This window comes from Bacillus cereus group sp. BfR-BA-01382, assembly GCF_022663475.1.
Classification (GTDB): Bacteria; Bacillota; Bacilli; order Bacillales; family Bacillaceae_G; genus Bacillus_A; species Bacillus_A thuringiensis_S.
The window spans coordinates 1-52,276 of record NZ_JAKUFQ010000034.1; the positions used below are offsets into that span (position 1 = coordinate 1).

Below are 52,276 nucleotides of genomic sequence, written 5' to 3' on the forward strand. Positions count from 1 at the left end.
TAAATTAAATTAAAATTAACTAAAGTGAACGATTTGTGTTAAACTATATTAAAATTAATTTAATTATAATTTATTATATGGTGAGCTACAAGGATATAAGGAGGAAACAAAATGAAAGAAATAGGGGCATTACAAGCAGAATACCCATTAGTGAATAAACTTATTGCAACAAAAGAAGTATTTTGGATAAACCCACACATAGAAAAGTATGAAAGGGCAATAAAAGATTCACCACTTAATGAAGAGAATGTAAAAGATGCGGAAGAGAGATTAAAGCGTTTTGCGCCATATATTGCGAAAGTTTTTCCTGAAACGAAAGGGACTAACGGCATAATCGAATCACCTTTAGTAAAAATACCTTCTATGAAAGAAGCTTTAGAGACAAATTACAAGCAACCTATTTTAGGAGAATTATTATTAAAATGTGATAGTCATCTCCCGATATCAGGATCAATTAAAGCTAGAGGTGGCATTTATGAAGTGTTGAAACATGCTGAGCAACTAGCATTGCAGCACGGAATGTTAACAGAAGAAGATGATTATTCCATTTTAGATAGTGATACATGTAGAGAGTTTTTCTCGAAGTATTCAATTGCGGTAGGTTCTACAGGGAATTTAGGACTTAGCATAGGAATTATGAGTGCGAATCTAGGTTTTAATGTAACTGTTCATATGTCAGCAGACGCAAAAGAATGGAAGAAAAGTTTATTAAGAAGTAAAGGTGTAAACGTTATTGAATATGAAGATGATTATAGCAAAGCAGTAGAAGAAGGAAGACGACAGGCAGATGCGGATCCTAGCTGTTATTTTGTAGACGATGAAAACTCACATGATCTATTTTTAGGATACTCAGTAGCAGCATCACGATTACAAAAGCAATTAGAAGAGTTAGAGGTTGTAGTAGATGAAGATCACCCTTTATTTGTTTACCTTCCGTGCGGAGTAGGAGGAGGACCTGGCGGAGTAGCATTCGGTTTAAAGTTATTGTATAAAGACAACGTTCATTGTTTCTTTGCAGAGCCAACACACTCACCATGTATGTTACTCGGCTTAATGACAGGCCTTCATGACAAAATTGCCGTTCAAGATATCGGAATTGATAATGTAACAGATGCGGATGGACTTGCGGTAGGAAGACCGTCTGGATTTGTCGGGAAAACGATGGAACCATTTTTAAGTGGAAATTATACAGTAAACGATGAAGAGTTATATAGATTGTTAAAAGAACTAGCTGATACGGAGAATATTTATTTAGAGCCTTCTGCACTAGCAGGTATGATAGGGCCAGTGAAAGTGTGTAAAGAAGATGAGTATTTACAAAAGCAACAGTTAACAGAGAAAGTGAAAAAAGGTACTCATATTGTGTGGGGAACGGGTGGAAGCATGGTTCCTAAAGATGTAATGAATGAATATTATAGGAAAGGTTTGGAATTAACGATATAAGAAAAATGAGGCTAGTTGTAGCCTCATTTTTTCATGTACATAAAAATCTTTGTTATTTTCACAATAGTTCTTTATAGTATATATAAAGGATAACTAATATTGAATAAATATAACAAAAAAGCTTTATTTTACATAATAAGAGGATGTGTATACGATGTCATTACAGACTAAATATATAGCGGGTATTTCGCTTGGGGTTATGGGTGTCGGCTTTGCGGCTTCTATCCCTTTTCAAGGAACGGTAGCTGGAGAGATTATACAAGGTGGATTTGAAGCTGGATTGGTTGGGGGACTTGCGGATTGGTTTGCAGTTACTGCTTTATTCCGTCATCCGATGGGTATCCCAATTCCGCATACAGCTTTGTTACCTAAAAACCGTAAACGGGTAACGAAAGGGCTCATTCATACGTTAGAAAATGAATGGCTAACGAAAGAAAGTATTACGAATAAAGTAAAAGAGATGCAGTTAGCACAAATGGTACTGCAAATTGCTGAGAGAGAAATGCAGTCTGATGCTGTGAAAAAGGGGATTGTAACGATTGCAGAGAAAGCAATTGTAACAATAGATACAGAAAAGTTAGCTGTTATTATTGAAAAAGAATTAAAAACATATTTACATACAATTAATACAAGTAATATTTTACAAGTGCTTGTTGATCAATTAGTTGTGCAAGAATATGATGAAAAGACACTTGATTACATATTAGTGAAGGTAAAAGATTGGACAGCGCAAGATGAAGCTCGTTACCAGCTCGGTAGCTTAGGTATGAAGGCGATGGAAAATATAAAAGTAGATGGATTCTTGCAGTTTACTTTGAAATCATTTATGAATATTGTAGATGAAGATAAAATTGGCGGTATTTTGCAGAAGTTTATCATTAGTAATATTAACAGCTTACAAGAGGCTGATAATAGCACAAGACAACTTATATTAGCGAAGATTCGTCAAGAGATTATCAATGTAAAAGAAAATGAAGCTTTATTACAGGAATTAGAAAATTGGAAAGAAAAGTGGATTGCGAATTGGAATGCTACTGACAAAATAAAAGAGATGCTAGAGCAAGTACAACAAAGAGCAGTTGCTTTTGTAAATAATGAAGAATTTGCTAATCAATATGTTATTCCATTTTTACAAAAACAAATGAATAAAATAAAAGAAGATGAACAGACAGTTCAAAAAATAGAAGATTGGTTACAAAAACAAGTTGTGAATCTTATTGAGAAGAACCATTCGAAAATTGGTAAGCTTGTACAAGAAAACCTTGATAAGTTAGACGATAAAACGTTAATCGAAATGATTGAAAATAATGTCGGTAAAGATTTGCAGTGGATCCGAGTGAACGGGGCGGTTTGCGGATTTATGATTGGATTAGTGTTAGAAGGAATTAAAGCGATTATATAAGAAAAACCTTCCGCAATTGCGGAAGGTTTTTCTTATTTTTCAATAACGCTCATATTTAAATTATAAGTTTTCTCAATATTTAACTTGTGCGTGCCATTTCCAGTTTTAATTGAATTTTTATACCAATGTTCTTGGTTGTTTAATTCTGGATGTTCTTCTGAAGAAGTATTTTCTTTTTTTGTTAAATCTTCTACTTGTTCCCAAGGTGTGCTTCCGTGTGTTTCTTTTTGATTCGTTACTGCTGTTAAAGAAACATCACTCTCTTTTGCAAGATGGACAGACACTCTTGAGCTTTCTTGTATAAACCAATTATTTTGTAATTGACCTGGATAAAGAGATAGTTCGTTATTTGAAGCACGGATTTCCACATTTTTATTTTGTGGAAGAACAAGCGTTGGTTTCACTTGTGGTGCTGAACTAAATAACGTATGTTGAACAGGTAATGATTTTAAATTGATATACATCGTTTCTCCAGCCGTTTGAACTGAAAGGAAATCATCTTGTTTTAAATTGAGTTTTTCATTTGCTTTCGTCGTCATTTCATAAGTTCCCAAAAGGTGAATTTGATTTGTATTATTTCCCTCTATCGTTAGAGGCTGATGCCCTGCATCTACTACAATTTTTTTGATAGATTCAGGTATATCAAATTGTCCGTCTGGAATATTACTCGTTTGTCTCGTTGTGTTAATAGAATGACGAAATTCTTCTAGTAATCCAGTTGATAATAAACAGTAAAAAGCAATTCCGACGCTTCCTAAAACGCCGATAAAGAAAATGCTGAAAATATCATATTTAATAAATGATTGTTCCTTCTTAGAAAATACAAGGTATAGTAAAACTTCAGCTCCAAGTATGATAAGTAAAACTGGCCACCATGCAGTTAGTGTATCTAATACTTGAATTCCTTTTACGACTGAAAATAGTAAAAAGCATCCTAACGATATAATAGAAAGCCCCATTGAGAATGTTCCAACACGCCAAGTCCTCATTCGCTTGTCCCACCTTTGTTTTCTTTATTTCCAAGTAACAATTTAAAGCCGCCGCCAATTAAAAGGAGCGCAACGATAGATGTTTGGAAATAGCGATAATATAGTTCACTAAGATGAATATTAAATATAGTTACAAAATAATCATTCAAAATAGGAAGGACTGTTTGATCTAATAAATAATAAACACCGAGTGTAATTAATCCGATACCAATCCATCTTTGATGATTTATAAAATAATCGATAATGGGTTCGTCTTGTACTCGTTCTTTTCCGTATTTTGCTGTTTGCTGTAAAGCATCAAAAAAGCTATAGAACCAAATGATTGGCACTAAAAATAAAAACGCAGAAAGTCTTAATAAGTCGAGTAAATAAATAGATAGTAAAAAGGCTGCCATAAGCTGAAGACCACGGCGTTGTAAGCCTAAATACATATGACCTGCTCCGGGGAACATCGCTAAAATAGAAGCAAATGTTTTATTTTTCTTTCCTTGCTCGCGGTGCTCTTCAAACTCTTCGAAAATAGTACGATCATCTAATTGCTCGCCACGTTCTTTTTTCTGGAGTTGCTGAACAACGTCAAAGAAATTGTAAATCCATAAAACAGGTAATGTAATAAGGAAGATAAGAAAACTTTCTTGCGATGTTAAAAGTGCAACGAAAATGATCATACTTCCGATTCCTGTGCAAGCTACTAAAAATGTAAGTCCGCGTTGCATAAGTCCTAATTGAAAATGGCCAAGTCCAGGGATGATGGATAAGAGAATGATATAAAATCGTTCGCTCTCTTTAGAGGATTCTATGAATTCTCCGGCAGCTTGTTTTTTCGATTGATTAATAATAGTGATAACTAAATCTAATAAATTGATTGCCCATAACACGACTAGTAAAAATAGAGAAAGAAAAGCAATATCACGGGCTCCTAATGCTATTGTACAAAATGCTGCAAAGATAAATAGAAATACAGCCCCTCCGCTATATAAAATAAACCGTCCAAATTTCTTTAAATATAAATGTCCAAGCCCAGGAATTAGCCCTAATACAAGTGCTAAAAAGGGATTTTTATTCATGCTTTGAACCTCCGTCCTTTTTCGATGTGTCTACCGATTTGTTTACAATTTGTTGTGAGATAGAAGACTCGTTATGTTTTGAAGATTTCTCTAAATTTGATGTCGCTGTAAAAATATACTGAAATAAACCACTTACCATAAAAATAATTGTAGCCGCAGTCGCAATTATGTAGTGAATGATCGTGCGCTTTAGTGAGGTTGTTTTTATATTTTCATTAGACTGTAGTGTTTCAAAATTAATTTGCGTCATAACTTCGTTCGTAAATGAATCATCATTTATCATTGGAAGGTTTTCATGTTGTTCATCAATACTTTCCATATAAAGTGCTAAACAATGATCACATTCATAAAGATGTTCTTCCATAGATTCACGTTCATTGCTTTCTATAAAATCTAATGTATAATTGCGCCAATCTTCTTTTGAATAATGCATCATAGAAACTCTTCCTCCTTCCAATGTTTTTTAATCCATTTTCTTGCCCGATACAGTTTCATTTCGACTGTTTTTACTTCAATGTTTTCCTGTAAAGCAATTTCTTGATAGCTTTTTTCTTGTAAGTAATGTGCGAGAACGACGTCACGGTAATTTTCAGGAAGTTCTCTCAGTTTTTGAGCAATGAGTAATTTCTGCTCTTTCGTCAATAATAAAGCCTCAATATTATGAGAGGACTGTATATTTTCCTCATTTTCTTTACATAAGGAGAGTTCTTCACTTTCTCGAGCTTTCTTCCTCTTATAATCAATAGCGTGATTGGTGGCAATACGTGCCATCCACGTTTTTAATCCGCGAAATTGATAATTTGGGAGAGAGGCGTGAATTTTTACGAATACTTCTTGTGTAACATCTTTCGCATCTTCTTCATGTCTTACAATAGAAAAGATAACTTGAAAAATATAATGACGATATGTTTGCACGAGGATACGAAAAGCATGTTCGCTTCCTTGTTGTGCTTTTTCAATTAATTGTTTTTCCTCAATGGGTCTCTCCCTCCTTTTTGACGCATTCTATTATATAGACGTAAAGAATGATAAGTCACCCTACACATTTTGTAAAAAAAGAATAATATATTTTTTGCAGAAGAGCTAGATGAAAAAAGTGTGAAAAAATGGTAAGCAGAAGTATATAATGAGCAAGTAGGAAATGTTATACGGAGAAAGGATGTGAATGTTAGTAGGAGGAAGGTCCATACTAACAAACATGAAAATTAAAATATTAATAGCAGACGATAATTCTTTTATTAGAGAAGGCATGAAAATTATTTTAAATACATATGAAGAGTTCGAAGTGGTAGATACAGTAAATGATGGAGAAGAAGCTGTAGCATATTGTAAAAAGCATGAAGTTGATATTGCTCTTTTGGATGTTCGTATGCCAAATATGAACGGTGTAGAGGCGACGAAGTTTATTTGTGAAGAGACGAAAACAAAACCGCTTATTTTAACGACGTTTGATGATGATGAATATATTTTGGATGCAGTAAAAAACGGAGCGAAAGGGTATTTATTAAAAAATAACGATCCGGAGCGTATTCGTGATGCAATAAAAGGGGTATATAATGGCCAAACTGTTATGCAAGATGTAGTTCTCGATAAAATTAAGTCCAATTTAATGGAAAGTAAAGAGGAAGAATGTAAAATAGATAAAAGTCTTTTTACTGAAAGAGAGCTTAGTATTATCGCATTAATTGCAAAAGGTTTCTCAAATAAAGAAATTTCGAAACAGCTTTTTATATCTGAAGGAACAATCGCAAATTATATTACATCAGTTTTAGGGAAAACGGGACTTGAACATCGCACACAAATTGCGATTTACTACTTAACAGGGAAAGTAGATTAATGATATGGAATTTTGGTTAACTGTAAGTAAATTAATTGTCTTTATATATATTGTGTTCAGTTACATACATTCAAATGTTACGAACTTACCATGGGTTATATTTGCTTTGCTTTTATATCTTTCTGTAAACGTGCTAATCTCTATATTAAAAAAAGATACGTACAAAAAAATATTGATTTGTATTTCAATTAGTGTAGTTATGTTATTAACATGGAGGGTTCATCCGTTTTTTATTTTGTTTTTACCTTTGAATTTATACGAAATTACATTCCATTACATAGACAAGAATTGGTCACGCTTTGTTATTATGATGCTTCCAATTACAATTACAGATGAAAGCATTCGAATGACTTATGGATTAATTGTTGCATTTTCTTTTCTCGTTTTAACTATGGCAGATCGATATATATCACGTGTAGTAAAGCTTGAATCGCAAAATGATAAGATGCGAAAAGATATGCAACGACTTACGAAAAGCTTACATGAAAATAAAGAGTACATAAGACAATCAGAATACACATTTAAGCTAGAAGAGAGAAATCGGTTATCACAAGAAATTCATGATAAAATTGGTCACTCGATGACAGGTGCATTAATTCAAATGGAAGCTGCAAAGAGATTAATGGGGATAGATAAAGAAAAATCTGCGGAGTTATTACAAAATGCAATTCATATTTCAAAAGATGGAATTGAAAGTATTCGCATTACATTAAAAAATATGAAGCCACCAACTGAGCAAATTGGCATTCACCGTATGAAATTATTCATAGAGGAGTTTGCTAGTAAGCATGATGTAAACATTCCTTTCGTATATAAGGGAAACTTAGATATGATTTCTCCCATTCAGTGGAAAATTATTGGTGAAAATGTTACCGAGGCACTAACAAATGCGATGAAATATGCTGATGCGACAGTTATTTCTATAGATATTCATGTACTTAATAAGATGGTTAAGGTGCAAGTGAAGGATAACGGAAAAGGCGCAGCTCTTGTTAAGAAAGGTCTCGGTATTATGGGGATGGAGGAGCGAACGGCGTCTGTAAACGGAAAAATTATTGTAGATGGGACAAGTGGTTTTTCAGTAACGATGTTGTTGCCAATATAAAGAGAATGGTACGAGGATGAACCATCTCATATGAAAAAAGTGAATAATCTCATGTGAAAAGAATGAACTTCTGCACTGAGCAGGTTCATTTTTTTTGTTTATACTAAAAGCAGAGAAACCGAAATAGGGGTGAAATGATGAATACATTAGAAATTAAAAATTTAACGAAAAAATTTGGTGATTTCATCGCGGTAGATAATATGTCTTTATCTATTAAAGAAGGAGAGATATTTGGCTTTTTAGGATCAAATGGTGCTGGTAAAAGTACAACGATAAATATGATTGCTGGGTTGTTAAGAAGTAATGAAGGTGAAATTAGCATATTAGGAAAAAATATAAAAAAACATAATCGATTTGCGAAGATGAATATCGGTATCGTTCCGCAAGATATTGCGATTTATGAAGAGTTAACTGCCTATGAAAATGTGAAATTCTTTGCTGGATTGTACGGTTTAAGAGGAGCAGAGCTAAAAGCAAGAGTAGAGGAAGCGCTTCAGTTTGTGGGGCTTAGTGATAAACATAAAAGTTATCCGAAAAACTTTTCTGGCGGGATGAAACGAAGATTGAATATCGCTTGTGCGATCGCTCATAGACCGAAGTTAATTATTATGGATGAGCCGACAGTGGGAATTGATCCACAGTCAAGAAACTATATTCTCCAGTCTGTTCGAAAATTAAATGAAATGGGAAGTACCATTATTTACACGAGCCACTACATGGAAGAAGTAGAAGAGATTTGTACGAAAATAGCAATTGTAGATCACGGTAAAGTAATTGCAGAAGGTACGAAAGAACAGTTAAAAGCGATTATTACTGATACGAAAGATATTTGGGTTGAAGTGAAGTCAGTAGAAAATTTAGATGTAAAAAAGTTAAAAGAGATAAACGGTGTGAAAGCTGTTCAAATTGAAGAGAACGTAATTAAAGTAAACTCGGATGCAGGAGTAAACAATTTAAATAAAATTATTCAGCACTTCATTAATCATGATATTGAAATTCGTTCGGTAGAGGAGCAGGCCCCGAACTTAGAAACAGTATTCCTTACGTTGACTGGAAGAAACTTACGAGATAAATAAAAGGTAAATGAAGAAAAGGTAAAGGGAGGTTCATCAATTGAACATCTTCAATATTGCAGTTATGCATATTAAAAGAGATTTCAGAGACGTAAGAACTTTAGTTTTTATGTTAGCATTTCCGGTTGTACTTATGCTTGTGTTAGGAACAGCGTTAACGAATGCATTTGATAGCGATAGTCAAGCGATTAAAGATATACAAGTGCTCTACAAAGATGAAGCGAGTAGCACATTTTCTCAATCGTTCGAAGCATTTACGAAAGAAGTCGATAAATCGGGTATTCATTTTAAAAAAGCTTCCGAAGGTATAGATGGGAAAGAAGAAGTGAAGCAAAATAAATATGCTGCTTATGTAGAGTTAAATAAAGATGGTGCAAAATTTTATGGAAGTGACAAAAGTAGTGTTGAGGGAAGTATTGTGGAAGGCATGCTTACAACATTTGTTGATAAGTACAATGTAGCGGCCGAAGTTGCAAAAGTAGATCCTAGTAAGGTGAGCACAGTTTTTTCAAGCGGAAATCATAATGATTATATAAAAGAAACATCTTTACAAGCTGCGAAAAAACCAGGTTCTATGGATTACTACGCGGTTGTAATGACAACGATGATTGCACTATATGCTGCGATGGGAGCGAGTTCTTTAATTCGAGGAGAACGAATACGTAAAACAGGAGATCGTCTCATTGCTGCACCTATAAGTAAGGCTGAAATATTCATTGGAAAAGTACTTGGTAGCCTAGTAGCAAATGCTCTGTGCATATTACTCGTCATGTTATTTAGTAAATTTGTTTTTCAAGCGAATTGGGGCGACCATCTTGGAATCATATTTCTTATTTTATTAACACAAATTTTTCTAGCAATTAGCTTCGGTTTAGGAATTGGATATATTACAAAAACACCGGAATCATCTAGAGCAATTATTATGGTTATTGTGCAATTATCCTCTATTTTTGGTGGTGCATATTTCGTAATAGAAGAAAATTTCGTTACGAATTTATCACCATTAACGTGGGCAAACACAGCTGTTATGAAAATTATTTATGCAAATGATGTAGGAGCAGCACTACCGGTAATATGTTTAAACCTTGGCATTTCAGCACTCTTTTTATTAATTGCAATTATTGCATTACGTAGACGGGAGGGGCTATAGTATGAAAGATATTTTATGGCTCATACAAAAAACGTTATCTGTACTTTTGAAAAATAAAAAAGGGTTATTCATTATTATTAGTTTGCCGATAATTGGAACACTAATCTCCTTCTCGATGTATGGGAATATGGGGCAAGGGACGTTAAATATCGGGGTTATTAATAAAGAAAATCAATCTATAGCAAATGATACGGTGAAATTTTTAGAAGGATTAAATCATGTAAAGGTAAGTAAAATTAAAGAATCTGAAGTAGAAGATAAACTCACTTCCAAAAAACTTGATGGAGTTATTACATTAGATTCTGGTTTTTCAAAAAGTGTTCGAGAAGGGAAACCAAATCATATTGAAATTTCATCGATTAAAGGTGATCAAGTAACAGGATTTATAAAATCATATTTATACAATTATATTGATAATGTAGCAGCTATTAGTAAAGTAGCAGGAACAGATCAAAGTGCATTTGATACTATGTACGCAGGATATCAAAAAGGTTCATTTAAAATGAAAACTGAGACGCTAGAAGATACTTCGAAAAATAAAGATATGACAAACCAAACGATGGGTTACCTTATTATGTTTATGCTATTTTCAGCAGCGAACTTATCAGGTTATATTTTAAAAGAAAAGGAAAATAGAACGTATTTTAGACTCTTATCAACGCCGATAGATGGGAAGAAATTCATATTATCTAATGTCGGGGTAAATATGCTGCTATTAACAGTACAAATTCTGATTACAATCTTATTCCTAACGAATATTTTTCATATAAATATCAATATGCCTTTCATAGTGATGATTGGTGTACTCATGCTATTTGCTTTAATAGCGATTGGAATATCGTTAGTCCTTGTCGCTTTTTCGAAAAACTCAGCATCAGCAAATGCACTGCAAAATATGATTATTGTACCAACATGTTTACTGGCTGGATGTTATTTTCCTTATGACATTATGCCAAAAGCGGTACAAAAAGTAGCTGATTTTCTTCCGCAGAGATGGCTATTAGACACAGTATCAAAACTACAACAAGGAATTCCAATTTCAGATTTGTATTTAAATATTTTAATCTTATTTGCCTTTGCAGTAGCATTCTTCTTAATTGCTATTTATAAGTTTGGAAGAAATAATGATGCGAGAAACTTTGTTTAATATGAAAAGGGTGTGACGTTAAGTCGCATCCTTTTTTGTATGAAGCATGAAATCTAAATTTGAATGACAAAATAGAAAGGTGGAAAGAAAATGAGCGGAAGGAAATCAAAATGATTAAAAAAATATTGCGAGTTACTTCTATTGTAATTACTATTTTCGTTTTTGTTTTAATTTGGATGCATATTGACGTTACGCTCGGAAGAAAAATGGAAGTCGGGAAAAATATGCCGACAGAGTACGCTCCTCATTATAGTGATTTTCAATTATATGTAGAAGGAAAGTCATTTTATAAACAGTTATTTACTGATATAAGAGAGGCGAAGCAATCTATTTACACGTACTTTTTCATTTTGTCGGATGATAAAAGTAGCCATACTTTTTTAAACTTATTAAAAGAGAAGGCGAGAGAAGGAGTAAACGTATATTTATCTGTCGATTTACTTAACGATTTATCATTTGAAAGAAAGGTGAAAAAAGAATTACAGGAAAGTGGCGTGCATTTTACATATAGTAGAAAACAGGAATTACCATTCGGGTTTTATTCCCTACATCATCGTAATCATCGCCGTATTACGACGATTGATGGAGAAATTGGCTATACAGGCGGATTTAATATAGGAGATGAGTACTTGGGGAAAGATAAGCGATTTGGATATTGGCGTGATTATCATGTACGGCTTAAAGGAGAAGGAGCAAAAGATTTAGAGGAGCAATTCGCTTTAGATTGGAAGCGAGATACGAAAGAAGAGATAAAGAGAAGTACGAATAAGGCTAGCAAAGGGAATACATTACATACTATGACTAGTTACAATGGCCATTACGTTGCTGAGAAATATATAGAGCTCATAAAACAAGCTCAGCACTCAATTGTAATTGCAACGCCGTATTTTATAGCGAAAAATAAAGAATCTATGAATGCTTTAATCGCGGCGCAAAAGCGTGGTGTTACAGTAAAAATACTTTGGTCATATAAACCAGATCTACCTCTTATAAAAGAAGCGGCGTATCCATACATACGTCAGGCTGTTAATAATGGGATTACTGTATATGGGTATAAAAAAGGAATGTTTCATGGAAAGTTAATGCTGATTGATAATGAGTTAACTGTTATAGGTACAACAAACTTTACTTCGCGTAGCTTCAATATAAATGATGAAATGAATTTTTATATTTATGGTGGTCCTATTGTAGAACAAGTTAATAACGCGTTAACAGAGGATTTTCATGATTCGAAAGAAATGACGAAAGAGTTTTTTGAAAAGTTATCTTTTTGGGAGCGTTGTAAGGAGAAAGTAGCGGGATTGGTTGACTTCTATTTGTGATGATGAATTAGGAAAGGGTGCCTACAAAAGACACCCTTTTTTGGTGGGAAATCATTATTTTTCATGCACCAGCAATGAAGCATCATCATTAATCAACGTCCCTACATGCTCCCCTAAACAAATTCGTTTCATCACTCCAGGCTCATCAAAGTTAAAGACATGTGCTGGTAAATTGTAGTCTCGGGCAAGCAGTAATGCTGCTTGATCCATGACTTGTATATTTTGTCTAACAACATCATTATAGTTTAGTTTGCTGTACATTTTTGCTGATTTGTTATGCTTTGGATCACTTGTAAAAACGCCGTCGACACCTTGTTTTGCGACTAATATGGCATCACTATTCATTTCAATAGCTCTTTGTACGCTTGGATAATCTGTCGTCACGAACGGTTGCCCGTTTCCGCCTCCAAAGATAACGATATAACCGTTATCTAAATGGTGGACTGCACGCAAACGAATGTATGGTTCAGCTACTGCATTAAATGGAATGGAAGTCATAACGCGCACTTCTCTATTTGTTTTACTTGTTAAAACACCGCGAAGCATTAAGCTGTTAATAATTGTACCTAACGTACCGATATTATCAGCTTCTACGCGATCAATTCCCCATTCTTCAGCTAGATGACCTCTAAAAATGTTACCGCCACCGATGACGATGGATACTTCGATACCTAAATCAACAATGGATAAAATTTCGTTTGCGATATGTTCTAATCGTTTGGAGTTAAAGCTATTTCCAGTTTGATCGGCAAGTGCACCGCCGCTTAATTTAATTAAGACACGTTTATATGGTCTCATAACTATTCCCCCTATATAGATCGCAATAAAAAAGGAACAAAGGCGAATGCCTTTGTTCCTTTTTAAGAAAATGAAAAAGAAAAGAAGAAGATAGGACGAATTTCTTTGTATAGTTTCTCATAACATCCACTCCTTTTCATTTCGATTTTTTTTAAGTATATATCTTTTTGATTATACGAAACAATCTGATTACTTATCAAGTTTATTTTATCGTTTTTTAACAAAATGGTGTCAATGAAAAAAAGAAGAAAAATATTTGAATTTTTTGTGACGAACTTGTAGGTTTTTGTATGATTTTGTAGGTTCGCTTATAAGATGTGTAAGTAGCTTTTATAAATTCAAATTGAAAGCGTTCGCATGAAGGGGATGAACATAAATGAAAAAATTCGGATTGGCAACACAAATTTTTGTAGCGCTTGTTTTAGGGATTGTAGTAGGGGCAGTCTTTTATGGCAATAAAACGGCGATTTCTTATATCACACCAATTGGAGATATATTTATTCACTTAATTAAGATGATTGTAGTACCAATTGTTATTTCAGCATTAATTGTTGCAGTAGCTGGTGTAGGAGATATGAAAAAGCTTGGGAAACTGGGCGGTAAGACAATTCTTTATTTCGAAATTATTACGACAATTGCTATTTTAATGGGATTACTTGCAGCGAATATATTCCAACCAGGTACTGGTGTTGATATGAGTAATTTACAGCAAAGTGATATTTCTTCTTATAAACAAACTGCAGATGCAACCGAGAAGAAAGGTTTTGCTGAGACAATTGTTCACATTGTACCGAAAAACGTATTTGAATCGATTGCACAAGGTGACCTATTACCGATTATATTCTTCTCAGTATTATTCGGCTTAGGAGTTGCGGCAATTGGGGAAAAAGGAAAGCCTGTCTTTAACTTTTTTGAAGGCGTACTCGAAGCCATGTTTTGGGTTACAAATCAAGTGATGAAATTTGCACCATTTGGTGTATTCGCATTAATTGCCGTTACGGTTGCAAAATTTGGTGTAGCGACATTACTTCCGCTAGGAAAACTAGTGCTAGCTGTATACGTAACTGTTATACTATTCGTTGTGATTGTATTAGGTATTAATGCACGAATGGTTGGCGTAAACATTTTTACATTAATGAAAATTTTAAAAGAAGAACTGATTCTTTCGTTTACGACAGCAAGTTCAGAAGCTGTTTTACCTAATATAATGAGAAAAATGGAAGAGTTCGGTTGTCCAAAGGCAGTTGCCTCTTTCGTAATTCCGACAGGTTATACATTTAACTTGACTGGATCGGCTATTTATCAAGCGTTAGCGGCATTGTTTGTTGCACAAATGTACGGTGTGCACATGTCATTAACGGAGCAAATAACGTTATTATTCGTTCTCATGTTAACATCCAAAGGTATGGCGGGAGTTCCAGGTGCATCGTTCGTTGTTGTATTAGCAACGTTAGGTTCAATGGGGTTACCACTAGAAGGTATCGCGTTAATTGCGGGAATTGACCGCATTTTAGATATGATTCGCTCATCTGTCAATGTATTAGGAAATGCATTAGCGGCCATTGTTATGTCGAAGTGGGAAGGCGAATTCGATAATGAGAAAGCAAAACAATATGTAGAAACAGTCAAAGAAACAAAAGCAGCATAAGAAATCGTTAAGGAGTGAATAATCATGGCAACATTAACTGAAGTTAAAAATGGTGTTCGAATTGAAAAAGATTTTTTAGGTGAAAAAGAAGTGCCAAACTATGCATACTACGGCGTACAAACAATGCGTGCAGTAGAAAACTTCCCAATTACAGGATACAAAATCCATGAAGGCTTAATTAAAGCATTCGCAATTGTAAAAAAGGCTGCAGCGCTTGCTAATACAGATGTAGGAAGATTGGAATTGAACAAGGGCGGCGCGATCGCAGAAGCCGCTCAAGAAATTCTTGATGGAAAATGGCATGATCATTTCATCGTAGATCCAATCCAAGGCGGAGCAGGTACTTCAATGAATATGAATGCAAATGAAGTCATGGCCAATCGTGCTCTTGAATTATTAGGAATGGAAAAGGGAGACTATCATTATATTAGTCCAAATAGTCATGTAAACATGGCGCAATCAACAAACGATGCATTCCCAACGGCGATTCATATTGCAACATTAAATGCATTAGAAGGCTTATTACAAACGATGGGTTATATGCACGATGTATTTGAATTAAAAGCAGAGCAGTTCAATCATGTTATTAAAATGGGTCGTACACATTTACAAGACGCTGTGCCAATTCGTCTTGGACAAGAATTTAAAGCGTATTCTCGCGTACTTGAACGTGATATGAAACGTATCAAGCAATCACGTCAACATCTATATGAAGTAAATATGGGAGCAACTGCAGTTGGTACAGGCTTAAATGCAGATCCAGAATATATTGAAGCAGTTGTAAAACATTTAGCTACAATTAGTGAACTGCCACTTGTTGGTGCAGAAGACTTAGTAGATGCAACGCAAAATACGGATGCATACACAGAAGTATCAGCAGCACTGAAAGTATGTATGATGAATATGTCTAAAATTGCGAATGACCTTCGCTTAATGGCATCAGGTCCACGTGTTGGCTTAGCGGAAATTATGTTGCCTGCTCGTCAACCAGGTTCATCTATTATGCCAGGGAAAGTAAACCCTGTTATGCCAGAAGTAATTAATCAAATTGCGTTCCAAGTAATTGGTAACGACCATACAATTTGCCTTGCTTCAGAAGCAGGACAGTTAGAATTAAACGTTATGGAACCAGTACTTGTTTTCAACTTACTTCAATCTATTAGCATTATGAATAACGGTTTCCGTGCCTTTACAGATAATTGCTTAAAAGGAATTGAAGCGAATGAAGATCGCTTAAAAGAGTATGTTGAGAAGAGTGTAGGAATTATTACAGCCGTGAACCCTCATATCGGTTATGAAGCAGCAGCTCGCGTTGCGAAAGAAGCAATTGCAACAGGTCAATCCGTTCGAGAACTTTGTGTGAAAAACGGTGTACTGTCACAAGAAGACTTAGAGTTAATTCTAGATCCATTCGAAATGACGCACCCAGGGATTGCAGGAGCAACTCTTTTAAAGAAAAATTAAAAGAAGAGGGGGGACAATCCCCTCTTTTTTGTTTACAATATAGAAATGCTATATATGAATAGAGGTAGGGATGTTATGAGTAAGTTTACAGTAGCTTCTAATGGTTCATTAGAAACGACATTAAGAGGAGTAGAAGTATTATCGACACCACTTTTAAATAAAGGGGTCGCTTTCACGCAAGAAGAGAGAGAAGAATTAGGTTTAAAAGGGTTATTACCGCCAGCAGTTTTAACATTAGAAGAACAAGCACGCCGAGCATATGAACAATTCTGTTCTCAGCCGGATGATTTATTAAAGAACGTATATTTAACAGCGTTACATGATCGAAATGAAGTATTATTTTATCGTATATTAACAAATCACTTACGTGAAATGTTACCAATTGTATATACACCAACAGTCGGTGTAGCAATTCAAAGGTATAGTCATGAATACCGTAAACCGCGTGGTGTGTATTTATCAATTAACGATCCGTCGGGTATCGAAGAAGCATTCGCCAATATCGGTGCAACAGCTGAAAACATTGATTTAGTCGTTGTAACAGATGGAGAAGGCATACTTGGAATTGGTGACTGGGGTGTTGGTGGTATAAACATCGCAATCGGGAAATTAGCTGTTTATACGGCCGCAGTTGGTATCGATCCTAGCCGTGTATTACCGGTAATTTTAGATGTGGGTACAAATCGTGAGGAACTATTAAACAATCCATTTTATATTGGAAATCGTCACCCTCGTATAACTGGTGAAGCTTACGATGAATTTATTGATACATTTGTACAAGCAGTGAATAAACAATTCCCGAAAGCACTTTTACATTGGGAAGACTTTAGTTCTCGAAATGCACGAAAAATTTTAGATAAATATCGTCATGATATTTGTACATTTAATGATGATATTCAAGGTACAGGTGCAGTTTCACTTGCTGCTGTGTTATCGGCAGTGAAAGCTTCTGGTGTACCATTAAGTGAACACCGCGTTGTTGTATTTGGTGCTGGTACGGCTGGAATCGGTATCGCAGATCAAGTTAGAGATGCGATGGTCCGCGTAGGCGTATCTGAAGAAGAATCATATAAGCGTTTCTGGTGTATTGATCGTAACGGATTAGTTACAGATAATATGGAAGACCTTCTTGATTTCCAAATTCCGTACGCAAGAAAAGAAGCGGAAGTAAGTGAGTGGAAGCAAAATGATATGATCGGACTTGCTGAAGTTGTGAAACATGTAAAACCGACAATTTTAATTGGTACATCTACTGTTGCGGGCGCATTTAAAGAGGAAATTATTAAAGAAATGGCTTCTCACGTAGAAAGACCAATCATTTTACCAATGTCGAATCCAACACCGCTTGCTGAAGCAAAGCCAGCAGATGTAATCGAGTGGACAGAAGGAAGAGCATTAGTTGCAACAGGAAGTCCATTTGAACCAGTTACATATAACGGTGTAACGTATGTGATTGGACAATCAAATAATGCACTTATTTTCCCAGGGCTTGGTCTTGGAACAATTGTAGTACGTGCAAGTGTTATGACGGATGGAATGTTCGCAGCAGCTGCTGAAGCAGTTGCAAGTATGGTAGATACAAGTCAGCCAGGAGCACCTATTTTACCAGAGGTCGAAGAATTACGTAATATCTCAGAAATGGTTGCAATTGAAGTAGCTAAAGTTGCAGTTGCAGAAGGTGTTGCAAGAGTGAACTTAAGTGATAACGATATTAAGATGGCAGTGAAAGAAGCAATATGGGAGCCGGAGTACCGCCAAATAAAAGCGGTAGAAAAGGTTAGAATATAGAAAAAAAGCCCGTTTATAACAATAAGCGGGCTTTCGCTTTACTACTGAAAAAAAGTATAGGAAGTGGCACCTTTGAATTGGAATCAATTATGGAAGAAAGATATGTCCCTTTTAATTATATTAATGGTCGTTGTTCCTATTGCTGGGGAGCTGAACTTTCATCCCTTTAATGATACGTTTCGAGTTAGCTTCGGTACACCGCTATTTTTCTTTTTATTATTATTTTTAAGAAGAGTACCAGCAGGAGTTGCAGGTATTCTTGTTGGTATATCTGTAGTCTTATTCCGAGTATGTCTTGACTGGATCATGCAAGGTTCATTTCATATGACAGAATCATTTTATTTGCGTTATCCTGTGTTCTTCTATTATTTTATTTATGGCAGTCTTTTTTCGCTTTGCAGGGTAAATAAGTTCCATCAGAAACCAATCATTATTGGATGCCTTGGCATTTCAATTGAAATTGTTGCAAGTATGTCAGAACTTGCGTTCTATCACATGTTAGTACTCGGTACAACAATAACGATTTCTGAAGTAAATAAACTTATTATTATTGCTATTTTTCGTAGTTTCTTTGCACTTGGTTTTTTAAATATGATGAATTTATATGAAACGAAATTAAAAGAATCGCAAGTTCGAAAAGAAAATGAAAACATGTTAATGCATCTTTCTAATTTATATGTGGAATCTGTTCATTTGAAAAAGACATTACAAAATGCAGAGTTAATTACACAAGAAGCATATCAACTATATCGAAATTTACAAGTAAGCGCTGATTCAAGTAGTAAAACAGCATTGAAAATAGCAGGAGAAGTGCACGAAATAAAAAAGGATAATCAAAGAATTTTTGCGGGATTATCTAAACTGTTATTAGATAAAAATGTAGCTGAGTATGTAGAAGGACATGAGCTTACAGAAATGATTGTAAGAATAAATGAAAAGTACGCTGGAATGCTAGAGAAAGATATACGTTTTGCTAAATATATAGAAGGTGAACACGCTGCATATCACGTGTATACAGTGCTATCAATCTTTAATAACTTAGTTGCCAATGCAGTGGAAGCAATTGAAGATAGAGGTCTCATTCATATTGATTTATATAAACGAGAGCAACATGTAATATTTGAAGTAATTGACGATGGCCCTGGTATTGCACAAAAGTATAAAAAATTAGTATTTAAGCCCGGGTTTACTTCCAAGTATGATCAAACAGGAACACCGTCAACAGGCATTGGACTTTCTTACATACATGAAATGGTAACAGAGCTAGGCGGAGAAGTAAGATTAGAAGACAATGAAACCGGAAAAGGGTGTAAGTTTATCGTTTGTTTACCGGAGTGCAGTTTAAAGCGGGAAGGGGAATAGATTTGTTTTATTATATCGTAGACGATGATGAAGTTTTCCGTTCAATGCTGTCGCAAATTATTGAAGATGGAGATCTTGGAGAAGTAATTGGTGAGGCGGATGACGGAGCTTTTATTGAAGCGGATCAACTAAATTTTAAAAAAATAGATATTTTATTTATTGATTTGTTGATGCCGATGAGGGACGGAATTGAAACGGTTCGTCACATTGCGTCAACTTTCACGGGGAAAATTATTATGATTTCTCAGGTGGAATCGAAGCAGCTTATAGGTGAGGCATATACATTTGGTGTAGAATATTATATTACAAAACCATTAAATAAAATCGAAGTTGTATCTGTTGTACGCAAAGTGATAGAGCGTATTAGATTGGAGCGTTCTATACATGATATTCAAAAATCATTGAATAACGTGTTTCAGTGGGAAAAACCGCAATTGCGTACTGAACCAGTACAAGAAGGAAAAAAGATAGGGGATTTAGGGCGCTTTTTACTATCAGAACTCGGTATTGCGGGAGAGAATGGAAGTAAAGATTTACTTAGTATGCTGGAATATTTATATGGTCAAGAAAAGGCACAGACATTTGACTTTGGCTTTCCTGCGTTAAAAGAAATTTTTCATCATATTACGATAAGGAAATTAGGGGATATAGCTTTAGAGGCGGATATTGATAAAGAGAAAAAAGCGTCTGAACAAAGAGTACGTCGAGCTATTTATCAGTCGTTAAATCATTTGGCTTCTTTAGGACTAACAGACTTTTCAAATCCAAAATTTGAAAGCTATGCTCCAAAATTTTTCGATTTCACTGTAGTTAGAAAACGGATGACAGAAATGACGAAAGATGAACTTGCATCTTCTGGTCATACGCGAATTAATACAAAGAAGTTTATTCAAGTGTTGTATTTTGAGGCGAAGAGGTTGATGGAAATAGAGTGAAGAAGATGCTTATAAATAAGCATCTTTTTTGTTAAATCAACATTTTATATTTTCTCGTGGAGCATGTAAAATGTTAAGTAAGAGAAAATGGTTTTATATTAAGGAAGTGTCAAAGCGATGAGTTTCACATTGAATAAATCGATTATTAAAGAAGTGTGCGGAGAGACCTCATATAAAAGAGGTGAAGCCTATTATAAATCAAATAAAGTGATAATAAATCATTATGATAAAAATAAAGAAATTTGCGAGGCTACAGTAAAAGGGAACGAGGATTTCCATGTTACAGTAGAAAAAGCTAAAAAGGGTGATGTTGTTGCAAAATGTAGTTGTCCTTCATTATCGTCTTTTCAAACGTATTGTCAACATGTTGCAGCAGTATTAATACAAATAAACTATAATCAACAAACAGGTGGAATGAGCTCCACTAGTAACAGAAACGATCAATTGACAAGTGGTATGTTTCAGCTGTTTGCGGACAAACCACTGAGGCCAAAAAGTAAACAACACCGTTTTGATACACGCGAAATATTAGATGTTGAGTTTATATGTACACCAGTAGCTACGAGAAGTGGTGGGGCTCTACTTGGAATTCAATTGAAACTTGCCAAAGTGTATTTCATAAATCATATTAGAGAATTTCTTTCTAAGGTGGAGAAAAGAGAGTCTTTTCATTGTTCAAATGAATTTACATATACGCCAGATGTACATAGTTTTAAACAAGAAACGGATGCGATTATCCAGCAGCTCATTAAAATGTATCATAACGAAAAAATGTATGAGGATGCGCTAGAAGTACATGCGAAACAAGATGAAAGTATGATATTCATACCACCAGCTTCATGGAAAGATATGCTCTCTTCACTTTCTAAAGTTGAATATGTACAGCTGAAACAAAATGAACAACTGTTTCAGGGATTACAAGTTTCAAAAGGTTTGTTGCCGTTACACTTTGAATTTACAAAGGGAAATAATGGCGGATTTACACTTCATATAGATGGTCTAAATCGTGTACGAGTTATGGATATGTATAACAATGCACTTTACGATGGGAAATTATATCACTTACACATTGAAGATTGTATGCGACTTATTGAATTACAAAAGATGATAAGTCGCTCAAATAGTAATCAGTTTTATATTCCAGAAAGTAAGATGGAACATTTCGTCGGGAAAGTTGTACCAGGATTAATGAAGCTCGGAACTGTACACATTGATGAAGTAATATCGGATCGTGTTGAAACACCTTCGCTAAAAGCGAAATTGTATTTAGACCGCGTGAAAAATCGCTTATTAGCAGGTCTTGAATTTCACTATGGGAACGTCATGATTAATCCGCTAGAAGAGGATGGACAGCCGTCTGTTTTTAATCGTGATGAGAAAAAGGAAAAAGAGATTTTAGACATTATGAGTGAAAGTGCCTTTGCAAAAACAGAAGGCGGTTACTTTATGCATAATGAAGAAGCTGAGTATAACTTTTTATATCACGTCGTGCCAACATTAAAAGGTTTAGTTGATATTTATGCGACGACAGCAATTAAATTGCGAATTAGTAAAGGGGATGTAGTTCCTCTTATTAGAGTGAGAAGAAAAGAAAGAATTGATTGGTTGTCATTTCGTTTTGATATAAAAGGAATACCAGAAGCAGAAATTAAAGGTGTATTAGCGGCTCTTGAAGAGAAACGTAAATATTATCGATTGGCGAACGGTTCTTTTTTATCGCTAGAGAGTAAAGAGTTTAATGAAATTAATCAGTTTATAAAAGAATCAGGTATTCGGAAAGAATTTTTACATGGAGAAGAGGTAAATGTTCCGCTTATTCGGAGTGTAAAATGGATGAATGGACTTCATGAAGGCAATGTTTTAAGTGTGGATGATTCTGTTCAAGAGTTAGTAGAAAACATTCAAAATCCGAAAAAATTAAAGTTTGCTGTGCCAAATACTTTAAATGCAGAAATGAGAAAGTATCAAGTATATGGGTTCGAATGGATGAAAACACTTGCTTATTACCGTTTTGGCGGTATTTTGGCAGATGATATGGGACTTGGAAAAACGTTGCAAAGCATTGCTTTTATAGATTCTGTTTTGCCTGAGATTCGAGAAAAGAAGCTGCCTATATTAGTCGTTTCACCATCATCTCTTGTTTATAATTGGTTTAGTGAATTGAAAAAATTCGCCCCGCATATTAGAGCGGTTATTGCAGATGGAAACCAAGCAGAGCGCCGGAAGATTTTGAAAGATATAGCGGAATTTGATGTCATAATTACGTCATATCCATTACTGAGAAGAGATATAAGATTATATGCAAGACCATTTCATACACTATTTCTTGATGAAGCACAGGCGTTTAAAAACCCTACAACACAAACGGCAAGAGCTGTGAAAACAATTCAAGCTGAATACCGTTTCGGACTAACGGGGACACCTGTAGAAAATTCATTAGAAGAGCTATGGTCTATCTTCCATGTCGTTTTCCCGGAATTATTACCAGGAAGAAAAGAGTTCGGTGATTTAAGGCGTGAAGATATAGCGAAGCGAGTGAAACCATTCGTATTAAGACGGTTAAAAGGGGACGTATTAAATGAGTTGCCAGAGAAAATAGAGCACTTACAATCATCGGAGTTATTACCCGATCAAAAGAGTTTCTATGCTGCTTATTTAGCGAAGTTAAGGGAAGAAACGTTGAAGCATTTAGACAAAGACACGTTACGTAAAAATAAAATTAGAATTTTAGCTGGTTTAACGAGATTGCGACAAATTTGTTGTCATCCCGCTTTATTTGTTGATGATTACAAAGGAAGTTCAGCTAAATTTGAACAACTGTTAGAGATTCTAGAGGAATGTAGAAGTACAGGGAAGAGAATATTAATTTTTTCTCAATTTACGAAGATGCTTTCTATTATTGGTCGTGAGTTAAATCGACAAGCAATTCCATACTTTTATTTAGACGGGAGTACACCAGCGCAGGAACGTGTAGAGCTGTGCGATCGGTTTAACGAAGGAGAAGGAGAGCTATTTCTCATTTCTTTAAAAGCTGGTGGTACCGGACTTAATTTAACTGGTGCAGATACAGTAATATTATATGATTTATGGTGGAATCCAGCTGTTGAACAACAAGCGGCCGATAGAGCGTATCGAATGGGACAAAAAAATACAGTGCAAGTTATAAAGCTAGTAGCTCAGGGAACAATTGAGGAGAAAATGCATGAACTGCAAGAAAGTAAGAAAAATTTAATCGCTGAAGTGATTGAGCCGGGAGAAGAGAAATTGTCCTCAATCACAGAGGAAGAAATTCGAGATATTTTAATGATTTAATATAAAAAAGCTATGCCTTCAAATTGATGAGGGCATAGCTTTTTTGTTGTAATAATTATATTTTGTTTTGTACAAAGTAAAGAAATCAAATGTTATTTAAATTACTTCTTTGTACCTTTACTTTTGTATGGTTTGGCAGCTGCCTTTTTCTTTGCACTTGATTGCCAACGGTTCCATCCTTTACTTCCTGTACCTTGTCCTACACCTTTTTTCGGTTTTGCTTTCGTTTTACTCATATGATCACTCCGTTATATAAAAATCTTATTTGATAATAGTCAATGATTTAGAAAATACTCTTTATAAATGACTATGATTACTTTAAGTAAAAATAAACTGCTTGAATGCTATAGTATATCATGAAATTGCAAGTAAACTGAAAGGAATTATAAAGAAAATGAAAATAATAAGAAATACTGCGGATTCTATATTCCGAACGATCACATTAATTGTTGTGTATACGTTAGTTTCGATCAGTGAAACATTTTTTGGATTGACGAGGCAGAAAAAGTAAAGATGTTAAATTAACAACAATCAATAAAGCCGTAAAATAAAGAATTGAAAAACATTTTAAAACTTTTTGTTGACTTTCTTTATTTTTTGTATAGAATAATCATTAATAAAATGTTTCAGAGATGTGACAACAAAACGACTATGAAAGGACGAGTAGTAGTAGGACGTAGTTTAAGCGAGTCAGGGGTGGTGTGAGCCTGATACGAAGCCTATTATGAAGAACCTCCTGGAGTTGCTAACCGAAATCCTTTATAGGAAAGTAGACTTAGCCGGGAACTTCGCCGTTACAAGAAGAACAGTATCGAGATATTTTATCTCCGTACTGTATAAGTGAGCAACCTCTGTTGCTAATTTGGGTGGTACCGCGGAACCAAAGCCTTTCGTCCCAGTTTTTTGGGAAAGAAGGGCTTTTTTTGTTGGCTTCTTTTCACAACATCCAAACATTTTAGGAGGAAACCACCATGTATCAATCATTAATGACAGTAAGAGAGACTCAAATCGCAATTAAGGAAGTTAAAACATTTTTCGAGGACCAATTAGCAAAACGCCTTGAACTATTCCGCGTATCTGCACCATTATTCGTAACGAAAAAATCAGGATTAAACGATCACCTAAACGGTGTAGAACGCCCAATTGAATTTGATATGTTACATTCAGGAGAAGAATTAGAAATTGTTCATTCACTAGCGAAATGGAAACGATTTGCATTACATGAATACGGATACGAAGCTGGTGAAGGTTTATATACAAACATGAACGCGATTCGTCGTGATGAAGAACTTGATGCAACGCATTCCATTTACGTTGACCAATGGGATTGGGAAAAAATCGTTCAAAAAGAATGGCGTACTGTCGATTACTTACAAAAAACAGTACAAACAATTTATGGAATATTCAAAGATTTAGAAGATCACTTATTTGAAAAATATCCGTTCCTTGGAAAGTATTTACCAGAAGAGATTGTTTTCATTACTTCTCAAGAACTAGAAGATAAATATCCAGAATTAACACCGAAAGATCGTGAACATGCAATTGCGAAAGAACACGGTGCAGTCTTTATTATTGGAATTGGTGATGCACTTCGTTCAGGTGAAAAGCACGACGGACGCGCAGCTGATTATGACGATTGGAAATTAAACGGTGATATTTTATTCTGGCACCCAGTACTACAATCTTCATTTGAATTATCATCAATGGGAATTCGTGTTGATAGTAAATCACTTGATGAGCAGTTAACGAAAACTGGTGAAGACTTCAAACGTGAGTATGATTTCCATAAAGGTATATTAGAAGACGTACTACCATTAACAATCGGCGGTGGCATTGGACAATCAAGAATGTGCATGTACTTCTTACGTAAAGCACATATCGGTGAAGTTCAATCTTCTGTATGGCCTGACGATTTACGTGCAGCTTGTAAAAAAGAAAACATTCATCTGTTTTAATAGAAGTGAGGGAATAGCTTAAATATAGAGCTATTCCCTCTTTTTTACAAAACGTCACTTGCTTACTTATTACCGAGTTCTTCCGCCAAACCGATTAAAATTCCTTCGACTCCACGAATGTAGCAGAGACGATACGAGTTCTCGTACTGAACTACTTCGCCAACGAGCTCTGCACCATGCTTAGTGAGTCTCGATACCATTTCGTCAATATCTTCAACGGTGAACATGACACGTAGATAACCGAGGGCGTTTACAGGAGCTGTTCGGTGATCTGCTATAGTAGGAGGGGTGAGAAATCGCGAAAGTTCAATTCGGCTGTGGCCATCTGGAGTGGCCATCATAGCGATCTCTACGCACTGAGAACCGAGTCCAGTTACGCGACCAGCCCATTCACCTTCGACATTGGCTCGACCTTCGAGATTCAAGCCAATCTCCTCAAAGAAAGAGATTGCGTTATCAAGGGATTCTACAACGATGCTGACATTGTCCATTCGTAGTAATTTGTTTTTTGCCATAGTCTTATCTCCTTATGTATAAAAGTCTATTATTTAATTATCCTCATAATTATACTACTAAGTAGTTACAAATTCCTTTCAGTTAAAAATACCTTGTCACAGTATAGGAAAATGTGACAAGGTGTTTTTTAATATGTCATATAGCATCGTGTTAACGAACAGCTTTTTATTTAATAGGAATGTAATACATTAATATGATTTTTTTAGTATTACTAAATAGATGAGATTAGCTCATTTGCACGAAAGGCTCAATTTTCGCCATAAATGATTGATGCAGCGCCTCAACGCCTGTTACTAAATGAAGGCGGTCAATAACGACAGACACTTTAATTTCTGATGTACTTACCATTTTAATATGAATATCTTCTTCTTTTAAAGTAGTGAACATATTTGCAGCGACACCTGGGTTAGATACCATGCCAGATCCTACGATTGATACTTTTGCTAAGTGATTTTCATGTTCTACAGATTCATAGTGAAGAGTTTCTTGATTTTGTTCCAAAACTTCTAAAGTTTCTCTTAAATCATTCGAATGAATGGAGAAGGAGAGGTGTACAGTTCCTTCATTTGTAATACTTTGAATTATGATATCTACATTAATGTGTGCTGCTGCTAATGTAGAGAAAACTGTTGAAAGCGAGCCTTGTTCTAATCCTTTAATTGTGACACGTGTAATGTTATCCTCAAATGCAATACCTTTAACGATTGATTGTTGTTCCATGTTACATTCTCCTTTTACAATTGTTCCGTTTTCTTGTTCCATACTTGAGCGAACTTCTAAAACTACGTTATGATTTTTAGCAAACTCAACAGCGCGCGGGTGTAATACGCCGGCACCGAGATTAGCAAGCTCTAACATTTCGTCATAAGAAATTTCGTCTAATTTGTAAGCATCTTTTACAACTCGTGGGTCCGTCGTATATACGCCTGTCACGTCCGTATAAATATCACATTTTTTTGCTTTAAGTGCAGCGGCTAGTGCGACAGCAGTCGTATCAGAACCACCACGGCCAAGCGTTGTAATTTCATTTTCTACACTTATACCTTGGAAACCAGCTACGATAACAATCGTGCCTTCAGCAAGATAAGATTGAATACGATTTGTATGAATGTCAGTAATCCGTGCACTACTATGTACAGATTCTGTCGTAATACCTGCTTGCCACCCTGTTAATGAAATTGCATGATAGCCTTTTGCTTGCAGTGCCATTGTTAATAATGAAATAGTTACTTGTTCTCCTGTAGATAGAAGCATATCCATTTCACGTTTACTTGGATTTTCTGTGATAGCGTTAGCGAGTGCGACAAGTTCATCTGTGCTTTTTCCCATTGCTGAAACGACAGAGACAATGCTATGACCTCGTTCATATTCTTCAATAATTAAATTTGCTACATGTTGAATGCGTTCGACGCTTCCGACAGAAGTGCCACCAAATTTTTGAACAATTGTTTCCATTACAAATTCCTTCTTTCGTCTATTTTTAAGAATAGATTAGGAAATATATAAATCCCAATACTCCTGTAGTTACCAGAAAGACAAACAAAAAACACCATCTCAAATAAGTGAGGATGGTGCTGTTACAGGAAAAGGGAAACAGAAAACGGAGCTAATAAAAAAACCGCCAAAAAAGGAATATCATAAAAAATGATATCTCTTTTTTGTAGATAGCTCTTCATACGTACACGTCTGTACATATGACAGTTCTGTTTCTATTCGAAAACAGCCCCAATTGACAAATGCAGAGAAATTTATCAATTTCGGCAATACTTCCTTTCATCTAAGTTCATAGACATCTCTGTGTCTCCATTAGAATACTCATAAGTATCGCAACCTCTATCTCACGTTTTAGGCGAGAGTGTTTGATTTATGAAGTTATTGGTAACATTTGTTTTATAATAATTTAAATTTTTCGGGGAATCAAGTGTTTTACATATATTTTAAAAATTCTTTCTTTTTACAGAAAAGTTTGTGAAAAATGTAGCAAAATAAATTCATTGCATGTACATTAAACTTATAGTGCATAGGAGGTGGGAGAATGAAAAGGAAACAGCCTATTTATGTTGCGACAAAAATGAACACGACGATGGAAAAATTATGGAGATATACGCAAGAACCAGATATACATACAGAGTGGGATGCTCGCTTTACTGAAATTTCGTATTTAGGGAAAAAAGAAGGAGAACCACAGAAGTTTTTGTATAAAACAAAGATTGGATTTGGGCTTGAAATAGCTGGAGAAGGGGAATCAATAGGTGAAATAAGAAAAGAAACTGGTGAAAGAATTTCCTCTTTAAAATTTTGGACGGATAATACATTATCTCTTATTCAAATAGGACGTGGTTATTGGAAGTATACGCCGAATAAAGAATACATCCATTTTGAGACACAATATGATTATGATACAAGATTTGGTCGTATAGGAAATGTAATAGATTCCTATATTTTTCGTCCGTTATTAGGTTGGGCGACCGCTTGGAGTTTTGATGCCTTAAAATTATGGTTAGAAAAGGGGCTTCATCCTAGGTTACTAATTAGAAGAACAATGACGTATTGGCTCGTATGCTTTTTATTTGCTTTTGTATGGATATATCAAGGGATAGTGCCGAAACTACTGTTTACTCATTCAGAAGAAGTAAAGATGCTTTCTGTATTAATTGGTTCAAATGAAAGTAGTGTATATATACTTAAAATAATTGGGGTGTTAGAAATAATTTTCGGTGTCGTATGGCTGTTGCCACTAACAAAACGAAAATTATTTATACTGCATATTATTGTATTACTAGTTTTAACGTTAGCGGCAGGATTTACGAATATCGCAAGCTTTACAGGGCCGTTTAATCCGATTACATTAAATGTTCTTCTAATGGGGTTATCAATTGTCGGTTATATAAATAGTTTCGATTTACCAAGCGCGAAAAATTGCAAGAGGGCGAGAAAGGGATAAGTGTATGGCTAATATGTATGAACGATTATTAGGGGATACCTATAAAAATCTTCATCCTGAATTGCAGAAGCGTTATGCCATTACAGAAGAGAATAGTTTTACAGGGGAAGGAAAGATGGATGAAATTTACGGTGGCTCTTTTTTCGTGAAATTTATATTGAAAATTGCATCGAAGTTTCGAATGTTTTTCTCGGAACGAGGAGAGGAAATTCCATTTACGATACAAAACATAGCTGAGCGAGATGAATATGGACAAGAATTAGTAAGGTGGAACCGTACTTTTTATTTTCATAATAAGAAAAGATATTTTAACGCAGTTATGCAATTGGATGAAAACGAAAATGAAATTGTAGATTATTTTGGCGAACCACATTTACTCGTTTCTACACTACATTTTCATATCGATGAGTTAGGGGCAATGCATATTGCTTCAAAGAAACAATGGTTTTATATGTTTGGAAGAAAAATTCCGTTGCCAAAATTCTTGTATGGTGAAGCAAAAATTGTTGAAAGTTATGATGCAACACTACAGTGTTTTCGAATTCATGTACAAGTACGAAACCCGTTAATTGGCTCGCTTTTTTCATATAAGGGAACATTTGTGGAAAGGAAATAAACGATATGAAAAATATAATATTTGGGCTTGCTGGTTATGTTGTTTTTCTATTATGTGAGCGGTCGAATATAAATCCTGTTGAAGCAATTATATTATTATCTGTTTTATTATTTATACCAATGTCACTTTGTATTATTGATAAAAGAAAAAGAGATGGATCGTATTTATTATTTTATAAATTCGTATCGTTTTTATATCCAATTGCAGCAATTTGTGCAATGCTAGCTTTCGTCACAAATCACTATGTATTTGCGCTAGTTTGGTTTGTATATACAGGAATTGTTGCGTTATTTGGTGTAAGTAGATTGCTAGAAAGAGGATGGAAGCCGTTAGAAGAGACCGCCATAGATAGTGCGTTTATTTATTTGTTTTTAGGTGGTTTTTGGTTTTTTGCTTCAGTAGCAAAACTTTCAATTATGCAGTTTAGCTCTGACATTGTTTTACTCACAGCTGCACATTTTCATTATTCGGCGTTTCTATTGCCATTATCAGCTGGTTTAATAGGGAGAAAAAGAGAAAAGAGAAGTAAAGTATATGATGTTATTATGTCTATCATCATGATTTCACCTATGACAGTCGCAATAGGAATTACATACTCGAGAATATTTGAATTTTTTGCAGTGTTTCTATATTTATGTGCGATTTATGGGTATGGATTTTACGTTTGGAGAGCAAAATTTAATGCTATCAGTGCAAAGATTCTACTAATCGTTTCGTCTAGTACACTCATGGTTACAATTATGTTCTCACTTATATACTCATACGGGAATTTGAAGCATGTAATGACGATTACAATTGCTCAAATGGTTTGGATTCATGGTGTTGTCAATGGAATTGGAGTAGCGTTACCGGCATTTGTCGGCTGGATGATCGAAAAGAGTGTTCCGAATTATAAATACTATGGGAAACCAATGAGTAAATTAAGAGGAAGTGTGGCAATTGGTGAGGCTTTTTTATATAGCGGCAATTTAGTAGGCAGTAAGGAATACAACGGTTTAGTTGATCAAATAACTGATTTTCATAGTGAGTCATTTGACGTGACGAAGGTACCTTTAAGTATTATTCGTTTTTATGAAAATACAACAGAGTATGAGTTGCAATCAAATATTAAATGGGCTCGTTGGTTCCGCCCATTTGCATTTTGTTATGAGAAAATGAGTAAGCGTGTGGGACAAATACATTTAGGGATGGGCGGCAATTGGGAAACGATGCATGGCTCTATCATTAATGTAATAGATGAGAAAGATGGAAGAGAGAATGTAAGGGCTTGGCTAAGGAAAAATGAAGCAGGTGAATCTATTTTTGTAGCTCTTTATTCAAAGCATACAAATAAGAATGAGACATATATGAATATCGCCTTACCTTTACCTTATTCGAATATGACTGGTATTTTGAAAATATATAATGATAGTCATGATTTAATCATTACTAGTAAGTTAAGAGAAAATGGTCAGGGAGATGAGGGTATTTATTTACATACTCAGTTCTTAACAATCCGTTTACCGTTAGCAGAGACTTTCGTCATTACAGAGGATAAGGATAAAATGTTAACAGCTCATCATAGCATGTGGATATTTGGACTTAAATTTTTACATATTCATTATAAGATTGAAAAAATTACTTAGAAGTAAGAAAGGCTTGGACAGGTTTCCAAGCTTTTTTATGTATGGGTAATTGTCATAGAAATTTGTTTATTTAGCTCATTATCCCAAACACGTTGAATTTCAAAAGTGCCTGTTTCAAAAAATAATGGGAATCTCTCTTTAAACCAATCTTGCATAGGAAGATGTAGTGCTGTATCGATTGGTATCCATAATAATTCGCCCTCAGGAGGGTTTAAAAGAAGTTCACCTTCAAATGAGTCTGTCCAGTAGTTAAATACCATGTACCGAACATTACCTTTCGGATTTACATATTCATCTAATCCTTTAAAAGTTAAATTCGAAACAAGTAATCCAGTTTCCTCTTTTACTTCTCTTATAGCGGCTTGAACGATACTTTCGGGGAAATCTACTTTGCCGCCAGGAGCGATGTAGCCAGGGAAACCTCGATGGTTGGGGCGTTTTATGAGTAAAACTTCATTGTTACGTTGGATCATACACATTGTATAGATCTGGTGTTCGATGTTATGTGAATTTAGAGGCATAATGATGTATTCTCCTTTATATTTTTTTGATAATTTTACCATAACATAATTGTTTCTTATATAATTATAAATTGAATATTATAAATTTTAAGTTATAAATTATAAATTCTATAGTCATTCGAAAAGAGGGAAGAGACATGCAAGGAGAAATACAAAAGGAGAAAAGTTTAGGTTATGTTGGTAAATTATTATTACCGGTTAAAGTATCACCACACTTTAAATTTTTATGGATTGGACAATTACTCTCGGCCTTAGGTAGTTCGATAACTATGGTCATACTCCCAGTTGTTGTGTATTCATTAATTGGCTCAACAGTTGTGATGGGAATGACAATGGCAATGTACATGCTACCTAATATTCTCGCTTTACCGTTTGCAGGTTTAATTGTAGACCGAATTGATCGGGTTAAATTAATGTTATTTACGGATATACTCCGCTGTATATTAATGCTATTACTTGCATCGCTTATATTTATGGATTTATTAACAATTACAGTTTTATACATTCTCGTTGCCTTATACGGACTTATGGAAGGGATATTCCAACCAGCATATTCTGCTGTAAGGGCGAAAGTATTCGTTCCTGAAATTCGTAATGCAGCTAACGCACTCACTCAAATGAGTAATCAAGGTATACGATTAATTGGACCAGCACTTGGTGGGTTAATCGTATCGGTTGCGTCTGCAGGGATAGGTTTCGGACTAGATGCAGTAACGTACTTATTATCATTTTTATGTTTATTATTTTTAAAAGAAATTAAGTTTGAAAAAGTAAAACCCATTGAAAAGAGTAAGCTTAATTACAAACAAGAGTTTATGGAAGGTGTATTAGTTTTAAAAAGTCATCCGTGGCTGTGGATTACAATTTTAGTTTTTTCTTTTATAAATATTTGTTATGCCGGCATTATCGTCGTATCAATTCCGTGGTTATTTAATGTTCATCATCATTTTGAAGCTTACGTGTATGGACTTGGCATGGCCTTTTCTGGTGGTGGGGCTGTAATTGCTGCATTAATATTTGGTGGGAAAGAGCGGTGGCATAAGAGAGGATTACTGGCTTATGGAGGTGTTTTAATGAGTGGTATTGCTTTATTAATTATGCCATTCATTTCTTGGGCACCCGCTTTAATATTCTTAATGGCAATTGAAGGATTTGGCATGATGATATTTGGACTCATTTGGGAAACGAGTTTACAGGAACTTGTACCAGAAGAAGCATTCGGAAGAGTGGCAAGTCTTGATATGTTGGGTTCTTTTGCTTTATTGCCATTAGGGTATGTAGTTGTATGCTGGTTAGCTACTGTCATAGGTGGCGAGATAACTATTATAACACTAGCTAGTTTAGTAATTTTAACAATTGGAATAGCATTGTCTGTACCGAGTATTCGTCGATTTAATTGATTATATGGGAAAAGAGGGCTAGACCTATATAGAAAATAACCTAGCATATAATCAACCAGTATTAATAAAACAACTTTGTAATGAAAAGCCTTCCATACATATTTGGCGCAAAAAATTAGTATCGAAGCAACAAAATTAGAAATCACAAAAGAAGTGACGGAAGCGATACAAGCAGGTTTCAAAAAAGAAGAATAAGCCCTAAAGAAATTAGGACTTATTCTTCACTAAATACAAATGTTTGTTTCATTTTTTTACCTTCATTTACCGGATGGCCGTTATAAGAGAAATTCTTTTCTTCCCAAGTGATCACAACTTTAAAATTATGACTATTAAAGTCTAATGGGAATACCATGTACTCAAAGCTTGTATGACTTTTAGAAATATTTTCATTAGGTGTAGTAGGTTTAAAGGTAGCCTTAGAGGTAGGATTGTTATCAAGTATTTCCACAGATACGTTTGATACATCATGACCGATGTTTTTTACGAGTAAACTATACGTATCAAATACACCTTGCTTTGGCTGGATTGCTTGCTTGTTTGAGTTATGAGATTTATCAATTTCGACATACCATTGTTTAGACTTTGACGCAATCGGTAGTGACTGAAATGTGTAAGCACTAGCTTGCATTGGTAGTGCTAAACATATAAGCGTAAAGAGAGTTAATATTTTTCGTTTCATTTTTTGAGAGCTCCCATTCTTTAATGGATTTACTTGTTATTATCTTCTTTTTACGAGTAAATATACCATATAATGTAAAGTGAGTATTGTGAGTAGTGAATCAATATCTTATTCACTACTCTTATAGCTGGCATAATTACGTATGTAGTAAGAAAGAATAAATTTGTTTTTTCTATACTTAGATTACTGCCCTTTTTAAAAGGGCTATTTTTACGTTTTAAAAAAAGAATATACTAAGAGTTCCGTATAAATTATTTATTTTAATGTAGTTAAATGTGCTTGTAGATGTGAAATTAGAGAAGGAAGCTGTGTAGAGATGTTCCTACACAGCTTTTTAGGATATGAAAAAATTACCAAAAATATGTTAAAATAACATTGTCATACAACAAGGGGGATTTGTTTTATGGAAAATGGACATCTTGCTAAAGTAGATTTAACGAAAAAAATTGAATCAAAATCTAAGTACAACAAGAAACTCGAAAAATATCAAAGGCGCTTATTAGCATTACAACAAATTTTGAAAGAAGAAAAAATCGCGGTTATGCTTGTTATGGAAGGATGGGATGCGGCTGGTAAAGGTGGGGCAATTAAGCGGGTGACGGAACATCTTGACCCACGTGGGTTCCAAGTAGATCCAATTGGAGCGCCTGCACCTCATGAAAAACGTTACCATTATTTGCAACGTTTCTGGCGCAAAATTCCACAGTACGGGCAAATTACCATTTTTGATCGCTCATGGTACGGTCGTGTGTTAGTTGAGCGTGTTGAAGGTTTTGCTACAAAGGAAGAGTGGATGAGAGCATATGATGAGATTAATGATTTTGAAAAACTACTAACAGATGACCATTACATAATAGGGAAGTTCTTCTACCATATAAGTAAAGAGGAACAGTTAAAGAGATTTAACGATAGAGAGAAAAATCCTTTGAAAAGATGGAAAATTACAGATGAAGATTGGCGTAATCGTGAAAAATGGGATGAGTATGTTGAAGCGATGGAAGACATGTTTGAAAGAACAAGTAAGCCAAATGCGAAGTGGCATATTATTGAAAGTAACGATAAATTGTATGCCCGTGTGAAAACGTTAAAAATCATTATTTCATTCATAGAGGATTATTTCTTAGAACATGGTATAGAATTGCCTTCTTATTATTATGAAATGAAAGAGGATATTGAAGTTTTGCAAGATGTAGGTGTGAAGGAGTAAATAAGAAAATGGCCCTGTGAATTGGTAAAACCAAATTATGGGGCTTTTTTATTTAGAAACATTTTACAATTAACAGAATAAGGTATATAATCAATAATCATATTAACATTGTTAATATGATTATTGATTATATAATATGTGGGGGTTTTACTTTGAAGGGAAGAGATGTTGTTTTAGGTTTATTAATGGGAAAAGAAATGTCTGGTTACGATATTAAAATTGTTTTTGAAGACGTATTTACCCACTTTTTTGATGGAAGTTTTGGAATGATTTATCCAACGTTACGACAATTGGAGAATGAGGGGAAAATAAAAAAAGAGGTTGTCATGCAAGAGGGGAAACCGAATAAGAAAATGTACTTTATTACAGATGAAGGACGTGAAGAGTTTTATCAATATATGCAGACGCCTGTAGAGAAGGATGTTTTACGTTCGGATTTTTTAATGAGAATGTATTTTGGCAACTATAGTGATGATGTGACGATAAAAAAATGGATTAAAGATGAAATTGAAAGAAAAGAAGCGTACATTGCAGATCTTCGATTGAAATATGAAAAGTGGAGAGTAGGTATTACTTTCGTCGAAGAAATTTCACTAGATGTAGGTATTGCATCGTATAGTGCACAAGTAGAGACTTTGAAGAAAAAATTAGAAGAGTTAGAGGCGGAAGAAAACAATAAAACAGAAGAATGAAAAACGCGTTCACAATAAATAAAGGGGTATATAAAGATGGAACAATCAAAGGGTATTAAGATTGTCTTTTTAATGTGTCTAGGTATCTTTCTTTGTATGATTGATACGACAATTATGAATATAGCTTTACCAGCAATACAATCGAGTGTAAATACTTCATTAGAAAAGATGTCTTGGGTATTAAATGTTTATACAATGACGATTGCAGTACTTGCCATTCCGTTAGGGCGGATAGCTGATATCTTTGGAAAAGCAAAGATGTATGTTCTTGGTCTGGTGATTTTTGGTGGTGGATCGGTACTTTGCGCTTTTGCTAATACAGGTGATTTTCTTATTTTTTCTCGTTTTATACAAAGCATTGGGGCAGCGATTTTATTTCCAACAAGTATGGTAATTGGTGTATCAGCTATGCCATTAGCTAAGAGGCATGTTGCGCTTGCGATTTTAGGAGTAACACAAGGATTGTCAGCTGCTATGGGACCAGTGATAGGTGGAATTATTACACAAAATTTCGGTTGGAGATGGGTGTTCTTCGTAAATGTTCCAATTTGTATTCTTGGAATCATTTTATGCTGCATTATGCTGCAAATAAAAAATGAAGAACGTATTATCTCAAAAATAGATTGGGTAGGACTACTATTAAGTAGTACAGCAATTTTTTCATTTACTCTCATATTAGTAAAAGGTAATACATGGGGATGGCAAAGTAATATTGCTTTGTCTTGTTATGCAATTAGCACTATTTCTCTTATTCTATTTGTTTTAGTAGAACGAAAGATTCATAATCCAATGGTGAATTTAAAGTTATTTCAAGATCGAATGTTTGTCGGAGCGTCGATCGTTGTTATATTAAGTAATTTATTTTTAATTGGAGTTACTGTATTGCTTCCAACGTTCTTGACGAAACTACAAGGTCGAACGGAAATTGAAGCGGCTTTTTTAGTGACACCTATTTCAGCAATGATATTTTTTGTCTCACCAGTTGCAGCAACTTTAATTAAAAAACTCGGAAAAGTAACTATTATTTTGTCAGGATTTCTTGTTATGGGGCTTTCCTACTATTGGTTGCAAATGATTGATGTTCATTCAACAAATATAGAAATTATTATTCCGTGTATGATATTAGGTGTTGGATATGGTTTAGTAGTGGGGCCAATTACAGTTTTAAGTGCGTCTTCGTTTGAAGGAGAACTGTTAACTGCTTCTCAAAGTGTTGTATCAATGTTACGACAAGTTGGAATTGTATTGGCGGTTGCAATATTTGTCTCTAACTTAACTCACAATTTAACTGTAAATAAAGAAAAAGTATATCGTTATGCAGAAGAAAAGGTGCGTAATATTCATGTGAATAGTGCTGAGCAAACTGAAATTTTACAAATGACTAAAGAGAAAATAGAGAATCAAAGTTTAGAGTCGAATATAAATAAGAAACAAAATGCAATGACAATAGGATTAAGTAAAGAGAAAAAGGAAGAATTGATTCGCGACAAGACGGATGAAATATTAAGAGAAGTTCCAGTAGAATATAGAGATGTAAAAAGAGAAGAAGTTATGAGGCAAGTGACAAAAGAAGTTGAAAAACAAGAGGAAAGTATAAAGAAAGAGGTACTCACATTTTCAAATGATGTGAATCATTATGCCAAGAATCAGATGGCTATGAGTTTTACAGATTTATATAAAGCAAGTGTGCCAATTATTTTAATTTGTGCTTTCGTAAGTTTGTTGTTTTGGGAAGGGAAAGCTTTGAGTAAAAAGAGAAGGGGAAGATTAGTAGAAGAAGCGTAAAGAAAAACAGGCTATAGCAGCCTGTTTTTTTCATTGTTTCCTCCTTGCATATTGTGAATAGTAGTATTTTTAATATAGCATGGGATAAGTCGAGTATGATTAGAAAGTTTTTTAGAATGAAAGGGATGAATGGAAAATGCCATTGAATATGTAACGTTATACATAGTACATTAACAAGAGGGCTTAATTTTAAAAGGAGGATGGGGAATTGCTAGATAAGGCAGGGGCTTTAATAGATAATCATGTGTACACAGAAGAAGAGCAACAAAAACTATACAAACGAACGTTAATAATCGTCAGCATTTCACAAATGTTTGGCGGTGCAGGACTAGCTGCTGGTATTACAGTGGGAGCACTTCTTGCGCAGCAAATGCTTGGAACAGATGCATTTGCAGGATTACCAACTGCTATGTTTACATTGGGATCGGCATTAGCAGCTTTCATAGTAGGGAAGCTTTCGCAACGATATGGACGCCGGATAGGTCTTGCAACAGGGTTTATAGTAGGTGGATTTGGAGCAATTGGTGTTGTAATGGCAGCTTTAACAAATAGTATTATTCTTTTACTTATTTCTTTACTCATATATGGTGCCGGTACAGCCACGAATCTACAAGCTCGTTATGCAGGTACAGATTTAGCAGATAAGAAGCAGAGAGCAACGGCTGTTAGTATTACGATGGTAATGACGACTTTCGGTGCAGTTGCAGGACCAAATTTAGTAGGGGTAATGGGAAGTTTTGCTCATTCAATTGGAGTTCCTAAACTTGCAGGTCCGTTCATACTATCGGCAGCAGCATTTATACTGGCGGGTCTAGTTCTTTTTGTTATGCTTCGTCCAGATCCGTTAATTATTGCTAACATAATAGAAAGATATAAACAGGAACATACATATAAAGGGCAACCAATAACAGAAGAAGCGAAAGAAAATAAACGAGGTATTACAGTTGGAGCAATCGTAATGATACTTACGCAAATAGTGATGGTTGCGATTATGACGATGACGCCAGTTCATATGGGACACCACGGTCACGGTTTAAGTGCAGTAGGACTTGTGATAGGTTTTCATGTAGGTGCAATGTATCTTCCATCTCTCATTACAGGAATGTTAATTGATAAAATTGGCCGAACTACAATGAGTATAGCTGGTGGAGTGATTTTACTTGCAGCGGGTGTCATAGCTGCGATAGCGCCAAGTGATTCTTTATTATTATTAATCGTTGCTCTTTCTTTACTTGGGCTAGGATGGAACCTCGGATTGATAAGTGGTACAGCACAAATCGTTGATTCCACAACACCGTCTACACGTGCTAAAACACAAGGGAAAATAGATGTTTGTATTGCGCTAGCTGGAGCTTCTGGTGGAGCGATGTCAGGTATGGTAGTAGCGAATTCAAGTTATGCGGCATTGTCATTGGCTGGAGGCGTGTTAGCGTTATTACTTATTCCTGTTGTGATATGGTCTCGAAAAGGGGCAAGAAATTAAATGAAAAAGAGGTTCTAGTTACTGACTAGAGCCTCTTTTTATACACTTAAATTAAATTCCACTCTACAATAAGCCCTAAATGTGTAAGACCACCACCGAATCCGTATAGTAAAAGTGTGTCTCCATTATTTAACTTCCCTTCTTTTATAGCTAAATCTAGAGCGAGTGGAATGGTGACTGAAGAGGTATTCCCCATATATTCCACGCTCGTTAATGTTTTTTGTATTGGAATTTGAGATTTTTCGCAAATAGATTCGATCATTCGTAAGTTAGCGCTGTGGGGTATGAACCAGTCTATATCATCTACTGGCATATTTGCGGTATGTATTAAATCTTTTATGCCTTTTGGCACTGTACGTGTTGCCCATTTATATACTTCTCTTCCATTTTGAACGATTTTTTCATTTGTTTGCAGTGGTGTGCCATTCATAGTAGTAGATAAGTTTGTTCTATATAGATGAATGCCGCCATCACCGTTTGTTCCCATGTGAGCAGCGATAAAGCTTGGGGTGTCTTCATCTCTTTCTAATAAAATAGCTCCAGCACCATCACCGAATAAAATACAGGTCGTTCTATCGGTATAATCAGTAACTTTAGATAATGTCTCTGTCGCTACGACAAGTACTTTTTCATGTGATCCAGAAGTGATTAAGCTATTACCGACGTGTAGTCCATATGTAAAACCAGCACAAGTTGCATTTAAATCAAAAGCTAGTGTATGAGGTATGTTGAAGTATTGTTGTATTTGGCAAGCAACGCTAGGGAAAACGTAATCAGCAGTAGTAGTAGCGACAATGATACAGTCGACATCTTCTAAGTTTTTCTTATATGTTGTACATAAATTTTTAATTGCTTTAATGGCTAAGTTTGAGGAATATTCTTCTTCGCTAGCGATTCTTCTTTCCTTCATTCCTGTTCTTTGTACAATCCATTCATCATTCGTATGGACCATCTTTTCTAAATCGTTATTAGACAATATTTGATTTGGAACATAAGTACCAATTGCAGTAATACGAGATTTAGAATGCATAGGAACATCTCCTAATTTTTATTTTTATAACCTGATACTAATATTAGGTTATAAAAATGTCAATATAGATTTTTGATGTATTGAACGACTTAACTTACTATGAAGGAATTTAGCGAGTGTTGTAAAAATAATATACGAGAAGTTTCTAAAATTGATAATTGCTTTTGTTATTTTTATTGTGAGAAAAATTCGCAAAAAATGACGATTAAAGTAAAAATATAACGATTTTCTTTAGTGTGATATAGGTTGTTAAACCTTGTGAAAGCGAATTACTTATGCTACACTTTATGTAACTTAAAATGAACGGAGGGGCTTCCTTTGATCTTAATCAGATTACGTCTCAATACTTTGTGCCAATAATTGAATAGCGCTCAAAGGCTCTGTCTGTGTACAGAGTGAACGGGATTGGTCTGCCTATTTTAAAGGAACCCTTTATTAAGCTTATATGTGAAAAAGAGGGAGGGACGAATACGCCCTCTTTTTGTTTTGCCTTTATAAATAGAATGGGATTGTATAGGTGAACACTTATTGTGGATACGTATACGATTTTGGGACTTTTTTTACTATGAGATAGGATGAAAGCACAGCTTTCTTCTATTTCTTTGATGAACCCTTATCCGTTTACGAAAACACAGGCAGCGACCTGTGTTTTTTATTTTACGTAATCGAAATGGAGGAATAAATATATGGAAGAAGTATTACAAAGAGCAGTTTTAGTTGGAGTAAATGTAGGTAATGAAGATGATTTTGCATATTCGATGGAAGAGTTAACAAATCTTGCGGAAGCTTGTGATGTAGAGGTAATTGGGCAAGTAACGCAAAATTTACAACGAGTAAATCCATCGCATTATATCGGAAAAGGAAAGATTGAAGAAGTAGCAGCGTATGTACAAGAAATAGATGCGAATATGGTCATCTTTAATGATGAATTATCTCCTTCACAAATTCGAAATTTAGAAGAGGATTTAGATTGTAAGGTAATTGATCGTACCATTTTAATTTTAGATATTTTTGCGCAACGTGCGAAAACGAAAGAAGCACAGCTACAAGTAGAAGTAGCCCATCTTCAGTATATGATGCCTCGTTTAATCGGTCTTCGTGAATCGTTAGGAAGACAGAGCGGCGGCGTTGGTACGAAAAATAAAGGTGTCGGTGAGAAGAAGTTAGAGTTAGACCGTCGTAAAATTGAAGAACAAATTTCAGTTTTAAATAAAGATTTAGAAGCGCTCGTTGCCCAGCGTCAAACGCAGCGAAAGCAACGTAAGAAAAATGAAATACCTGTTGTAGCATTAGTAGGTTATACGAATGCAGGAAAGTCAACGACGATGAATGCAATGCTTGAAATTTATAATGGTACAGAAGAAAAACAAGTACTTGAAAAAGATATGTTATTCGCGACGTTAGAAACATCTGTACGAAATATTGATTTGCCAGATAATAAATCATTCTTATTAACAGATACAGTTGGATTTGTAAGTAAATTACCACATCATCTTGTGAAGGCGTTCCGTTCAACGTTAGAAGAAGTAGCGGAAGCAGACCTACTTATTCACGTCGTAGATTACGCAAATTCAAATTATGAACAATTAATTGATATTACAAATGAAACGTTAAAGAAAATTGGAGTAGAAAATATTCCAACGATCTATGCTTATAATAAATCAGATATGGTAGATGTTGAAATTCCGAAAGTGCAAGAAAATCGCGTTTATTTATCAGCGAAGAAACATGTTGGAATTGAAGAACTTGTAGAAATGATTCGCTCACACATCTATAAAGAGTATACGAAGTGTGAAATGTTAATTCCATATGATCAAGGACAGGTAGTTTCGTATTTCAATAATCATGCACACGTTTTATCTACGAGTTACGAAAACGAAGGTACCAAATTAGAAATAGAATGTAAGACGAGTGATTACGAGAAGTATAAGCATTTTGCAATTTAATGTAAGAGGCAACCTAGTATGTGATTGGGTTGTCTTTTTTTGTACTGTTTTACCGCTGAAAGTTACAAGGATGCAAGCCAATGACGGGAGTTAAGTTATATTTCTGGAAAAAGAAATGAAAGCAGTATAGAATAGAAATGTTTCAAAAGTCAGAATTTATTACACCTACTGTAATAAATATATAATTTGTACAGAAAGGGGAGATTCACATATGCAGGCAGTTTCACACAAAAAAACTGTAGAAACACCGACAATATATCGAATTTTATTTGCGATTAGCTTTGGGCATTTTTTAAATGATTCGATGCAAGCAGTTGTGCCGGCGTTGTTTCCTATTTTGGAAAAAACGATGAATTTATCCTATATGCAAGTAGGGTGGATTGCGTTTGCTTTAAATATGACGTCATCGATTATGCAACCGGTGTTTGGTATGTATTCAGATAAGAAGCCATCACCATTTTTATTACCACTCGGTATGTTTTCAAGCATGCTTGGAATGATTGGACTCGCGTTTGCACCAAACTTTATTATTGTTATTATTTCTGTTTTATTTATTGGTTTAGGTTCCGCAGTTTTTCATCCAGAAGGCGCTCGTGTTGCGTATATGGCGGCAGGTGCAAAACGAGGGTTAGCGCAAGCGATTTATCAAGTTGGGGGAAACACGGGGAATTCCTTAGCTCCTATTTTTACAGCGCTAATTTTCGTTCCACTCGGTCAAATTGGTTCATTAGGTTTTACAGCATTTGCAGCAGTAGGAATTGTATTATTAATTTTCGTATCGAATTGGTACAAAAATGAATTAGCAACCGGCGCTGTAAGAAGGAAGAAGAGGGCTGCGCTTGAGGCGGAAAATGCAATTGTAAGTACACACATTAAATTCGTTATTATACTTCTTGTTTTTCTTACTTTTGTACGTTCTTGGTACGGTGCTGGTATCGGGAATTTCTATCAATTTTACTTAATAGAGCATTATGGTTTATCTATAAAAAATGCCCAGTATTTCGTATTCGCATTTATGATTGCTGGTGTGTTAGGAACTTTCTTCGGAGGACCGTTAGCAGATCGATTTGGTAAGAAAAATATCATCGTATTTTCAATGTTAGGTTCAGCGCCACTTGCACTGTTATTACCACATGTCTCACTTGTGTGGGTCGTACCGTTATTTTTATGTATCGGTTTTATTAGTTCAAGTAGTTTTAGTGTAATTGTTGTATATGCACAAGAGCTTGTACCTGGAAAAGTGGGAATGGTGTCAGGATTAATCGTAGGTCTTGCGTTTGGACTTGGAGCATTAGGTGCAGTAGTTCTTGGGAAATTAGCAGATATATATAGCCTGCAATTTATTATGCTATTATGTAGTTGTCTACCATTAATTGGACTCACTTCATGGTTACTGCCAAGTGATAAGAAAACGATAGAATAGGGGATGCGCTATGAAATTATGTGAAAACGTAACAGAATTAATAGGCGATACACCTGTCGTCCGATTATCTAAATTTATTCCGGAAGACGCAGCAGATGTGTATGTGAAACTAGAAATGTTTAATCCATCGCGCAGTGTGAAAGACCGTGCTGCTTATAATTTACTTCACGTTGCAGAAGAAAATGGTCTCATCAAACCAGGAGATACAATCATTGAACCGACAAGCGGGAATACAGGGATTGGTTTAGCGATGAATGCAGCAGCTAAAGGGTATAAAGCGATTTTAATTATGCCAGACAATATGTCAAAAGAGCGTATTAATTTATTAAAAGCATACGGGGCAGAAGTAGTTTTAACACCAGCAGAACAAAGAATGCCAGGAGCAATTGCGAAGGCGTTAGAATTGCAAAAGCAAATACCGAATAGTTTTATTCCGCAACAATTTGAAAACCCAGCTAATCCGAATATTCACCGCTATACGACTGCGCTTGAAATTTATGAACAAATGGATGGAGAGCTTGACGCCTTTGTTGCAACGGCAGGAACAGGCGGAACGATTACAGGGACTGGTGAAACGTTAAAAGAGAAATTACCAAACTTATATATTGCAGTAGTGGAACCGAAAGGATCTCCCGTTTTATCAGGTGGTGTACCAGGTCCTCATAAACTAGTAGGAACAAGCCCAGGGTTCATCCCGAAAAACTTAAATATAGAAGTGTATAACGAAATTATTCAAATTGCAGACGAAGAGGCTTTAACGACAATGAGAAACTTAGCTAGACAAGAGGGATTATTAGTTGGGCCGTCTTCTGGAGCATCTGTTTACGCTGCAATCATGATAGCGAAACGTCTAGGCGCTGGTAAAAAAGTTTTATGTATTGCGCCTGATACAGGGGAACGTTATTTGAGTATGGGGTTATTTGAATAAAAAGGATAGAAACACCTTAATAGTGAATAGCTGCTATTAAGGTGTTTGTTTTATGGAATGAAGAAGGGGGAGAAGAACAATGAAACTATTAAAACCAATCCATGAATATAGTGAGCATATTACGGCGTATAGACAGGCATTTTTACAATCAGGGGAACAACCACATGGAAGTAGTTCTTTACAAAACTTTGATTCTCTTGATGAATGGTTTGAAAAAGTGAGTAAACAAGAACTAGGAGAAAATATACTAGCTAATCGAGTGCCATCTAGCCAGTTTTTAAGTTTTGAAAAAAGGGAACTTATAGGTTTTGTGAATATTAGACATAGATTAAATCCAGAATTATTACGGGAAAGCGGTCATATTGGATATAGTGTCCATCCAAATAAGCGTCGCCACGGTTACGCTACGAAACAACTACAACTTGCATTAGCTGAAGCACAAAAATTAGGATTACAGAAAGTGTTAATAACTTGCGATAAATCCAATATCGGTTCTGCTAAAACGATTCAAAAGGTTGGCGGTGTGTTAGAAAATGAAGTAGTTTCTTCTCGTACTGGTGAAGTTATTCAGCGCTATTGGATAGAAATATGATGTAGTAGGAATTTGAAAAGGTAATGCAAGCTGTAAAATCGAAATAGATAAATGAAAAGTAAGGGGATTACTGCAATTTTAGGAGGAAATGAATTGGGATTAAAAGAGAAAGCAATAGAGATGGCAGAGATTTATAGGAAAAATCCGAAAGTGGAAGCTATTATTTTAGCGGGTTCAGTAGCTAGAAAACTTGAAGATGAACATTCAGATATAGAATTACATATTTTATGGTCAACACCGCCGGAAGATGAGGATCGTAGGGCCCCTATTTATCATATTGATGGGAAAATATTATCGTATCATCCGTATGAGGAAGAAGAATGGTCGGAAACGTATTTAACGAAAGAGGGAATTAAATTAGAGATTAGTAACTTTTTAACAGAGACAGTAGAGAAAGTGATTTCGGATGTGGTGGATCAATATGATATAAGTTATGAAAAACAATGTATTGTATCATCTGTTCATGATGGTGTTAGTTTGTATGGAGAAGGGAAAGTGAATGAATTAAAAGATAGAGTAGCGGCATATCCAGATGAACTAGCAAAACGGATGATTTCAGAAAATCTATGGTTAAGTAATCGTTGGCACAATCGAAAGGCGCTTTTAAAACGGAAAGATTGGCTTATGCTTTATGACGTTATTTGTGAAGTACAAAGGAATGTATTTGGTGTTTTATTTGGTTTGAATAAAATGTACGTATATCATCCAGCGTTTAAATGGATGCCTAATAATGTGGAACGAATGACTATTAAACCTGAAAAATTATATAAACGTATGGCAGATACATTAATAGGGAGTCCAGAAAATAGTGTGCAGGAGTTAGAGTTGCTAATAGAAGAAGTATTGCAACAAGTTCATACATACGCGCCAGGAGTAAATGTGGATGAGCAAGAAAAATCTATTTTTTATTTTGTGAAATAGAAAATAGTAATAAGGGGGAAGTTATGGGTTTTTTTAATAGGTTTTTTAAAAAAGTTGAAAAAGTAAATGAGCAAGAAGCCACTCTTCATGAATTAAGTGAAGAATTGTATGTTGAATCACCGGTAGAGGAAGCGACTAGTTACTGGGTATCAATGGCACAAAATATAATTATTAATGCTGTAAAGGCGGCTGACAATGATGTGGAACGTGCCTTCGTATTATTGAATTTGAAGAAAGGTGAGGCTTCATTTGATATTTTTTATCAAATAAATGGGCAATTGTATTTCTGGGATCAGCTAGAAAATGAGACGATAAGAAATAGAATTCAGAACGAGTTGTTACCGCAAGCTCCAGAAGTTTCAAATGCAGTAAATGAGCAATTTCATGAAGCTGATCACCCTATAATTTCGTTTGCGCAATTGCAGTTTGAATGGGAAACGAAAGCTTGGTTTTCACATATAATTTGGGAAGATAACCTTGCTGCTCAATTGCCCAAAACTCAAATTCTAAATGAATGGTTTCGTGTAATTAAAGAAGAAACGAAAAATAGACCACTGGATAGTGATGCGAAATTTTCTTGGTATCCATCAAACTCTTAAAAAATGAATACAGAGAGACAGGTTATGTTTCTAGATGATTTGTATTATTGAATAAGTATCAATAATACGTAATTCTTTTTCTATTGCCTGTTAGAATTCGTTATGTACTAATCCACTTGTTTTCTAAACTAAAACTTATATTTCGAATTTTTAAATAGATTGTAATACATAAAAATTCAAAATATAAGTTGACACTATTTTTAATGTGTGATAAAAATGATAGTAATCAATTCGGAAAATAATATTTGGGCAATGAAAGGGTATAGTAGTGAATATCTCCCTATTTCAGAGAGCTGATGGTTGGTGTGAATCAGTATATAGATTATTCATGAAGTTCGTCCTGGAGCATCTTTCATAAATCTCGCATTATGAGGAAATGAAAGACGGTAGTTTATACCGTTATCAAATAAAGTGGTGAAGATTTTTTCACAACTAGGGTGGTACCGCGATATTTATCGTCCCTACGTATTTACGTAGGGACGTTTTTTATTTAGGTCCTAACTTTGGTGTGGCTTCATAACTAGGGTGGTACCGCGATATTTTATCGTCCCTACGTTTTTGCGTAGGGGCGTTTTTATTTAGGTGGTTTCTTAGTGTTCTTCACAACTAGGGTGGTACCGCGATATTTTTGTCGTCCCTACGTATTTACGTAGGGACGTTTTTTTATTAGGGAGGAAGTGAACGTATTAGAAAAGAGTATTGATAGAACAATATAAATACCGAATTGTAACAAAGAAAAAGAGATAGAGAGGAGATTAACAAATGAATTCACAGCAATGGACATCGAAATTAGGTTTCGTATTAGCTGCAGCAGGTTCGGCAATTGGTCTTGGGGCGATTTGGAAATTCCCATATATGGCCGGCATTGGAGGAGGCGGAGCGTTCTTCTTAATTTTCATCGGTTTCACATTATTAATTGGTTTACCGCTATTATTAGCTGAATTTGTTATTGGAAGAAGTACACAAAAAGAGGCTGTCGATGCATATAGAGAGATTGCTCCTAAAACGTTATGGCCTTGGTTAGGTAAATTAGGAATTGTAACATGTTTCATATTACTTTCTTTCTACAGTGTTGTAGGAGGCTGGATTTTATTATATTTATGGAATGCAATTACAGGTAGACTATGGGAAGGAAATGGAGCATACGAAGCTACGTTTGGTGAAATCATTTCCAATCCATATTTAGCAGTTGGATCACAGCTATTATTCATCCTTATTACTATTTTCATCGTAAGTAAAGGTGTACAAAATGGTGTTGAAAAAGTAAATAAATATTTCATGCCAGCACTATTCGTTTTATTCTTTGTATTAATCGTTCGTGCACTTACATTAGATGGTGCTGGAGAAGGCGTTCGTTTCTTCTTACAACCTGATTTCTCACATGTAACATCAGAAGTTATATTATACGCAATGGGGCAATCGTTTTTCTCATTATCTGTCGGGGTAGCCGTTATGGTAACGTATAGCTCATACTTACCGAAAGAAGAAAGCTTACCACGTTCAGCATTTTCTATCGTAGCCTTAACTCTTGTTATTACATTACTTGCAGGACTTGCAATTTTCCCAGTTGTGTTCGCATTTGGAATGGAACCATCTCAAGGGCCGGGACTATTATTTATCGTGTTGCCAGCTATTTTCAGTAAAATGGCATTCGGAAAATTATTCTTCATCGTTTTCTTATTACTATTCTTCTTCGCTACGATTACATCAGCAATTTCGATGTTAGAAATTAGTGTTGCATCGTTAACATCAAAAGGTAAAGGGAAACGTGAAAAAATGGCCTTAATCGTAGGGTTATTAATCTTCGTTGTTGGGGTACCATCAGCATTATCATTCGGTATATTAAGTGATCTGAAGATTTTCGGAAAGACAGTCTTTGATTTAGCGGACTATGCAGTAAGTAACGTTTTAATGCCACTTGGTGTATTATTAGTTTCTATCTTTGTTCCTTTAAAAATGAAGAAAGATGTATTAATGAAAGAGCTAGGTGTAAGTAAAAATAAAGGTTATAAACTATTCGTATTATGGTTATTCTTACTTCGCTTTATCGCACCAATTGCGATTATTATCGTATTCTTAAATGTACTTGGCATTATATAAAAAGAAAGGTGGCGTATCATACAAAGATACGCTACCTTTCTTTTTATTTTGCTCTTTTTTGCAATTCATTTACTGTTACGAACTGATAGCCCTTCTTAGATAAAGAATCTAAAATACCTTCAATCGTTTTTAAATTGTCATCAGACTCATCATACATAGAATGCAGTAAAATGATAGAACCTGGTTTTACATTTTTATTAACATATTTAATTTTATCAGCCGCAGATTTATAAAAAGTATCGGGCTCAAGATCCCATATAATCGTTTCAATATTATTTTTATTTAAATAATAGGGTAGTCCAATTAATTTTTTTCCGTTAGGCGGTCTAAAATCAATTTCGTCTGTAAATCCTGTTTGGCGGATTAATGAATTCGTTTTTTCTATTTCATCTTTAATAAAAGAAGGTGTTTTGAAAATCATTCTTTTATGAGAATATGTATGGTTTCCAAGCTGGTGCCCAGATTGCGCGATAGCTTCTCCTAATGATAGACTTTTCTCTAATTCATTTCCAATTAAAAAGAAAGTAGCTTTAGCGTTGTATTTATCTAGTAATGGTAATATTTGTTTTACATTGTTAGTAGGGCCATCATCAAAAGTTAAAGCGATCACTTTTTCATTTGTTTCTACGCGTTGTGTTAAATCTCCAAATAATTGAAAGCTTCTTGCGTTCATCAATTTGTATGTTCCGAATAATGCCGTGATAATAAAGAATAGTGTAACGATTGTAATGATAATTTTTTTCCTCATAACGTAACCTCACAATGATTTTTGATTCAATAAAAAGTATTATATCAAAATTAATTATTTATTGCTGAAAAAGTATGAAGATGCAAGGAGAGGGATTTTATCATATAATAAAATGCAAAAGGTATATTAGGAGGTGTTTATATGGCGATTATAATTCAATTGCCAGACACTGCAACGTCTCATGCAAAGCCAAGTATGGAAATGGCGATACTTTGCGTGAGGTAGACAAGTAATATACAATCGCCTATATGAGCTCGTATCATTTTTTATATTTGGCTTTGCACCTTATTGAAATGAACCATAAAAAATAAGGGGCGAGCAGAAATGAAATACGTAAAAGCTAATGCTGTTTTACCAGAGAGTTTAATTACTGAAATTCAAAAGTATATACAAGGTGAAACAATTTACATTCCGAAACAAGAAACGAAACATTATAAATGGGGTACACGATCTGGCGGAAGAAAACAACTAGATGAAAGAAATAAAGCAATTAAAGAAGCGTTTAAAAGTGGGATTGCTATTCATCAACTTGCAGAAGAATATTTTCTTTCTGGGGAAACGATTAAAAAGATTGTGTATTCTAAATAAGAGGAAAAGAGTCTGATTCATATATTACTTTGAATCAGACTCTTTTTGTTTTGTATTTATTGGATGTGAATGGACATGATAATAGCGACAATGTGCCATTTTTTACTAAATTGGATACATAACATTTGAGTGAAAAGCAGAAAGGTGAACATATATGAATCATCTTGGACAAATAACGATAGAACTTTTTGTTGGTTTTTTTGTTTTATTAATTGCTACTAAAATATTAGGGAAAACACAAATATCGCAGCTAACACCTTTTGATTTTATTTCTGCCATTGTACTCGGAGAATTGGTTGGAAATACGATATATGACCCTGAAGTGAAAGTCTGGTCCATTTTATATGCGGTACTAGTATGGACAGTATTAATTTACGCAATAGAAGTGATAACGCAAAAATATAGGGGGACAAGAAGGTTTTTTGAAGGATATCCTTCTATTATTATTCGTAATGGATATATTGACAGAGATCAATTAAAATCGAATCATTTGGATATAAACCAATTACAACAAATGCTTAGGCAACAAAAAGATATATTTTCAATCCGAGAAGTTGAATATATGATATTGGAACCTAATGGAAACATAAGCGTTCTGAAAAAAAGTAAATACGAATCTCCTACTATAAATGATTTAAGTTTAAAACATAAGCCTGTATACTTACCAATTTCATTAATTAGTGATGGGAAAGTAGTTAAGGATAATTTGAGGGAAGCAGGATTTGATGAAGGGTGGCTTTATAAACAAATAAAGCAAAAAGGAATTACTAAATTTGAAGACGTATTATATGCGGAATGGAAAACAGATGATGGCTTCTTTTGTCAGGAAATGCAGCGGTAGAGAATAAGTGATGTATGTAATGTTTGTTTCTAAGTTATCTTTTACATATCAAAAAACGTAATCATTGTATACAATAAAACTAGATCAACAATTTGTATGGAGTGATAAAGATGGAAGCGTTTATTAGAAGTGATCAATATAATTTTATAAAATCACAAGCTTATATTTTAGCAAACGGGCATGCAACGGCAAACGATAGAGGTGTAATTCAAGCGTTAAAATCACTTGCGATTGAAAAGATAATACATGTATTTGAGAATTTAACCGATGAACAGAAAGAGTTAATTGATACGGTATTAACAGTTCAAAATAGAGAAGATGCAGAATCATTTTTAATGAAAATAAATCCGTATGTAATTCCGTTTCAAGAAGTTACAGCACAAACATTAAAAAAATTATTTCCTAAAGCAAAAAAGCTAAAACTTCCCGATATGGAAGAACTGGATATGAAAGAATTATCTTATTTAAGCTGGATTGACAAAGGATCAAGCAGGAAATTTATTATAGCGAAAAATGATAAAAATAAGTTTGTTGGTCTGCAAGGAACGTTCCAAAGTTTAAATAAAAAAAGTATTTGTTCATTATGTCATGGGCATGAAGAAGTAGGGATGTTTTTAGTTGAAATTAAAGGTGATGTACCAGGAACTTTCGTTAAAAAGGGAAACTACATTTGCAAAGATGGTGTAGCTTGCAATCTGAATATGAAATCGCTAGATAAATTGAACGATTTTATTGACCGCTTGAAGAAATAACGAGAAAACCTCTAGTATTTAAACTGGAGGTTTTTATTTTTTGAAGAAGTAAAATAAGCTTTCTTTGTAAATGTAGATTTATAATGAAATTTGATAAAAATATCTATTATGATACAGTTGCTTATATGCAAGGAGGTAAAACATGGATTACATTTTACCGAAAGAAAAATTGAAGCGATGGCCAAAAGATACGATAGCGGCGGGGCGTGGTCATACTGTTGGTCTTAAATCGGATGGCACGGTAGTAGCGGTGGGCCGGAGTAAAGAAGGAGAATGCAATGTATGTGGCTGGCGAGATATTGAAGCAGTTGCAGCAGGCAATGTTCATATGGCGACGAACACAGGTAATGCTCACACAATCGGTCTTACATGTGACAATACTGCGATAGCAGTGGGTTGGAATAAGCATGAACAATGTGATGTAAACGATTGGCATAATATTGTAGCGGTTGCGGCAGGGTGGCGTCGTACTATTGGCCTTAAATCGGATGGCACGGTAGTAGCGGTCGGCCGAAATAAAGAAGGAGAATGCAATGTAAGCAG

At 34.8% G+C, this 52,276-nt stretch carries 45 protein-coding genes, 1 pseudogene, 1 riboswitch and 2 other annotated features; of the genes and pseudogenes, 34 read left to right on the forward strand and 12 right to left on the reverse strand.

Features of this window, described 5'->3' with window-relative positions:
* Window positions 1–111: 111 nt before the first annotated feature.
* Window positions 112–1,443, forward strand: coding sequence for a D-serine ammonia-lyase (locus tag MR160_RS15535; RefSeq protein WP_000658546.1), 1,332 nt, complete (start codon window positions 112–114; stop codon window positions 1,441–1,443).
* A 154-nt stretch (window positions 1,444–1,597) separates the two neighbouring features.
* Window positions 1,598–2,845 (forward strand): DUF445 domain-containing protein, encoded by a 1,248-nt coding sequence (locus tag MR160_RS15540; protein ID WP_000058309.1) that lies wholly within the window; start codon window positions 1,598–1,600, stop codon window positions 2,843–2,845.
* Between the two features lie 32 nt (window positions 2,846–2,877).
* Here the strand turns inward: MR160_RS15540 and exsE are convergent, their stop codons facing one another.
* From exsE to MR160_RS15560, 4 genes are read right to left on the reverse strand one after another with little or no spacing between them, the layout of a single operon-like run.
* Complete coding sequence (exsE, locus tag MR160_RS15545) at window positions 2,878–3,834, reverse strand: exosporium protein ExsE (protein WP_044783484.1); 957 nt, start codon at window positions 3,832–3,834, stop codon at window positions 2,878–2,880.
* On the reverse strand, window positions 3,831–4,901 hold the full coding sequence (locus tag MR160_RS15550) for a hypothetical protein (protein ID WP_001039098.1): 1,071 nt from the start codon (window positions 4,899–4,901) through the stop codon (window positions 3,831–3,833). Before MR160_RS15550 ends, exsE begins: the two co-directional genes overlap by 4 nt.
* Complete coding sequence (locus MR160_RS15555) at window positions 4,894–5,337, reverse strand: hypothetical protein (RefSeq protein ID WP_000972351.1); 444 nt, start codon at window positions 5,335–5,337, stop codon at window positions 4,894–4,896. Before MR160_RS15555 ends, MR160_RS15550 begins: the two co-directional genes overlap by 8 nt.
* Window positions 5,334–5,816 carry an RNA polymerase sigma factor gene (locus MR160_RS15560; protein ID WP_001195483.1) on the reverse strand — a complete coding sequence of 161 codons (483 nt, stop codon included), beginning with the start codon at window positions 5,814–5,816 and terminating at the stop codon, window positions 5,334–5,336. The genes MR160_RS15555 and MR160_RS15560 overlap by 4 nt, the downstream gene beginning before the upstream one ends.
* Before the next feature lie 283 nt (window positions 5,817–6,099).
* Between MR160_RS15560 and MR160_RS15565 the strand changes: the two genes are divergently transcribed.
* The 6 genes from MR160_RS15565 to MR160_RS15590 all read left to right on the forward strand — a co-directional run bounded on the left by MR160_RS15565 (window position 6,100) and on the right by MR160_RS15590 (window position 12,535).
* Entirely contained in the window at window positions 6,100–6,738 is a 639-nt protein-coding gene (locus tag MR160_RS15565) for a response regulator transcription factor (protein ID WP_000694093.1), read from the forward strand.
* 4 nt (window positions 6,739–6,742) lie between these two features.
* Complete coding sequence (locus MR160_RS15570) at window positions 6,743–7,843, forward strand: sensor histidine kinase (RefSeq protein ID WP_000397660.1); 1,101 nt, start codon at window positions 6,743–6,745, stop codon at window positions 7,841–7,843.
* A 137-nt stretch (window positions 7,844–7,980) separates the two neighbouring features.
* Entirely contained in the window at window positions 7,981–8,919 is a 939-nt protein-coding gene (locus tag MR160_RS15575) for an ABC transporter ATP-binding protein (RefSeq protein ID WP_001093814.1), read from the forward strand.
* 37 nt (window positions 8,920–8,956) lie between these two features.
* Window positions 8,957–10,066, forward strand: a complete 1,110-nt coding sequence (locus MR160_RS15580) for an ABC transporter permease (protein WP_001020189.1) — start codon at window positions 8,957–8,959, stop codon at window positions 10,064–10,066.
* Between the two features lies 1 nt (window position 10,067).
* Window positions 10,068–11,213, forward strand: a complete 1,146-nt coding sequence (locus tag MR160_RS15585; protein ID WP_000651861.1) for an ABC transporter permease — start codon at window positions 10,068–10,070, stop codon at window positions 11,211–11,213.
* 110 nt (window positions 11,214–11,323) lie between these two features.
* Entirely contained in the window at window positions 11,324–12,535 is a 1,212-nt protein-coding gene (locus MR160_RS15590; RefSeq protein ID WP_044783483.1) for a phospholipase D-like domain-containing protein, read from the forward strand.
* A 54-nt stretch (window positions 12,536–12,589) separates the two neighbouring features.
* Here the strand turns inward: MR160_RS15590 and pyrH are convergent, their stop codons facing one another.
* Entirely contained in the window at window positions 12,590–13,333 is a 744-nt protein-coding gene (gene pyrH / locus MR160_RS15595; protein ID WP_001248060.1) for a UMP kinase, read from the reverse strand.
* A 376-nt stretch (window positions 13,334–13,709) separates the two neighbouring features.
* Here pyrH and MR160_RS15600 point away from each other — a divergent pair, with 376 nt between their 5' ends.
* The 6 genes from MR160_RS15600 (at window position 13,710) to MR160_RS15625 (ending at window position 23,842) form a co-directional block, all read left to right on the forward strand.
* Window positions 13,710–14,981, forward strand: a complete 1,272-nt coding sequence (locus MR160_RS15600) for a cation:dicarboxylate symporter family transporter (RefSeq protein ID WP_000713293.1) — start codon at window positions 13,710–13,712, stop codon at window positions 14,979–14,981.
* A 24-nt stretch (window positions 14,982–15,005) separates the two neighbouring features.
* Entirely contained in the window at window positions 15,006–16,445 is a 1,440-nt protein-coding gene (gene aspA, locus MR160_RS15605; RefSeq protein WP_000224185.1) for an aspartate ammonia-lyase, read from the forward strand.
* A 75-nt stretch (window positions 16,446–16,520) separates the two neighbouring features.
* A complete protein-coding gene (gene malS, locus MR160_RS15610; protein ID WP_000033289.1) occupies window positions 16,521–18,233 on the forward strand; it encodes an oxaloacetate-decarboxylating malate dehydrogenase in 1,713 nt (570 codons plus the stop codon).
* 63 nt (window positions 18,234–18,296) lie between these two features.
* Window positions 18,297–19,595: an ATP-binding protein gene (locus MR160_RS15615; RefSeq protein WP_079245336.1), complete on the forward strand. Its 1,299-nt coding sequence runs from the start codon at window positions 18,297–18,299 to the stop codon at window positions 19,593–19,595.
* A 2-nt stretch (window positions 19,596–19,597) separates the two neighbouring features.
* Complete coding sequence (locus MR160_RS15620) at window positions 19,598–20,530, forward strand: response regulator (RefSeq protein WP_000500296.1); 933 nt, start codon at window positions 19,598–19,600, stop codon at window positions 20,528–20,530.
* Window positions 20,531–20,647: 117 nt separating this feature from the next.
* Complete coding sequence (locus MR160_RS15625) at window positions 20,648–23,842, forward strand: DEAD/DEAH box helicase (RefSeq protein WP_000011068.1); 3,195 nt, start codon at window positions 20,648–20,650, stop codon at window positions 23,840–23,842.
* 101 nt (window positions 23,843–23,943) lie between these two features.
* Here MR160_RS15625 and MR160_RS15630 read toward each other — a convergent pair whose 3' ends face one another.
* Complete coding sequence (locus tag MR160_RS15630; protein WP_000047588.1) at window positions 23,944–24,078, reverse strand: DUF3934 domain-containing protein; 135 nt, start codon at window positions 24,076–24,078, stop codon at window positions 23,944–23,946.
* A gap of 406 nt (window positions 24,079–24,484) precedes the next feature.
* Window positions 24,485–24,743, forward strand: a binding site (T-box leader).
* A 70-nt stretch (window positions 24,744–24,813) separates the two neighbouring features.
* Here MR160_RS15630 and asnA point away from each other — a divergent pair.
* Window positions 24,814–25,797 (forward strand): aspartate--ammonia ligase, encoded by a 984-nt coding sequence (gene asnA, locus MR160_RS15635; RefSeq protein ID WP_000284912.1) that lies wholly within the window; start codon window positions 24,814–24,816, stop codon window positions 25,795–25,797.
* 62 nt (window positions 25,798–25,859) lie between these two features.
* On the opposite strand, the gene MR160_RS15640 is transcribed toward asnA, so the two are convergent.
* Both MR160_RS15640 and MR160_RS15645 read right to left on the reverse strand, forming a co-directional pair.
* Entirely contained in the window at window positions 25,860–26,312 is a 453-nt protein-coding gene (locus MR160_RS15640; protein ID WP_001107256.1) for a VOC family protein, read from the reverse strand.
* A gap of 226 nt (window positions 26,313–26,538) precedes the next feature.
* Entirely contained in the window at window positions 26,539–27,768 is a 1,230-nt protein-coding gene (locus MR160_RS15645; protein WP_000448041.1) for an aspartate kinase, read from the reverse strand.
* A gap of 202 nt (window positions 27,769–27,970) precedes the next feature.
* A riboswitch (Lysine riboswitch) is annotated at window positions 27,971–28,157 on the reverse strand.
* 191 nt (window positions 28,158–28,348) lie between these two features.
* Here MR160_RS15645 and MR160_RS15650 point away from each other — a divergent pair.
* From MR160_RS15650 to MR160_RS15660, 3 genes are read left to right on the forward strand one after another with little or no spacing between them, the layout of a single operon-like run.
* Window positions 28,349–29,257: a DoxX-like family protein gene (locus MR160_RS15650; protein WP_000823953.1), complete on the forward strand. Its 909-nt coding sequence runs from the start codon at window positions 28,349–28,351 to the stop codon at window positions 29,255–29,257.
* A gap of 4 nt (window positions 29,258–29,261) precedes the next feature.
* The gene (locus MR160_RS15655; RefSeq protein WP_000002648.1) at window positions 29,262–29,873 is read left to right on the forward strand and encodes a DUF4166 domain-containing protein; all 612 of its coding nucleotides are present in this window, start codon (window positions 29,262–29,264) and stop codon (window positions 29,871–29,873) included.
* A gap of 5 nt (window positions 29,874–29,878) precedes the next feature.
* The gene (locus MR160_RS15660) at window positions 29,879–31,498 is read left to right on the forward strand and encodes a YndJ family protein (protein WP_242297682.1); all 1,620 of its coding nucleotides are present in this window, start codon (window positions 29,879–29,881) and stop codon (window positions 31,496–31,498) included.
* Between the two features lie 35 nt (window positions 31,499–31,533).
* On the opposite strand, the gene MR160_RS15665 is transcribed toward MR160_RS15660, so the two are convergent.
* Complete coding sequence (locus tag MR160_RS15665; protein WP_001130579.1) at window positions 31,534–32,019, reverse strand: 8-oxo-dGTP diphosphatase; 486 nt, start codon at window positions 32,017–32,019, stop codon at window positions 31,534–31,536.
* Window positions 32,020–32,156: 137 nt separating this feature from the next.
* Here MR160_RS15665 and MR160_RS15670 point away from each other — a divergent pair, with 137 nt between their 5' ends.
* A complete protein-coding gene (locus MR160_RS15670) occupies window positions 32,157–33,419 on the forward strand; it encodes an MFS transporter (RefSeq protein ID WP_242297683.1) in 1,263 nt (420 codons plus the stop codon).
* 214 nt (window positions 33,420–33,633) lie between these two features.
* Here MR160_RS15670 and MR160_RS15675 read toward each other — a convergent pair whose 3' ends face one another.
* Window positions 33,634–34,098 (reverse strand): hypothetical protein, encoded by a 465-nt coding sequence (locus MR160_RS15675; protein ID WP_000823339.1) that lies wholly within the window; start codon window positions 34,096–34,098, stop codon window positions 33,634–33,636.
* Window positions 34,099–34,501: 403 nt separating this feature from the next.
* Between MR160_RS15675 and MR160_RS15680 the strand changes: the two genes are divergently transcribed.
* The 4 genes from MR160_RS15680 (at window position 34,502) to MR160_RS15695 (ending at window position 39,265) form a co-directional block, all read left to right on the forward strand.
* A complete protein-coding gene (locus tag MR160_RS15680) occupies window positions 34,502–35,305 on the forward strand; it encodes a polyphosphate kinase 2 family protein (RefSeq protein ID WP_000427314.1) in 804 nt (267 codons plus the stop codon).
* Between the two features lie 152 nt (window positions 35,306–35,457).
* The gene (locus MR160_RS15685; protein WP_000678344.1) at window positions 35,458–35,997 is read left to right on the forward strand and encodes a PadR family transcriptional regulator; all 540 of its coding nucleotides are present in this window, start codon (window positions 35,458–35,460) and stop codon (window positions 35,995–35,997) included.
* 36 nt (window positions 35,998–36,033) lie between these two features.
* A complete protein-coding gene (locus MR160_RS15690; RefSeq protein WP_000438123.1) occupies window positions 36,034–37,782 on the forward strand; it encodes an MFS transporter in 1,749 nt (582 codons plus the stop codon).
* Between the two features lie 208 nt (window positions 37,783–37,990).
* Window positions 37,991–39,265, forward strand: coding sequence for an MFS transporter (locus MR160_RS15695; protein ID WP_000884512.1), 1,275 nt, complete (start codon window positions 37,991–37,993; stop codon window positions 39,263–39,265).
* A 46-nt stretch (window positions 39,266–39,311) separates the two neighbouring features.
* On the opposite strand, the gene MR160_RS15700 is transcribed toward MR160_RS15695, so the two are convergent.
* Window positions 39,312–40,295, reverse strand: a complete 984-nt coding sequence (locus MR160_RS15700) for a ketoacyl-ACP synthase III (protein WP_000555769.1) — start codon at window positions 40,293–40,295, stop codon at window positions 39,312–39,314.
* 686 nt (window positions 40,296–40,981) lie between these two features.
* Between MR160_RS15700 and hflX the strand changes: the two genes are divergently transcribed.
* The 7 genes from hflX (at window position 40,982) to MR160_RS15735 (ending at window position 48,804) form a co-directional block, all read left to right on the forward strand.
* A complete protein-coding gene (gene hflX, locus MR160_RS15705) occupies window positions 40,982–42,241 on the forward strand; it encodes a GTPase HflX (protein ID WP_000393290.1) in 1,260 nt (419 codons plus the stop codon).
* A gap of 211 nt (window positions 42,242–42,452) precedes the next feature.
* Window positions 42,453–43,664 (forward strand): MFS transporter, encoded by a 1,212-nt coding sequence (locus MR160_RS15710; protein WP_001149399.1) that lies wholly within the window; start codon window positions 42,453–42,455, stop codon window positions 43,662–43,664.
* A 10-nt stretch (window positions 43,665–43,674) separates the two neighbouring features.
* Window positions 43,675–44,592, forward strand: coding sequence for a cysteine synthase A (cysK, locus tag MR160_RS15715; RefSeq protein ID WP_000762269.1), 918 nt, complete (start codon window positions 43,675–43,677; stop codon window positions 44,590–44,592).
* 79 nt (window positions 44,593–44,671) lie between these two features.
* The gene (locus MR160_RS15720; protein WP_000771276.1) at window positions 44,672–45,184 is read left to right on the forward strand and encodes a GNAT family N-acetyltransferase; all 513 of its coding nucleotides are present in this window, start codon (window positions 44,672–44,674) and stop codon (window positions 45,182–45,184) included.
* A gap of 93 nt (window positions 45,185–45,277) precedes the next feature.
* A complete protein-coding gene (locus tag MR160_RS15725) occupies window positions 45,278–46,105 on the forward strand; it encodes a DUF4037 domain-containing protein (RefSeq protein WP_242297684.1) in 828 nt (275 codons plus the stop codon).
* A gap of 23 nt (window positions 46,106–46,128) precedes the next feature.
* Window positions 46,129–46,704 carry a hypothetical protein gene (locus MR160_RS15730; RefSeq protein WP_000505539.1) on the forward strand — a complete coding sequence of 192 codons (576 nt, stop codon included), beginning with the start codon at window positions 46,129–46,131 and terminating at the stop codon, window positions 46,702–46,704.
* Between the two features lie 243 nt (window positions 46,705–46,947).
* Window positions 46,948–47,170: a binding site (T-box leader), on the forward strand.
* 296 nt (window positions 47,171–47,466) lie between these two features.
* A complete protein-coding gene (locus tag MR160_RS15735; RefSeq protein ID WP_001088185.1) occupies window positions 47,467–48,804 on the forward strand; it encodes a sodium-dependent transporter in 1,338 nt (445 codons plus the stop codon).
* Window positions 48,805–48,847: 43 nt separating this feature from the next.
* Here the strand turns inward: MR160_RS15735 and MR160_RS15740 are convergent, their stop codons facing one another.
* Window positions 48,848–49,552, reverse strand: coding sequence for a polysaccharide deacetylase family protein (locus MR160_RS15740; protein ID WP_001227581.1), 705 nt, complete (start codon window positions 49,550–49,552; stop codon window positions 48,848–48,850).
* A gap of 324 nt (window positions 49,553–49,876) precedes the next feature.
* Here MR160_RS15740 and MR160_RS15745 point away from each other — a divergent pair, with 324 nt between their 5' ends.
* From MR160_RS15745 to MR160_RS15760, 4 genes and pseudogenes are all read left to right on the forward strand, one after another.
* The gene (locus tag MR160_RS15745; RefSeq protein ID WP_000878325.1) at window positions 49,877–50,140 is read left to right on the forward strand and encodes a CD3324 family protein; all 264 of its coding nucleotides are present in this window, start codon (window positions 49,877–49,879) and stop codon (window positions 50,138–50,140) included.
* A gap of 154 nt (window positions 50,141–50,294) precedes the next feature.
* Window positions 50,295–50,981: a DUF421 domain-containing protein gene (locus tag MR160_RS15750; protein ID WP_001015971.1), complete on the forward strand. Its 687-nt coding sequence runs from the start codon at window positions 50,295–50,297 to the stop codon at window positions 50,979–50,981.
* A 110-nt stretch (window positions 50,982–51,091) separates the two neighbouring features.
* Window positions 51,092–51,733, forward strand: a complete 642-nt coding sequence (locus MR160_RS15755) for a FusB/FusC family EF-G-binding protein (protein ID WP_000387066.1) — start codon at window positions 51,092–51,094, stop codon at window positions 51,731–51,733.
* A gap of 142 nt (window positions 51,734–51,875) precedes the next feature.
* Window positions 51,876–52,276 (forward strand): annotated as a pseudogene (locus MR160_RS15760) (chromosome condensation regulator); the annotation flags it as partial.

Coding starts and splice junctions, on each gene's coding strand:
- MR160_RS15555 (WP_000972351.1), bottom strand. CDS start 5,337: ATGATGCATTATTCAAAAGAAGATTGGCGCAATTATACATTAGATTTT.
- MR160_RS15625 (WP_000011068.1), top strand. CDS start 20,648: ATGAGTTTCACATTGAATAAATCGATTATTAAAGAAGTGTGCGGAGAG.
- MR160_RS15710 (WP_001149399.1), top strand. CDS start 42,453: ATGCAGGCAGTTTCACACAAAAAAACTGTAGAAACACCGACAATATAT.
- asnA (WP_000284912.1), top strand. CDS start 24,814: ATGTATCAATCATTAATGACAGTAAGAGAGACTCAAATCGCAATTAAG.
- MR160_RS15735 (WP_001088185.1), top strand. CDS start 47,467: ATGAATTCACAGCAATGGACATCGAAATTAGGTTTCGTATTAGCTGCA.
- MR160_RS15670 (WP_242297683.1), top strand. CDS start 32,157: ATGCAAGGAGAAATACAAAAGGAGAAAAGTTTAGGTTATGTTGGTAAA.
- pyrH (WP_001248060.1), bottom strand. CDS start 13,333: ATGAGACCATATAAACGTGTCTTAATTAAATTAAGCGGCGGTGCACTT.
- MR160_RS15655 (WP_000002648.1), top strand. CDS start 29,262: ATGGCTAATATGTATGAACGATTATTAGGGGATACCTATAAAAATCTT.
- malS (WP_000033289.1), top strand. CDS start 16,521: ATGAGTAAGTTTACAGTAGCTTCTAATGGTTCATTAGAAACGACATTA.
- MR160_RS15675 (WP_000823339.1), bottom strand. CDS start 34,098: ATGAAACGAAAAATATTAACTCTCTTTACGCTTATATGTTTAGCACTA.
- MR160_RS15585 (WP_000651861.1), top strand. CDS start 10,068: ATGAAAGATATTTTATGGCTCATACAAAAAACGTTATCTGTACTTTTG.
- MR160_RS15700 (WP_000555769.1), bottom strand. CDS start 40,295: ATGCATTCTAAATCTCGTATTACTGCAATTGGTACTTATGTTCCAAAT.
- aspA (WP_000224185.1), top strand. CDS start 15,006: ATGGCAACATTAACTGAAGTTAAAAATGGTGTTCGAATTGAAAAAGAT.
- MR160_RS15535 (WP_000658546.1), top strand. CDS start 112: ATGAAAGAAATAGGGGCATTACAAGCAGAATACCCATTAGTGAATAAA.
- MR160_RS15730 (WP_000505539.1), top strand. CDS start 46,129: ATGGGTTTTTTTAATAGGTTTTTTAAAAAAGTTGAAAAAGTAAATGAG.
- MR160_RS15745 (WP_000878325.1), top strand. CDS start 49,877: ATGAAATACGTAAAAGCTAATGCTGTTTTACCAGAGAGTTTAATTACT.
- MR160_RS15650 (WP_000823953.1), top strand. CDS start 28,349: ATGAAAAGGAAACAGCCTATTTATGTTGCGACAAAAATGAACACGACG.
- MR160_RS15690 (WP_000438123.1), top strand. CDS start 36,034: ATGGAACAATCAAAGGGTATTAAGATTGTCTTTTTAATGTGTCTAGGT.
- MR160_RS15630 (WP_000047588.1), bottom strand. CDS start 24,078: ATGAGTAAAACGAAAGCAAAACCGAAAAAAGGTGTAGGACAAGGTACA.
- MR160_RS15755 (WP_000387066.1), top strand. CDS start 51,092: ATGGAAGCGTTTATTAGAAGTGATCAATATAATTTTATAAAATCACAA.
- cysK (WP_000762269.1), top strand. CDS start 43,675: ATGAAATTATGTGAAAACGTAACAGAATTAATAGGCGATACACCTGTC.
- MR160_RS15740 (WP_001227581.1), bottom strand. CDS start 49,552: ATGAGGAAAAAAATTATCATTACAATCGTTACACTATTCTTTATTATC.
- MR160_RS15680 (WP_000427314.1), top strand. CDS start 34,502: ATGGAAAATGGACATCTTGCTAAAGTAGATTTAACGAAAAAAATTGAA.
- MR160_RS15750 (WP_001015971.1), top strand. CDS start 50,295: ATGAATCATCTTGGACAAATAACGATAGAACTTTTTGTTGGTTTTTTT.
- MR160_RS15600 (WP_000713293.1), top strand. CDS start 13,710: ATGAAAAAATTCGGATTGGCAACACAAATTTTTGTAGCGCTTGTTTTA.
- MR160_RS15645 (WP_000448041.1), bottom strand. CDS start 27,768: ATGGAAACAATTGTTCAAAAATTTGGTGGCACTTCTGTCGGAAGCGTC.
- MR160_RS15570 (WP_000397660.1), top strand. CDS start 6,743: ATGGAATTTTGGTTAACTGTAAGTAAATTAATTGTCTTTATATATATT.
- MR160_RS15660 (WP_242297682.1), top strand. CDS start 29,879: ATGAAAAATATAATATTTGGGCTTGCTGGTTATGTTGTTTTTCTATTA.
- hflX (WP_000393290.1), top strand. CDS start 40,982: ATGGAAGAAGTATTACAAAGAGCAGTTTTAGTTGGAGTAAATGTAGGT.
- MR160_RS15720 (WP_000771276.1), top strand. CDS start 44,672: ATGAAACTATTAAAACCAATCCATGAATATAGTGAGCATATTACGGCG.
- MR160_RS15665 (WP_001130579.1), bottom strand. CDS start 32,019: ATGCCTCTAAATTCACATAACATCGAACACCAGATCTATACAATGTGT.
- MR160_RS15550 (WP_001039098.1), bottom strand. CDS start 4,901: ATGAATAAAAATCCCTTTTTAGCACTTGTATTAGGGCTAATTCCTGGG.
- MR160_RS15575 (WP_001093814.1), top strand. CDS start 7,981: ATGAATACATTAGAAATTAAAAATTTAACGAAAAAATTTGGTGATTTC.
- MR160_RS15640 (WP_001107256.1), bottom strand. CDS start 26,312: ATGGCAAAAAACAAATTACTACGAATGGACAATGTCAGCATCGTTGTA.
- MR160_RS15540 (WP_000058309.1), top strand. CDS start 1,598: ATGTCATTACAGACTAAATATATAGCGGGTATTTCGCTTGGGGTTATG.
- exsE (WP_044783484.1), bottom strand. CDS start 3,834: ATGAGGACTTGGCGTGTTGGAACATTCTCAATGGGGCTTTCTATTATA.
- MR160_RS15565 (WP_000694093.1), top strand. CDS start 6,100: ATGAAAATTAAAATATTAATAGCAGACGATAATTCTTTTATTAGAGAA.
- MR160_RS15590 (WP_044783483.1), top strand. CDS start 11,324: ATGATTAAAAAAATATTGCGAGTTACTTCTATTGTAATTACTATTTTC.